The sequence below is a fragment of the Cupriavidus pauculus genome, from assembly GCF_022179805.1.
GTDB classification, from domain to species: domain Bacteria; phylum Pseudomonadota; class Gammaproteobacteria; order Burkholderiales; family Burkholderiaceae; genus Cupriavidus; species Cupriavidus pauculus_E.
On sequence record NZ_BPUO01000015.1, the window covers coordinates 57,038 to 114,708 of the forward strand.

Genomic DNA, 57,671 nt, shown 5'->3' on the forward strand with positions numbered 1-57,671 from the left:
ACGTGCCGTACAAGGGAGGCGCGCCCGCCCTGCAAGACCTGATGGCCGGGCAAGTGCAAATCATGATGGCGCTGGCGCCGGAAGCCATGCCTCTGGTGAAGGGTGGCAAGCTCAAAGCACTGGCTATCACAACCACGACGCGCGCTACCGCCTATCCTGAACTCCCGACAGTTTCGGAAAATGGCCTACCAGGCTTCGAGATGATTTTCTGGCAAGCGCTGGTCGCTCCCGCTGGGACGCCGAAAGAAATTGCCGCGAAGCTCAACAAGGCGGTCAACGAGATTCTGTCGGAACCCGATATCAAGCGTCGACTTGTGGAAATGGACCTTGAGCCAGCGGGCGGAACCCAGGACGCCCTCGGAAACTTGATGCGAACGCAGGCGACCAAATGGAAAAAGGTTGTTGTGGACGCTGGCATCAAGCTTGACTAACAGGCATCGCGCGGGGCTTCGTGACCTCCTGCCGCCACTTGCACTCCGGGGTGACGGCACTGCAATCGGCAACATACGTGCGTAACCCTAGCCTCATCCGATGGGAATATGCATGCGATACGCAATTCGGAATTTACACAACTAGGCTAGCTCGGGAAACTCATCCACGGGTTCGTCCGGGCGCCCACAAGGAACCGGGCGGCCCTTTGGGATGGCGAGAGCGATACGGCTTCTGAAACACAGAAGCCCTAAGGCCAGCATCGTGTGGGATGCCTGCCGCTCGCTCCGCCAGCCTTTCCCACGAGAGGCGGGAGCTCAGTGAGTATGAACATGAATGTGAATCAGAGAATGGACTTGTGCGGCCTGCTTGAGAACAATCGGCAATGGGCTTCCGACGTGGAAGACCGCCGTCCGGGGTTCTTTCAGTCGCTCATGCAACAACAAGCGCCACAGTGGCTATGGATTGGCTGCGCGGATAGTCGAGTTCCTGCGAATGAGCTCGTTGGCCTGCAGCCCGGTGAGTTGTTCGTCCATCGGAACATCGCGAATGTCGTCGCACACTCGGATTTGAATTGCCTCTCGGTGCTTCAGTATGCCGTCGACATGCTGAAGGTTCAGCATGTCGCTGTGGTAGGCCATTCGGGTTGCGGCGGAGTTCGCGCTGCTCTCGAGAAAACGCGCATCGGTATTGCGGACAACTGGGTACGACACATTCGCGATGTGGTCGAGAAGCATTCGTCGTGGCTGGAAACGCTTTCGCCTGACCAACAACTCGATGCCACATGCCGACTGAATGTACTCGAACAGACACGGAATCTCTGCCTCACCACAGTGATGCAGGACGCTTGGTCGCGTGGTCAAACTGTCGCCGTTCATGGCCTCATCTACAGCCTTCAAGATGGACTATTGAAGAGCCTGTCACTCACCGTAAGGTCGTTGGATGATGTGGAGCGAAACTATGCCTTAGCTCTTGCGGAACTGATGCTGCCAAAGGCGGCTGTGCCAACTCCTACGCACTGCGATTGCTCGGAGCATGTCTTGACCGCGGCATGATGAGCCACCACATGCTCCTTGGTGGCCACGCTTCATCAACCTCCCCGAAGACACACCTTGCGAAGTCTTTCTGTACCTGTGCGGCGCGCCCTCGCAGCGTAGGCGCTGAGTTTGAGAATGTGCCTTCGATAGAGCACTCTTTTTTGTTTCTTTCGTTGGCATGAAAGTATGAGTTACCAGCTGTATTCACGTATTGAACTGGCGGTCACTCATAATTAATTTTTGAGATATTATTTTTTCGAAATTTTTCGCCTCATAATGACGATTATCTATCCATTATGACCGTCTCTCGCGTTATACTGTCTTCGTCATCCGTCGGCCGACCACAAAGGCGACCCGACGTGTAGCCAGCCCTCCAAGAGAAGGGGCTGTTGGGATGACCGCTCCATTGGTCGGCTGAAGACGGCAGCAATGGAGGGAGACCCGGTCACGGTGGGGAAGAGTTGAGACAACCGGCACGCAGGTGACGATAGTGCGTGACTCGAATGACTGTCTGAATCATCCAAGTTTGGTATGACGGAAGGGGCAGTGCGCTCTGCGTGCTAAGGGGCCTGCGGCTATCCCTTTCATATCTAAAGGAAGGATATCCTCACAAAAGCATATCTATATCTTTGCATGAGGATATGCTTAGGTTATTCCTTGCGGCTCCTTTCTCGCCCGCACATTTCTCCCGGAATAACCCTCGCGTACCTAGCCGCTACGTCTACATCCAAAAATCTATCGCTCCCCCTCGAACTGCTTCGCAGTGGGCAGCCAGGGCGGATAGCACTGCGTGGATAGACTCAGACCTCGTCGGAGATGCGGAAGCGCGCAGATTGCGTGTACCGACTGCGCGGGTAGTAGCTTAACGTGACCTGAACGAGGGATTGGTTCGCATCGTAGTAGAACCGGGTCATCTGCAACGCCGGCTCTCCTATTGGTGCCTTCAAGATGTCCGCCAACTCCTCATCCAGCACCGTAGCGGTCACGTCCTGCCGAATCTCACATACGCGTACGTTGAACAGCTTTTCGATGGTCTGATAGACCGGGGTGTTCGATATGGTCGGCCGCTCTTGGGCCGCCGCATAACGCGCAGGCACGTAGATTTTCAGATAGCTCATCGGAAGCTCGGCGCCAGGAGTATTCCGCACAAACGTGGCTTCTGAGAGGAGCAGGCCGGGATTGCACTCGACCATCTCGCCCAAGGCCTCATCGACAATCACTTCTCGCCTCGACAGCGCGTGCATCTCCGTATCACCGACGAATTGGAGAAGGTCCTCGGCGGAATTCAACGCCTTGAACTTGCCCTGCGACTGGATGGGCTCCCGAACGATGGTACCAATCCCTGGATGGGAGGAAATCAGCCCCCGGTCGCGCAGCATCCTCAGGGCAAAGCGGACGGTTTGCCGACTGACGCCGTAGCGCTCGGTCAATTCCTTCTCTGAAGGGAGTGTGGTCGCCGGCGGATACTTGCCGTCCTGAATTTCACGGGCAAGCATGTCCGCAAGCGTCGAATAGAGTGGCTGCTGTCCGGCGGCTCGCACCAGACGCTCAGGCACCACCCCTTCCGTTGTCATCGCCATGACGTCCTGTCAATAAAAGCGCCGAATCAGTCTTGCAAGTCGAGTCGGCTGCATACAAAAAGAAGCGCATATTGTCGCCTACTTGCGCCCTAAACAGCCACGAAGGCCGCCCGAGCCGCCGTGTGACCTCCATTCTAGGGCCGCAACTGCGCACATGAGACGCTGTCACCGCGGATAGCTCTCTCCCTCCCGAGCATCATTAGGCACTTTTATTCAGTGTATACGCCGCGAAAGAGGTAAACCCTGATACCAATCGCGACTTTCCGACTCATAATGTACGTACAGGCGGACAGCCGTACATACGCATAACTACTGAACACAGACGAGTGCGGGCCACGCCGGCGACGTAGAGCGGAACAACATCGACCATCAGAAAACACCGGAGACATGCATGACGAACACCCTACGCATCGCGCTTGGCGCCCTGGCCTACACCGTAGTCGCCGCTGCACCGGCCCATGCCGCTGACCCGGCTGCGGCGTACCCGACCAGGCCCATCAAGATGATTGTTCCGTTTCCGGCCGGCGGCACGACGGACACGCTGATGCGCCTGATTTCGCCCACGCTCACCAAGGAGTTAGGCCAACCGGTGGTTATTGAGAACAAGTCCGGAGCCTCGGCGACGCTGGGTGCCGATGCAGCAGCGAAGTCCGCCCCGGACGGCTACACCCTCTTGGCCGGCAGTGCCCACCACACCATCGCGCAGTCAGTGTTGAAGCTGTCCTACAAGTTCGATACGGACCTGGTGCCAATCGCCATGACCGCCATCGTGCCGAACGTGGTCGTCGTCAACAGCAACGTCAAGGCCAAGACCATTCAGGAACTCGTTGCAGACGCCAAGGCAAATCCGGAGAAATACAACTACGGCTCCGCCGGCCCTGGCAGCGCGCACCACTTGATTGGCGAGATGTTCAAGCTGAAGACCGGCGCCCCTATTACGCACATTCCCTATCGTGGCAGCGCACCAGCCGTATCGGACCTACTTGGTGGCCAGGTGCTCATCATGTTTGACACCGTGACATCGGCGCTCCCCCATATCAAGTCGGGTAAGACGCGCGCCCTCGCCGTTACGACCGCGACCCGTTCGAGCGCCCTCCCAGACGTTCCCACGCTGGCCGAGACTGGCGTGAAGGGCATCGACGTGGGTACATGGTTCGGCGTTCTGGCACCGACTGGCACACCGCAACCCATCATCGACAAGCTCAACGCAGCCATCGTCAAGGCTGTCAAAGACCCAGCTATCAGCAAGCAACTGCTGACACAAGGCATCGAACCGCACCCGAGCAGCCAGGCCGAATTTAGGGCGCTCATTGCCAAAGAAATCACCGATTTCAAGAACCTGGTTGCGCAAACCAAGTTGACCGTCAACTGAGAGCTGCACATCGGCACCGCTCCAAACGACACCACCACCCTAGTACGCCAAACAGCATGACTACACAGCAAGTTCTCTGCGCCATTGAAGGTGGCATTGCCACCATCACCCTGGACAACCCACCGGTCAACGTTGTGACCCTGACCCTTTCCCGCCAACTGGGCGAGACCTTGGACGCCCTAGCGGCAAACGACGGCGTGCGCGCACTCATTCTGCGAGGCGCAGGTACGAAGGCATTCTGTGCCGGGTCCGACATCGGTGAGTTCATCGAGCTCGACCTCATGTCGCCCGGTCAGGTGGTTCCGAAGAAGCTCAAGAGACAGAACGAAATCTTCTTCCAGTTGGAGAGCTTTCCGAAGCCGACCGTCGCGGCTATTGAAGGCCTCGCATTTGGTGGCGGCCTGGAAATCGCTTTGTGCTGCGACCTGATTGTGGCTTCGGAAACAAGCCGGGTTGCGCTGCCGGAAATCAAGCTCGGCGTCTTCCCGAGTAGCGGCGGCACCGTCCGCGCCACGCGCCGAATCGGTTCCGCCCGCGCCAAGGAGATGATTTTTCTGGGCGAGCCGCTGGACGCCGCGACTGCGCTGTCCTGGGGGCTTATCAACCGGGTCGCTCCCACGGGACAAGCCTATGCAACGGCCCAGGAGCTCTGCAGCGCCCTCGCCCGCCGCCCTCGCCAGGCCCTGGCGCTATGCAAATCCATCATCAACATGTCCTTCGATGCCCCTGTGCGCGAGGTCATGGAAGCCTCGTTCGCAGCTAGCGACAAGGCGTTCAGTTCGCCCGAATGCTCGGAAGGCGTACGGGCGTTCTTTGCGAAAGAAACGCCGAACTACGAAGGCATTTGAAGCGAACGCCTGCTGTGTCACCTTGTTTTAGTTGAAGGAAGTAGAAATGAAACCGCTGGAAGGTCTCCGCATTCTCTCGCTCGAGCAGTTCGCTGCCGGTCCCTATGGTTCGATGTTCCTCGCCGACATGGGCGCTGAGGTCATCAAGATTGAGAACAAGGCGATTGGCGGGGACCCCTCGCGACACATTGGCCCATACCATCTTGGCGAAGCGGACAGCCTGTTCTTCCAGGGCTGGAACACGAACAAGCGCAGCGTCGTGTTGGACATGAAGGCCGAAGATGACCGAAAAGTCTTCGAGAAGCTCGTAGCGGGTGCCGATGCGGTGGTCAACAATCTGCGCGGCGACCAGCCTGAGAAGCTGTCCATCGACTACAAAAGCCTCAAGCACCTGAACGCCAAGCTGGTCTGCCTGCATATCTCGGCATATGGCCGTAACAACTCGCGGGAGGCCTGGCCGGGCTACGACTTCCTGATGCAGGCCGAATCCGGCCTGATGGACCTGACCGGCGACCCGTCTGGCGCCCCGACGCGCTTCGGCGCATCGGTCATCGACTACATGACCGGCATCACTGGGATGGTGGGCCTGCTGGGTAAGCTGCGCAGTGCTGACAGGACGGGAATTGGTGGCGATGTGGATGTCAGCCTGTTTGATGTCGCCCTGCACCAGTTGGGCTACGCTGGTACTTGGTACCTCAACGAAGGCTTTGTGTCTGGCCGCGTACCCCGCGGGGCTCACCTCTCGGTCACTCCTGTTCAAACCTTCCAGGCGGCGGATGGTTGGATTTACGTCATGTGCATGACCGACCGGTTCTGGGACTCACTGCTTGAAGTGCTCGGCAGCCCCACCCTGCGTGCAGACGAGCGCTTCCAGTCCCAGGCACTCCGGCTTACGAACCGGGACGCACTGACCGTGGCACTCGATAACGAGTTCAAGAAGCAACCCGTCGAGCATTGGCTCAACGTCCTGCGTGGCGTCCTGCCGATTGCCCCGGTCTTGAACTTGAAGCAGGCACTGGACAATCCGTTCGTCGAGGAAGTTGGCATGATTAGCCAGGTCCCGCATCCGCAGAAGGACGACCTGAAGTTGCTGGCTAACCCGCTGAGGTTCGATGGCGAGCGTTTAAGTCAAAGTCCGTGCAACCCGCTCGGCGCCGACCAGTCCATGGCGCTGACCCCGACCCGACAAGCCGCCTGATTGGCAGGCATCAGGGGCATTATGCACCTGGGCAAATAGGCTCAGGTGCCTCGCATTTCCCGGCCAGCATGCAACGTGTGTGGCCGCGTCAGCACCAGAATTACCGCCGCAGGCATGTTTGCCGAGACGGCACGGAGACTCTCATGCAGCACCCCACCCCCCAAAACACCGCCCGCCTACGATGGCTCATCGTCATGCCGGCTGTGTTCCTGATGTACATGATTTCGTTCTTCGACAGAGTCAACATCGGGATGGCTCTACCCCACATCACGAAAGAACTGGCGCTCAATGAAGTCCAGGCGGGTTGGCTTGGCGGCTCGTTCGCGTGGGGATATCTAGCAACGCAACTGCTGGCTGGCTACCTGGCACTCAAGTTCGGTTCGCGCAAGCTCATTGGCGTATGCCTGATTCTCTTCGGCGGTATCTCGATGCTCACCGGCTTCGCCCGGACCTTTGAAGAGCTCCTGGCGATTCGCTTCGTTCTTGGGCTGGCTGAGGGTCCCATCTATGCCGCGTCGTCGATGCTGCTAACCCAATGGTTCGTCAAATCGGAGCGTGGTCGCGCCTTCGGTATTTGGAACCTGAGTGTCGCGGCGGGGGGGTTTCTTGCGGGTCCAATCTCTGCCGCTGTTCTTGCGCATCACGACTGGCGCATGATGATGGTCATCGAAGGTCTGCCAGCCTGGGTTTTCTGTATTGTGTGGTTCTTTGCTATTCCAAAGAGCTTGGGTGCTGCGAAGTGGCTGGCTGAGTCGGACCGCCGTCCGCTGGAGAACGAGCTCGCCGAAGAACAGGCGGCTCACCAAGACAATACTGGTTCGTCCTGGATAGTCGTATTCAAGGAACCATCTGTTTGGCTGCTAATGATTGGCTTTGCGTGCAGCCAAATCATTCTCTATGGATTGACCCTCTGGCTGCCCACTATCTTCAAGTCGTTTAGCGGCTTGAGTGAGATGATGGTCGGTGTCCTCTCCGGCGCGCCGTTCATCATGTCAATGGTTGGGGTTTACTACATCACCAGCCGTTCCGACAAGCACAATCAGGAACGACGCTGGCATGCGGCCATTCCGATGGTCATCTCGGGTCTGACACTTGTTGTCCTCGCAGAAATGCCGGCGCATGCTCTTCATGCGCAAATCGCGCTAATCATGTGCGTAGGCTTCATGCTGAAGATGCCAACGCCGCTGGTATCTTCTTATCTGACCGAAATCCTTCCACTACAGAAAGCGATTCCCGCCGTTGGCGTCGTCGTGGGCGGTGGCAGCTTCCTCGGGCAATTTCTAGGGCCGCTCATCGTCGGTTACGCAAAGGCGCATTCTTCGGGCTTCTCACTGTCCTTCGTGATTCTCGGGTGCTTGGGTGTTTTGGGCGGCCTTCTCATCATGGCAGCACGCTCCCGACAAGCTAAGGCGGGTGAGCGTACGCATCCTTCCGACCACCTCAGGTTGCGCGGGCACAAGGGATAGCTAGCGAGTGGGGGAGATATACACTGCCGGCGACGATACGCTGACGTTGTCGCCAGCAACACACGGACTAGTGATTGAGGATGACGTCGGCCACGGTAGGAAATGCGACCCGCTTCATCAAATTAATGGAAGCCGTGCGGCTCCGAGACCTTGCGCAGCCACCCTTGCTAGCGTGTACCTCTCAACCGGCGGTATGATGCTCCGGTTGGCTTAGAGAAGCCTGTTCCATTAAGTAACGCCCCGTGGATAACGAAACCTACCTGCATTTCGACGCCCTGCAAGCCATCGCCCGTCGCACGGATGCCGTAACTGCAGATTGCGCGTGCGGTGCCCCTGAACTCGATGAATGGACCTCGTTGCCTGTCTCCTTCCCGGAGCAACAGCTTCGCGTCATTGGAACGCTGGTCCGAGACGCATACGCCGAAGCAACTTATAAGGAATATCACCCTCAGGGCACCACTCTCTGGTCAGCCAAAGCACCCATCGCCGCCCTCTACTTTCCGTACAACCGCTGCACCGTCTCGGAGTGCGAGATTTGCCAACGTGCGTATTTGCGTTACGTGGAGGGCGGCGGGTACTTCGTGGACTCGCGCATACGTCGGCTGCGGACCGGTGTGCTGGTAGATGCGCCGCTTTCTGAGTAGACCAACAACCCTTGTCCTGCCCTGGCGGCACTACTCTGCGTAGACGCCTGCCGCCTTGATGACCGGTGCCCAACCGGCGAGTTCTGCCATGGTACACGCGCCGAGCGTCGGCGCATCTTGCCGTTCTGCGGTCGGAACCGTAACCTCATCTGGCCGAACCGCTGCAACACGGCTGGGTCAGCCAGCGCAAACCGCAAGGCGTGGTTCAATCGCTCAATGACTGCGGTCGGCGTGCCCTTCGGCGCGTAGAAACCATGCCAAATCTCGAGTTCAACGTTTGCCTGGCCTGCCTCCGAAAACGTCGGGACATCCGGCAAGCTCGGCAGCCGCGCAGGGTCTTTGACTTTTACTCGATAAATCGAGCTGAGCAAGCATCACTTGTTGGCCCGCGACTTATTCATTCGGAACGCAAAAATGGAACCTGCCCTACCGCAGGTCCCGAAACGGTCAGAAGACCACCGATGAAACTAATTTAGAACGAGCGCGGCATGCCGAGGATGTGCTCGCCGACGTAGGACAGAATCAGGTTCGTCGAGATAGGCGCCACCTGATAGAGACGCGTCTCGCGGAACTTGCGCTCGACGTCATACTCTGCCGCAAAGCCGAAGCCACCGTGATACTGCAGGCAGGCGTTGGCCGCTTCCCACGAGGCGTCAGCAGCCAGGAGCTTGGCCATATTCGCCTCTGCGCCGCATTGCTGGTGCGCGTCGAACAGCTTCGCCGCCTTGTAGCGCATCAAGCTAGCGGCCTCGACATTCACGAAGGCTCGGGCGATAGGGAACTGCACGCCCTGGTTCTGCCCGATCGGCTTGCCGAACACGATACGTTCGTTGACGTACTTAGTGACCTTGTCGATGAACCAGTAGCCGTCGCCGATGCATTCCGCCGCGATAAGGGTACGCTCGGCGTTGAGGCCGTCCAGGATGTACTTGAAGCCCTTGCCTTCTTCACCAATCAGGTTTTCGACAGGGATTTCCAGGTTGTCGAAGAACAGCTCATTGGTCTCGTGGTTGACCATGTTGATAATCGGCTGCACGGTCAGACCGTTGCCGATTGCTTCGCGCAGGTCCACGACGAAGATGGACATGCCCTCCGACTTCTTCTTGACCTGGTCCAACGGCGTCGTACGGGCCAGCAGAATCATGAGGTCGGAGTGCTGGACGCGGGAAATCCACACCTTCTGACCGTTCACGACGTACTTGTCGCCCTTGCGAACCGCCGTCGTCTTGATTTTCGTCGTGTCCGTACCAGTCGTCGGTTCGGTCACAGCCATCGACTGCAGGCGCAGCTCCCCGCTCGCAATCTTGGGCAAGTAGAGCTTCTTCTGTTCAGCCGAACCGTGGCGCAGTAGCGTGCCCATGTTGTACATCTGGCCGTGACACGCACCCGAGTTGCCGCCGGCGCGGTTGATTTCCTCCATGATGACCGACGCTTGCGTCAGCCCCAGGCCCGAGCCACCATATTCCTCCGGAATGAGCGCGGCGAGCCAGCCGGCTTCGGTCAGCGCATTGACGAACTCCTCGGGGTAGCCTCGGACTTCGTCAATCTTGCGGAAGTACTCCGACGAAAATTGGCCACACAGGTCACGGATTGCTTCACGGATTTCTTGATACTCATCGACTGCGTTCAGCACAGCGGTCTCCAATCTTGTAAGGGTTATTCCAGCTCAGCGGACGCGCTCATCGCGAGTGCTCCGTCTTCATGGCGAATCCAGAGGTTGACGGTCTTGCCGTCCTCCGAGCGTTTGCCGCACACGGAAATCCGCTGCGGCACAAAGGTTGGTCGGACGCCACGGAACGAGAACGACTTCACCTTGGCTTCCGGAAGGTTCAGACGGACCAGTTCCAGCATCAGCATGGCCTGCAAGGGGCCATGAACAATCAAGTCCGGATAGTGCTCGACTTCACTGACATACGGCTTGTCGTAGTGAATCCGGTGACCATTGAAGGTGAGTGCTGAGAAGCGGAAGAGCAGAACGGGGTCAGTCTCCACTTTTTGGACCCATTCTTCATCAGTGGGTGCCGGCACAGGCTCGGCTGCCGGGGCATTCGGAGAAGCGGCCTCGCGGTAGACGATGTCGTGTTCTTCTGTGATGGCGAGCCCTGACGGGCCGTAGTACTTGTGCTCGACCGTCACGAAGGCCAGAGAGCCGCTCCGACCGGTCTTCGCGTTGACGTCGAGGATGGTCGAAACCTTGCCTGCCAGGTTGCCAACTCGCAGAGGCTGATGAAACTGGAGACGTCCGCCCGCCCACATACGGCGAGGCAACGGTACTGGAGGCAAGAAGCCACCGCGGCTTGCATGGCCATCCGCACCGATTTCCGAGCGGCGATGCAGGGGGAGGAAGTACAGCCAGTGCCAGAGAGGAGAGATTGGTTCGCCGCGGCGTACCGTTGGGATTTCGTAGTCAAGGGTCGCTGAAAGGGCTGCAACCGGGAACGCAGTGATTTCGTCTTGGGCTTCCGCCGTCCTTCCTACCCACTGCTTCAAATTCTCAACATCCATGGCTTTCCTCTGGTAGAACTGCTCGGTCTCCACTATGCACGTGACAAGCAGGCACGAAAATTCGAAAGTTCGGAACGCGCCGTTCGGTCAGGCAGAAAGCAGCCGCTGTCTTGAGGGAATCCGAATGCAGCGTTCGGAATTCGCGGATTTACGCGGCACCGATGAACGGCCAGCATGGAGCCATGACAATGCGCACAGCCAGGCCTATGAAAGTCCAAATCCGATGCCACTCCCGAGTTTCACTTCATCGGCTCGTGCCCGCGTTTCCCTTGTCTATTACCGCCATCAGGGGCGAACAGACGTTGGCCCGGCGCGGCTTCACTCGTCCGCTCCGTGAAGGCCAGACAATCGGTATCCCCGCCTTCGAATCCGTCGACCTGCACCTCACAGGTGGCATCTTCTGCCCATCTGAGTGCATCCTTTGCCTCGCCGATGGCCATGGAGTGCCGCCGATAGAGCTTCCCGCGTTGGCCACGGGCGGCACGAGTGCCAAGGTCCAACAGCTGCGCGCGCTGATTTCAGGAACGGTGTTCCAGAACCCTCAGGAAGCATGGAGCGCAAACGTCATGGCGACCACGCTGCAAACGACGCCAAACAAGATTCGTACGGCCTTGTTCACCCAAGGCGCCGCCTTTACCCAACTTTGTCGAACTCAGCGGCTCATGAGGGCACTGTTCGACTCTTTCCTCTTTGACTTGTCGGTGGCGGACCTGCGGCAAAGGGTGGGCTGGGGAGACGGCAAGGACCTAGAAGCTTCCTTCCACGACTGGTTCGGCGTTTCGCTGGATACCGTGGCTCGCCTCCGGGCAGACGTCCTTTGAGCCTCTAGGAGGAAACCATGAAGAACAGTATCGGCAGATTCGTCCCTGATTGGGTTGATGGACAGCGTCTGAAGCCATATGCAGGCCTTACCGCAGGCCCGGAGGTGCATCGTCGGGTAGAAACAAGCCTGCGTTCCTTTCCCAGAGGCACCCCCAAGCTCCTTGGTTCAATCCGGGAGGGCCTAGACGCAGCCTGCGTGCGTGATGGGTCCACCATCTCGTTTCACCATCATTTGCGCAACGGCGACGCGGTCGCCAACGCGGTGCTCAAAGAGGCCGCAGAAATGGGCTTACGCGACCTGACAGTTGCTGCAAGTTCCATCTTTCCCGTCCATGCGCCTTGGGTAGAGCTGATTGAAGCGGGAGTAGTCCGAAAAATCTACACGGCATACGCTGCGGGCCCCGTAGCCGATGCCGTAGTTCGCGGGAAACTGCCCTCGCCAATCACCATGCATAGCCATGGCGGGCGAGCTAGGCTAGTCGAATCGGGCGCGCTGCGCATCGACGCAGCATTCGTCGCAGCCCCAACTGCAGACGGGGCGGGAAACCTGAACGGCGTCCAGGGTCCATCCGCCTGCGGCACTTTAGGCTATGCGGAGACCGATGTCGGCCATGCCGCGACTGTCATCGCCATCACCGACAACCTGGTGCCCTACCCCGCTTGCCCGATATCCATCAGTCAGGACTATGTGGACTACGTCGTCGCCGTCCCCTCGATTGGGAATCGCTCACAAATCGTCTCGGGTACTACCCGCCCTACGGACGAGCCAATCGGTCTGGAAATAGCAGCGACCGCCGCGAAGGTCATTGATGCGGTTGGGCTTCTCGATGAGAACTTCGGCTTCCAAACTGGCGCGGGCGGCATTTCGTTGGCAGTCGCATCATGTCTGCGGGAAACTATGCTTCGACGCGGCGTCACGGGCAGCTTCGCGGCCGGCGGAATCACCGGTTACCTTGTCGATATGCTCGAGCAAGGTCTCTTCCGCAGTCTGCTGGACGTACAGTGCTTCGACCTGCGCGCTGTCGACTCATTCCGCGACAACCCACGGCATCAGGCTATGTCGGCGTCCATGTACGCTAATCCCTGGAACAAGGGCGCGGTGGTCAACCAGTTAAGCGCCATGATTCTCGGCGCGGCCGAGGTAGACCTGGATTTCAACGTCAACGTAACCACCGCGAGCGACGGACGCATCATTGGCGGTTCAGGCGGACACAGCGACACCGCAGCCGGGGCAAAGCTCGCCATCGTGACGACGCGATTGCGCGCAGGGAACGTACCAAAGATTGTCGAGCGGGTCCGGACTATTACGACGCCAGGTGAAACCGTGGATGTTGTGGTCACAGAAGCAGGCGTTGCCGTCAATCCGCTCCGAGGCGACGTCAAGGAGCGCCTCGTCTGCGCAGGGATAAAGGTTGTTCCTATCGAAGCCCTCTATGACGATGCGCACCGCGGCTTGGAAAAGCGGCCCGCATCACCCACTGCAACGGGTGGGGTTGTGGGCATCGTCGAATATCGGGATGGGACCGTACTCGACGTCATTGAAAGGATTTGCGAATAAGAAAGTGGGCGGCCTACCGGCGGCCACCCACGTATCCCTTCATAGCTCAGGGGGCAATCTTGCCATGCCTCAGGCCAAATTCACCCCGGCCTGCCGAAGAAGCTCGTTCGCGCGAGCAATGACCGGTGCATCTACCATCTCACCGTCCAGCTTGAAGGCGCCTGGCGAGGACTTGGCGGTGCTGACAACCTTCTCGGCCCACGCAATCTGTTCGTCGGAAGGACGGAAGGCCTTGTTCACCTCGGTAACTTGAGTTGGGTGAATACAGAGCTTCGCACCGAATCCCAGGCGACGTCCGCGGATGGAGGCTCGCTGGAGCTCTTCAACATCGGTGATGGAGACTGTCACACCATCGATGGGTGCCGCGATAGCTGCAGCCTTAGACGCCAAGACAATCATCGAACGGTAGTAAAGCAGTTCCTGGTCGTCGCCTTCGATGCCGAGTTCAGTGCGGAAGTCGACCGTACCAAAAATCAGACGTTCGACGCCGGCAGTCGAAGCAATATCATCGAGGCACTTCATGCCACGAGCCGTCTCAATCAACGGGAGCACTTTTACGGAGGGCGGCAGGTGCTTGACGATTCGCCCAATGACTTCCGAGCTCTCCGCCTTCGGCAATATGACCCCCTGAAGGCCCGGCTTCCGGCATGCCAGGACGTCATCCAACCAACGTGCTTTCGTGGCATTAATCCGGACAATGCCCGTACCGCCGGCCCCGAGATATTCCGACACCTGCTGACGGGCAGCATCCTTGTCACCCTCAGCCACCGCATCCTCAAGGTCGAGAATGACTCGGTCTGCTCCGGACTGGTGAGCTTTGGCAAACCGCTCCGGGCGATTGCCAGGGACGAAAAGGTACGAGCGGGCGGACGTCGAGGTGGTCATAGTGGAATGTGAAGTCGAGAATAGTGCGCGTCTCCACCGACCCAGTGCGGTCGAAGGAGACGATGTGCTTCGGAATCCAGCGGGTGATGACTTGCTAGATGGCGCCTTCGGCGCGAAGGCGGTCGATGTCCTGGCCGACGTAGCCAAGTTTGTGAAGGATGCTCTCGCTGTGCTCACCCAGCGCGGGGATAGCATCCATCCGTGGATTGTAAGCATTCGAGTGGCCCGGCGGTAGCAAGGCGGGAATCACGCCCACCGGAGAATTGACCGAAGTCCAACGCTCACGTGCCCTCAGTTGCGGATGGTCCCATACATCTCGCATCTCGTTCAGACGTGCATTGGCAATCTGCGCCCGCTCCAGTCGCTCGACAACCAGCTCGACGGTAAGCGGCGCGAACGACTCGACAATGAGCTGAGTCAGCTCAACGCGGTTCTTGCTGCGCAACGAGTTCGAGATGAACCGCTCGTCCTTGGTCAGCTCCGGCTGCTCAAGCACGACGCGGCAGAAGGCGTCCCACTCACGTTCATTCTGCAGGCCGAGGATGACGGTGTTGCCGTCCCCTGCTGGGAACGGGCCATAGGGGAAAATCGTCGCGTGCGAAGCGCCGGCACGCGGAGGCGGCGTGGCGCCGTCGAAGGCGTAGTAAAGGGGATACCCCATCCATTCAGCCATGCTCTCCAACATCGACACATCAATGTGCGAGCCCTTGCCAGTCTTGCCGCGTTGCAAGAGGGCAGCCAGGATGTTGGTGTAGGCATACATCCCTGCCGCGATATCGGCAATCGAGCAGCCAGCCTTGGACGGGCCGTCAGGTGTACCGGTAATCGATACGAACCCCGATTCAGCCTGAATCAGCAGGTCATAGGCCTTCTTGTCGCGATAGGGACCGTCGTTGCCATAGCCCGAGATATCGCAAACGATGATGCCGGGATAGCGTTGGGAGAGCGCCTCGTACGACAGGCCGAGGCGGTCAGCGGCACCCGGAGCCAGGTTTTGCACCAGGACATCCGCTTCCTCCAGAATCTTCTGGAGAATCGCAGGCGCTTCGTGGTGCTTCAGGTCGAGCGCGAGACTCTCCTTCGAACGGTTCGTCCAGGCGAAGTGCGACGACATACCGTCAACACGTTCATCGTAGCCGCGGGCGAAGTCGCCGACCTTCGGTCGCTCAATCTTGATGACACGAGCGCCCAGGTCCGCCAATTGACGGGTGCAGAACGGCGCTGCGATTGCATGTTCCAGAGATACTACGGTGATGCCATCAAGGGGACGCATAGCAGCCTTTCGAAGGTTGGTAACGTTCGCGCTGCCGGCGCAGCAACAAACAGCTGGATATGAGGCAGGATGGCAGCCGAGACCGGATACGTAAATCTCGCTTTTTCGAAGCGGTCATTCGCCTGTAGCGAATGCGGGGGTAGGGGCACTCCGTAGATGACCCCCCTTTGCGCTGTAAGTTTCGGCTTGGTACAGTGTGGGCGGAGGAGATTCGATGCATTTTGACTTTGCCGACCTTAGGCTTTTCGCTCGCATTGCCGAGGAAGAAAACCTGTCCCGCGGTGCCAAGAAAGCCTTTCTGTCGCCGGCGGCGGCCAGCGCACGGCTGAAAGCCCTGGAAGACCAACTTGGCACGCGCCTGTTCTATCGGGAAAGCAAAGGTCTGTCCCTCACGCCGGCGGGCGAGCGCCTATTGCGCCATGCCAGAGTCATCGAACGCCAGTTCGAACACGTGAGAAGCGAATTTGAAGAGTTCTCGAAGGACTCTGTTGGGCATATTCGAATCTTCGCCAACACCACCGCAGCGACGGAGTTCATGCCGGAGGTTCTCGCCCGCTTTATGGCAGAGCGTCACGCCGTAACCGTCGACCTGCAAGAACGTCTAACGCGGGACATCATTCGTGGCGTGCTAGACGGCAGTGCCGACTTGGGCATCATCTCTGGACCGATGACCGCCGAAGGGCTAGAAGTTATTCACTTCAGCACGGACAAGCTTGTCCTGGTCACACCAGTGGAACACCCGCTGACCAAGACGAAGGACGTCTGCTTCGAGGATACCCTCGAGTATGACCACGTCAGCCTTCACGAGGGCAGCACACTTCACGCCTTCCTGACCGACCTGGTACGGGACCAGCGAAGCAAGTTGCAGATTCGAATACAAGTTCGTAGCTTCGAGGCGGCATGCCGAATGATTGAGGCGGGTGTGGGCGTCGGCGTATTGCCCTTGTCTGCCGCACTGCGGCACCGACGGACAATGAAGCTCGCAATAGTGGAATTGCCAGAACCGTGGGCACTTCGAGAACGTGCCGTAATCGTGCGAGAGCTCGAAGGCCTTCCAAGCTGCGCGAAGGCGCTGATTGAAACACTAATTGAAGCTGCAGAGTCTGCTGGCGGCGCGCAGTTGACAAAGTAGCGCCGGCGCCGTCAAGGGACACTACCCCAGTTCGGGGACGTGGTCCACATAGCTTCCAACCAAGCGCTCCAAGACAGCGAGCTTCCCAGTGAAGAAATGATTGGCAGACGGAATCACTACAACGGGCAAGTCCTGCGCCCTCGCCCAGTCAAACACGGCACTCAGAGGAACACGTTCATCCTTGTCGCCGTGAATCACGAGGCTGGTAGCCGGGACATGAGGCGTGTTGTAGCGCCGCTGTCCTTCCACGCTACCCCACGGAGTACCCGCGAGCACGACAAATGGGTACTCGTTCCCCTCGCTGCGGAGTAACTCAATTGCTCGCGCCATCACAAAGGCGCCGAACGAGAAGCCAGCAAGAACAATAGGCAGTTCAGGATGAGCTTGGTGATATAGCGATACGACGCGCACCAAGTCGGTGGATTCTCCCACTCCGGCATCGTGAACGCCGTCCGTCGCACCAACCCCTCGGAAGTTAGGCCTGACAGATTGAAATCCTCGAGCCGTGACCGCCTTTGCGAAGATGTGAGGCACCTTATGCTCGGCGGAGCCGCCCTGCAGCGGGTGAGGATGGGCAATCACCGCGACGCCTCGAAGCGAGGTTTGCGGCGTGTCGACGATAAGCTCGATGTTTCCGACTTCGCCCTCAACGAAGACTCTGCCGGTGACGATGGGAAAACTCATAGAACCTGGTTGCTCTGCAGTATCTTGCTTGCACGCACTATTGCGGCTTGCCTAAATGATAAAGACAGTCGCCGATTTCGCACATGGCTTGCGCCCTCTCGCAGACAACAATTCCATCTGCCGCGAAATGAACCGCCTCGGGTAGACGCAACGGCGTCTCGGGAAAGTAAATTTTTCCGGCGCAATCGCCCTGCTTCACTTCCGCCCCTAGAGTGACTGAACCCTCGAACACGCCTGCTGCCGTCGCATAGACGAAGCACTCCCGGTCCACGGAGAGAAACGTTACCGGCTGAGCCAGCGGCAATTCGCTCGCCTGAATCACACCCAACCGCCCAAGAACTCGTCGGACGCCGACTTCACACAGTTCGCTGTAGACGGGATGGACCCATCCTCGTCCGCCCAACTCAGTGCCCAGCCGCGGGATTCCCCGACGTGCCGCCGCCTCCGATGAGCTGCCTGCACCCGGGGCAGATGTAAAAATCAAGCCATACGGCGCACCGAGCGCTTCCATGGCAGCTTTGCGTTCATGCGCCAATGCAGAGCCCGCTGACATGACAGACGTGGTCGCCGGCAAGTAGTTCAATGACGCGCCACCGCTATGGAGGTCGAAGACGAAGTCCGCACGAGCCATGAGCTCGGTCTCGATGAAGTGGGCAATCATTTCCGACGACGAGCCATTCGGGTCGCCGGGATAGAGCCGATTCAGGTTGCCTTGGTCGATGGGCGAGACGCGGTGGCCGGCCTTTGCGGCGGGATAGTTTGCCATCGGGACGATGATGAGCTGGCCACTGACATCCTTGGCATCCAGCTCTTGGGCCAACTTGGTCAGCGTCACCTGACCTTCGAACTCGTCTCCGTGCGTCCCCGCCAATAGCAAGACAGTCTTACCAGGCCCTCCGCGGATGCTAACCACCGGAATTGGCAGCGAGCCGTATGCAGACCTGTTCACCGAGTACGGTAGCTTCGCGTACCCCGAGAATTTCCCCAGCGTATCGAGGTTGATATTCAGCGCAATCTTGCTCTTAGTCATGCTATGTAGGCGCGTGATGGCAGAATGACGAACCCACGCAGAGCAACAGCTCGTTGCTTTCGCTTGCGAGCTGTTGCGTGTTGGTCATACGACCGGCGGCGGCTTAACGGATGGTGAACGGATTTCCCGTTGGGGCACCCGTGTTCACCCAGACGCTCTTGGTCTGGAGATACGATTCGATTGCCGCCATGCCGTTCTCTCGGCCAAGGCCAGAGTCCTTGTAGCCGCCGAACGGTGACATGAAGCTCACGGCGCGATACGTATTGACCCACACCGTGCCCGCCTGGATACGCTCCGACATCCGGAACGCACGGCCGATGTCGCCGGTCCAGACACCTGCACCAAGCCCGTAGCAACTGTCATTGGCAATCGCCACCGCATCATCTTCGTCCTTGAACTTGAGGATGGACAGCACGGGACCGAACACTTCTTCCTGGGCAATTCGCATCTTCGGCTGAACGCTCGCGAAGATGGTCGGCTCCACGAACCACCCACCGCAACTTGCAGGCTTCCCACCAAGCAGAAGCTTCGCGCCTTCAGTTTGCGCAATCTCGATATAGGACAGCACCTTCTCGTACTGCGCTGGCGTGGTGATGGGACCGACTTGGGTCGTAGCGTCCATCGGATTGCCGAGTTTGGCAGTGCCCGCTAGGGCAAGCAGCTTCTCCACGAAGGTATCGTGGATATCTTCCTGCAACAGCAAACGCGACCCCGCGATACACGTTTGTCCGCTGGCTGCGAAAATGCCCGAGACAGCGCCATTGACGGCATCGTCCAGATTGGCATCGTTGAAGACGATATTCGGAGACTTGCCGCCCAGCTCAAGGTTCACATGCTTGAATTGAGCCGCGCATTGCTGGTTGATGATTCGGCCAGTTGCGTCGGACCCGGTGAACGTGACCTTCTTCACAAGCGGATGCGTGACCAGCTGCGAACCGACCTCGCCGCCGAATCCCGTCACGACATTAAACACACCAGGCGGGAACCCAGCATCGTCGAATAGCGCAGCCAGTTCCAGCGCGGAGACCGACGTGAACTCGGATGGTTTCACGACGACCGTGCATCCTGCAGCCAGGGCCGGAGCAATCTTCCAGGCCAGCAGCATCAGCGGAGAGTTCCACGGCGTGATGGCCGCGACGACGCCCAGTGGTTCCTTGCGCGTGTAGTTGAAGTAGCCCTTCTTGTCCAACGGAATGACCGAACCTTCAACCTTGTCAGCCAACCCGCCGAAGTAGTAGAACCACTGCGGAAGGTACTTGAGCTGTGCACCCATCTCCGCCAGCAGCTTGCCGTTGTCCCGTACCTCGAACTCGGCGAGGCGGCTGGCATTTTCCTCGATGAGGTCGCCAAGTTTTCGCAGCAAAGCGCCACGCTGCGTAGCCGTCATGTCACCCCAGGGGCCCGAGCGGAACGCGCGGTCCGCGGCGTTGACTGCGCGGTCGACATCGACCTCGCTGCCTCGAGCGACTTGAGCCCATGGCTTGCCTGTGTACGGGTTGTGGGTGTCAAACCAACGGCCGTCGGCTGCTTCTGCGAAGGCCCCGTCGATGAACATTGGATACTGTTCCATGGCGCTTTGCTTCCCCTTGATATGGATGCTTAGAAGGGTGCGAATCCGAGATGCTCGCGGAAACGGTTCTTCACGTAGACACCATCCCGCGGCGGCAGCGCACGTTGCGGCTCCTCAGTCGAAATGTAGACCTGAGCGACAGTCATGCCATCACGCTTATTGATGTGGCTGACCAGCGAGCCCAGTTCGTCGATGTCCGAAATCTCGAGTGCTGTGGGCACACCCACTGCCTTGGCCACCTGAGCGAGGTTGGTGCCCAAGCTGGTATGGCTCTGTTGCATGCCCGTTTCGCCGAAGTGACCGTTGTCCAGAATCACGATGGAGAGATTGTGGGGATGCTGGGCGGCCGCGGTGGCCAGGCTACCAATACCCATCAATTGCTCACCGTCACCGGTGATGACAATCACGGTCTTTTCCGGCTGAGCGATAGCCAAGCCGAGCGCCAGCGACGTGGAGCCACCCATTGCGCCCCACAGGTAGAAATTGCTCGGCCGGTCACCGGCAGCAAAGACGTCGTATGCGGGCGAGCCAAGGCCCGTCACGACGAGCGCGTCAGGGAATTGCTTCAGGAGTTCTGCAACGAACTTGCGACGGTCAATACCGTTCTTGGGAGTCGAGGTAGTCATAGCTCAGCGCATCCACTTTTTGCGGCCAATCAGGCTCTGGGACAGAAGGACTGCAACACGGTTGCCGGCATCGAAGGCCGAGGCCAGGCCCGCGTCGACGAGCTCTGCCGCATCCTCGGGCGAGCTCACGCGGTAGACCGTGATGCCCATCAGCTCCAGAGTCTTCTCGGTGGCCAGGCCCATTGGGTTCTGCCACGGATTGAACTCCGCGTATTCCCCGCGCATCGTCACGAGCGTGAAGAACGGAAAGCGGCAGCTATCGAGCAGCGAGAACATATTCACGCAGTTGCCCACACCACTGCTTTGCATCAGCAGAACTGCTCGCTGACCGCCGAGCCAGGCGCCGCTGACGACGGCGACACCCTCTTCTTCAGTGGTGAGCACGACGTCCCGGATGTCCGGGTCGGCGATGGCGCTCTTGATAACGTGTGAGTGGCCGGCATCCGGCACGTACGCTACCTGTTGAATATTGTTTTCCTTGAAGGCCTGGAAGATGGCCTCTTGCCACGCGAGCGGCTCCGAGCTGGGACTGGTCATAGTAGGCAGTGGGGTACACGAAAGGGGGACAACGCTGCTATCATAGTTTTGTTGGTATCTCACTATGAAATACAATTATTTGATGCCAGCATCACGATTCTGAATAGGACCCAAGCGCACGCAAACCATATGGACATCAAGCAACTTCGCGCCCTTCTGGCAATTGCGGAAACCGGTAGCGCTACCAAGGCTGCTGACCTCTTGCGTATCGTCCAGCCTGCTGTCTCGAGGCATGTGCGCCTCCTGGAGGAAGAGCTGGGCGTGGAGTTGTTTGAACGGGAGCGGCATGGCATGGTGCTCACCGAAGCCGGGCGCACGATGGTTGAGTACGGTCGACGTGCCATCCAGGAGCTCGACCGGGCCAAAGCGCAAATCAAGCCAGCAAGCCGTGAGCTTTCCGGCACGGCGGCGATTGGGCTGCTGCCCAGTACCTGTGAACTGCTGGCAACCGAACTGGTATCGGCGGTCAAGGCAAAGCATCCGCAACTGGTGGTCCGCATCAATGCTGGGTATGCCGGCAACGTACTGGAATGGCTCGAAGCCGGAGACGTTGAAGTCGCGCTTCTCTACGACACCAAGGTGTCGTCCAACCTGGCCGTCGAAGCCCTGCTGGATGAGCAGCTCTATCTCCTCGGTGCACCGGGTTCGTTGAAAGGTACCGCAGAGACTGTTGAGAGCCTGAAGGACATCCCTCTAGTACTGCCGAATGCTCATCATGGTTTGCGCGGCGTCGTCGAGCATGCATGCGCGGTGGCAGGCATCACCCCCATGGTGGCCATGGAAACGAATGCGCTCAGCGTTCAGAAGGCACTGGTGGCGCAGGGATTCGGATTTACCGTATTGCCAAGCTCCGCTGTGTCCGAAGAACTCGAGGCGGGCACCCTCGCCGGAGCGCCGATTGTCTCGCCGAACCTCTCCCGTCGAATCGTCATCGCGCAGGCGAGCAGTCGCCGTCCCTCGCCGGCGAGCAGCTTCGTAGCTGGCGAGCTTGTTGCGTTGATGCGGCGTCTTGTTCTTGATGGGGCCTGGCCAGGCGCAACCTGGATTGGCGCGTAACACCGGGCCTGCGTATATATGGCGGCCCGGCGCCTGGCTCATTCCTGCTGGATGTTGCCGGCTTTGATGACCTCCGCCCAACGACGGGTCTCGGCCTGAACGAACGCAGCAGCCTTGTCAGGCGTGGAGTCAAGAACCGGTTCGACGCCAATCTTCTGCATCCGCTGCTTGATGTCGGGGTCCTTCACGGTCGCCTGCAGGGCCGCGCTCAGCTTCTCGATAACTGGCGCGGGCGTCCCCTTCGGCACCATCACCATGTTCCAGATGGACGTCTCATAGGAAGGAAAGCCTGCTTCCTTCATCGTCGGGACATTGGGGAGCACGGAAGAGCGCGTGGATGTGGTGACAGCGAGGGCTTTCAGCTTACCGGCCTGAACCATCGGGGCCGCAGTCGACACGGCGTCCGTGATGAAGGGAATATCACCTGAAATCACAGACTGAATCGCCTGGCTCGCGCCGCGGAACGGAACGTGCGTGACCTGCAGCTTCTCTTGGTACGCGAGGAGTTCCACAGCCATATGTACCGCACTGCCCTTGCCTGCCGACCCGTAGGTGTATTTCGTCGGATTCTTCTTGATGTCATCGATGAATTCCTTCGCCGTATTCGCCTTCACTGAGGGATTCACTGCCAGCACCATCGGTACCGATGCGACAACAGACACAGGGACAACATCACTGGAGTCGTAGGGCAACCGCTTGTAGAGGGAAGCGTTGATAGCGTGCGAGCTGGTGCCGAAGAGAAGCGTATAGCCGTCGGGCTTGGCCTTGGCCACTGCGTCGGTGGCGATGGTCCCTCCAGCGCCCGCGCGGTTCTCCACGACAACAGTTTGGCCCAGCAGCGTGCTCATCTTGTTGGCGACAATGCGGGCAACCAGGTCCGTGCTACCCCCTGCTGCGAACCCGACGATGAGACGCACTGGATGGTCGGGATAGGTCGGTTGGGCGTAGGCGCTGCAGGAAATGAGCGCACCTACCCCCACTTTCACGATGAAGTGTTTCATGTCTCTTCCGGGTGATTTTTGTGTGGGCGAGCGACGCGCTGCATCCCTATGAGCCCATGGTATCCAAGGGAATGAGCAATAGAGAAATAGAATATTCGGCTGCTGCTATCACAGAATTGCATATCTCAAGGTGTGCTCTGTACCAGCCTGAGGGACAGCACCATCTGCCCGTCGAAAGAAAAAAGGCCCGCACGAGGCGGGCCGGAAAAGGGTACAAGGACCCTTGCTTTGGATTCTTTGGTTGCACCGGGGCGCCGGTGCGGGCAGGACTTAGTTCGTCGCTTCGACCTTCATGGTCTTCAGCAGCGGCTGCCACTTGTCGCTCTCCGACTTCAGCCAGGTCTGCAGGCCGGCCGGCGTCTGCTTGTCGACAGGAACAATCTCCGCGCCCAGCTCATCGAGCCGCTTGGCAACCACAGGGTCTTTCAGAGCTTCCTGCAGAGCTTTCGTCAGGCGAGCCGTGACGGCAGGAGGCGTGCCTTTCGGCGCATAGACGCCGTGCCACACCTTCATTGAGAAGCCCTTGACGCCACCCTCGTCCATCGTCGGAGTGTTGGGAAGCGCTTTGATGCGATTGAGCGTGGTGACGCCATACAGCTTCACGCGGTTGGCATTGATTTGCTGGAGCGTCGAAGTCGTCTGGTCGCAGAGCAGGTCGACCTGGCCGCCCAGAAGTGCGGTCATAGCCGGGCCGGTGCCTTGGTATGGAATGGACGTCATCTTGACGCCGACGGCTTCCTCAAACAGTAGACCGCACAGCTGCGACACGGCACCCAGTCCAGCATTGGCCAGGGAAACCTTGTCCTTGTTCTGTTTGACGTACTTGACCAGGTCGGCTGTCGTTGTTGGCGGCAGGTCCTTGCGACCGAGCATCGTCATCGGCACATCGGCAACCTGGCCGATGTATTCGAAGTCGTTCAGCGGATTGTACGAGAGCTTCTTGTAGAGGGCCGGCGCAGTCGCCATCCCGTTGTGATGAATGAGGATGGTGTAGCCGTCCGGCTGCGCCCGTGCGACGTAGGCTGCGGCAACAGTGCCACCGGCACCCAGGCGGTTTTCCACGACCACGCTCTGCCCGAGGTTCTTGGACATTGCCTGACCCAAGGCTCGGGAAACGACGTCCGTCGGGCCACCGGCCGAGAACGGTACCACCAGCGTGATGGGCTTGTGCGGAAAGGCATCGGCTGCGATAACCGACGAAGCAAGGGCAAAGCCTACTGCGCCGAGCGCCAAACGAATCCAGGAACCAGTACCGACGGACTGCTTGCAAACCATTTGTGTCTCCGAAATTGCCACGGCGAGTCTTTCGTCGCCGAGTCTGTCTAGCTTTCGGAGTGAAGGGTGGCGGATGAGGGCTTGCGTAGCAATCTGGAAATACTGAACGGCCCTTACCGGAAAGCCGAACGCAGCGCATCATTGACTAGACAACAGTCCAAAGCCCCCATAACAAAGGGACGCAAGTATCCTCCGGCCTCCCGCTAGCTAATCACTAAAGACTTGGCGGCAACCCTTACGGCGAGTCAGTCGCCGCCGCGTCGCCGGAGTTCTCGTCCGATACGAGGGGGATCGCCTTTGTGCGACCAGTATTGGATTTGGAGGCCAACGATGAAATCAAGACGGGCGACCACATGCACGAGCGCGACCGCGCAAGAGGTGAAAGGCGCTGTCAAAATCGTTGCTGGCGATATCAACCCACGCGTCACAGCGCTAGGAACTTGCCATGTGTAAGCCTCTAAGCACGGCAATCTCCACGAGATGCGCTAGACCCGAGCGTCAGGCCGCCAGTTCGAGTCCGTTTCCACTGGACCATCTGCCTAGCAGCTTGTTTGACTTCTTACCCATGGAGTTGCCAGGGGTCCGTGCGGAAATGATTCCCCACGAGGAGCGAATTGCCGAGCTATTCAAGACGTACGCCGAAGACCTGGGCGAGGCAGCCTGGTCCGCTCTAGCATCCTTCGCGAAGGTATCCGCCAGAGCAGCCTGCTATATGATTGAAGGGGTTGATGCTGACAACACCGCCGCAGCGATGAGCGCAGCACGGTCGCTGTACTGGGTAGAGTCGCCGACCTACGGCGCAAGTTCGGAATCTCTGGAAGCCGTTGTCAGGCGTTTGCTCGCAATCGGCGTTGCGCATGCAGATACCCGGGCAGCGATAGCCCAACCGGTTTCGAGTTTAGTTCTTCGGGACTCTCTCCGCTCCCATGTTGTGGCTTGTTTGGTCGAGCTCAGTACCGTTCCATCGGAGATGGTTCGGCTAAAGCCCGTCGCCGCAGGGTCTTTCGGTCACCTAACTCACAAGTAACACCCGACAGAAAAGACCTCGCCGTCTAGAATAGTGCCGCGTGGCATGTTCGCGACGGCGGCCGCCACTTCCGGAAACTACCGTGTGGCATCAATCCCGCCGCGGCTCCTGAGCTGGGCCGTGGACCCGGTACTGGCCAAGACGCGGTAGCCGTCGTACTTGATCTCGTAGAGCCAGTCGCCCTCGCGCGGTATGGCCTTGCGCCCGACCAGCAGCATGGGAGAAAGCTGGTCCAGCGTTGGCGTGACGGGACCGCGCGGCATGGCGCCTAGCCTTTGACGTCGCGGGGATCATGGCCGAAGGAATTCCGCTCGCGGATCTGACCGTCGCGGCCGTGGATCAGCAACTCGACCTTGTCGCGCCGCGCACGCTCGGTGCCGGCTTCAATCGCCTCTTCCTGGGTGCCGAAAACCTTCCGGCCGCCGCCGCCGGCCACTTCAACCGCCCAGCCGTCGCCGGCGGGCACCACGTGGATATTTGCATTCATGATGGTCTCCTTAGCGGTTCTGGAGACAGTTTGATCGTTGCTGCATGCGGGGCGCTATAGGGAAGCGTCCGACAAAAAAAAATGCCGCGGCGCAGGGACGCCGCGGCGAACGATTTAGGATTAAAGGTGCTGTTTCCAGCAGCGCAATGCTGCTTGATTTCTCTTAGCCCTGGGAGCACCCTTTTGGGGTAGGCGTCTGTCCTACACCCCGAACCCAAGCATTCGTTGTGTCTTCCTCAACTCCGTCACGTAATGATGGAATTGCGACTCTCCATACGCTGTTCATCTTCCGTATCGCGTCGATCGATTTGTCGCGCTCGGTTCGCAATGCTGCCAGCGCTTGCCGCATGCTTTTTCGATCAATGCGCGCGCGGGAAGCGTCCCCTCCGCTTGATTCCAGCTTCGCAATGTAGCGCGCCAGCCGTTCCACTTCCCGCGAAACGTCCACGATGCATCTCTCCGTCGCGAGCAAGTGCTGAAAAATGTCCGGGGCCAACTTCTGTCTCCATCCTATTTTGTTCAGCGTAGCAACTTGGATAAGTGATCGGTGTAGGAAGAGATCTGATTTTACCGACCGTCGGTTGCCCTGCGCATGCCAGCCTCCTCCCTGCAAGGGCTGCGCAGATCGAATCAGTAATAACCCTAGTTCGCCCAGCTGCCGCCTCGATACTATTTTGAAAAAATCCATGCTCTTTGGAGGAATTGTATGGACGCGAAAATTCCTTTTCGGTCACTTGTGATCGCTGATCGGTACATTCGTGAGGTCTCGGCCAAGATCGATCTTCAGCGCCAACTCGTCGCCCAATTGGAAAAGGAAGGCGGGGACGCGGCGCTGGCGCGACGCAGCTTGGAGTCTATGATTGGCGCGTTGGAGGCGCTGAAAGCTCGCCGATACAATGTGCGTTTGTCCCTTGAGCTTGGAAATCGGAAGGGCGAATCGGTCAATCGCCCTGACTCAGGCTCGCCACGAGCCGCAAATCAGACAGACGCTGACGACTCCGATTCGATACGGCGAGTACGATAAAAGCACACCAGTCTCCATCCATCCCGGTGGAAATTTCTTGGCCCGCCCCGCAGCGGGCCTTTTTGTGGCGTGACCATATTGCGCAAACAGGGGGACTGAGGGGCATTTTCCGTCGGAGCGGCAGGCCCAGGCGCAGATTTGGCTCGTGGCGGTTCGGGAGCAGGCTCAGCAACCGATAGATTCACAACGCGGAAGCGTAGCCCGGACCTTCTCCAGGACTCGCCGGTGCTTGTCCTTCGCCTGCTCCCACGTTTCCGACTCGAAGCACTTGCTCAGGCTTCCGCTGACCGTGGTCCGGAACATGGGCGGCTTGGCGTGCTTGAGGCTGGCCCATCCAGAGAAGTAGGTCCAGACGTCGACGGCGTAGGCCGGCAAGCTGTCTTTGATCTGCCAGGCCTTGCCTTCGCAAGACTGCCACATGGCATGCTCGGTGTAGTCGTAGCACCGATGGATGGATTCCTGATCATGCTGCGATCCGGGAACAACAAGCTGGCCACGGAGATCCTGCACAGAAAATTCGAAACGCATTTCGCCAAACCGCTCTCCTTGCTGCTTCCGGGCAAAGACGCTGGGCAACGGGCCGCGATGTCTTGTCCGTCATTGCCGGCTTCCAGGTTATGGGACAAATTGTCGAACTGGCCGCGTTGACGCAGGTCGACGCGAATCAGCTGGCAGCAAGACTGGAAGCGGTATTTGAATTGCTCATCATGGATGGCCCGCGCAGCGCCTATCTCCCGCCTCAGAACCTGGCGCGCAATCCAGCCATCAACTGCACGCTGTAGCTATCGCCGAAATTGCGCAGTGGCGTGTTGACCGATGCTTCGGCATAGACCATGGTTCGGTCGTTGTTCCAGGTATAGCTGCCGCCCACGCCTGCCCCCGTCCAAAGGCGGTTGTCACGCCGCAGGAAGTCAACGTCGGCCACATTGACGCGGAAGGGATCCAGGAATTCGTAGTTAAGGTTGAAGATGCCGTACATGTTCCGACTGCGCGATTGCGTGGACGTTTCCTGCCAGCGGTCCGTGTGATCGATGGAAATACCGGCGCGACCCAGCAGGCTCTTGCCGTTCTGCGAGGATACCCGGGCGCCGAAGCGGTCGGTAAAGTCATCGAAGCTGGTCTGCGACCACATCAGTTGCGCCTGCGGCGTCAACGTCAGTGCGTTGCCGATTTCGGTGCGCTTGCCCAGTTCGAGGCTGAACGCCTTGCCGTCGCCGTGGTTGCCACTGGCCATGCGGCCAGCCAGATCGGAATTCAGGTCACTGCGATACCACGTGAACTGTGCCTGCGCATCGGCATACACGCCATTCGCGCCGTACCAGGTCATCGTGCCGCCCAAGCCGTATCCGTCCGTATTGACGCGGCCATCGCCGCTGGGGGAGCGTGCCCGTGCGTTGCCCCGGACGTAGGTGGCGGCCAGGCCGGCCACCAGCGCACCCCCATCGCGCGCCTGCCACAGCGCGTGGTCAGCCCCTGCCTGCACCCGCCAGACGTCGGTGTCCACCGCCGTGCCGCTGGTGGAGTGCTTCGACGATGAGCCACGCAACTCGCCTTCGGTACGAGCCCATGCACCCGTGCCGCCTGCGAGGCCGCCTTCGCTCCATTGACGGCTGCCCACGCGCTGCTGAAGCGTGGGCAAGCGCGTGATGGCCTGCAAGCTCTGCGCGTAGGCTTCGTAGGCGGGCACACCGGGTTGGTAAAGTGGCTGGACGGCTGCCCGCGTGGTATCCGATGACGGCGGGGACGAGGCGCTGTCGCTGGGAGCCACCTCCGCCACGGTCGAGCGCAGATACCAGTCGCCATCCGTCGGCGCACTGTTGCCATTCTTCTGCAAGGTATAGGCGTAGGCGCCTGCCACAACAGCCTGCCTGCCCCGGAACGTGTAGTCGCCGCCGACCAACGTAAAGCTACCGGCCGACGTGCCGCCGACATCAATGACCTTGATGCCCTCGACGGTTTGCGCCCCGCCGCCGCCCACGTTGATCACCCGCACGTTAGTGCTGCCGCTGGTGTTCCCCGTGACAACCAGCTTGTCCGTTGCGCTGTTGTCACCGCCCAGTACCGACTCGATCTCGAGCGTACCGCCGTTGCCCGCGTAGTTGCCGGCCACCGTCAGCGTACCGAGTGAGTTGCCAGGGGCAATGGTCCCCGCATTGGTGGTGTTGCCGATGATGCCGCTGCCCTGGAGCCGCGCGGCGCTCAGCACATCCAGCGCGCCGCCCAGACGCCCGTTGACGGCCAGCGTGCCGGACTGGACGGTTGTGTTCCCGGTGAAGGACGAACTGTCGCCCGTCATCACGGTCTTGCCCGTGCCTCGCTGGACAATAGCCCCGTTGCCGCTGACCGTGCTATCGAATGTGAAGTCGTCAGCGCGCTGGAAGGCAAGCGTGCCATTGGCGGTCACGTCGCCCGCGATGCTGCCCCCACTGCCGCTGTTGCCGAGTTGCAGCGTGGCACCCGATGCAATCGTTGTGCCGCCAGCATATGTGTTGGCGCCCGAGAGCACCTGTGTGCCGCCGACGATGCCAAGGCCGCCCGTGGTCTCTATGTTGCCGCCAAACACGGTGGCCGAACCATTGGTGATGTCGAGCCGCTTGTTGCCCATGACCACACGGCCATCGCCGGACAAACTCTGGATGGTCGCACTGCCTGGCGTCACGCCCGATGCATCGAACACGGCGCCCGACTTGACGTTGACCTCGCTCGCGTTGGCGAAGGAGCCGCCGCCGGTCAGCACGACGCTGCCGGCATCGACGAACAGCCGGCCGGTGTACTCATGCGCCGCCGTCGTGGCGAATACGCCAGCCCCTATCTTGACGACGTCGCCCTGCCCTCTGATCGCAGCACCCAGATCCGTACGATTGATGGCGTTCACCATATCGAAGGTCAACGTATGGCCATTGAGATCGATGCCCTTCCACTGCCCGGCCACGGTGAGGCCATTCGGCATCGTGTAACCACCGCCGTTGACGTTGGTCGCGCGAATGGAAATGTCGTTCTCGAGGACGGTGCGGCGAAAGAACGTCTGCATCGTGACGGCGCTGTCGTTCTGCACGCCCACGCCATCGGTGCCGTACAAATGCACCTCCGGCATCGCCTCATTGTCGAAACGTGACACCACACTGCCATCGCGAATCAATACGGAGCCGATTTCTATGGTCGGACCATTCAGGAAGTTGATCCGGGTGGCGGAGGTGCCGCCAAGGATCGCACGATCATTGCGCCCGGGCGCTATACCGCCTGTCCACGATCCGGTGGCCGACCATGCAGCCAGCGTGCTGCCCCGGAATACGATGTCCGCACCCAGCGCCGCGCTCGATCCCGACAGCGCGGCAGCCGCCATCAGCAACGAGACGCCCTTTGCAACGGGAGAACGCCGAGGAAGATCAGAAGGCGAAGGAAACGCGGGAGAAACGGGAGATGAGGGGGCTTTCTTGTTATGAATCGACATCGCTTGTGTACAGGCGGGAGAGAGCCCGCATAGTAAGCGCTAATGTCGCAAACATATCTAAATCGCCACATTTACTGTGGTTTTTGCCACACCTCGCCGCTGCTGCTGTCGCTACAGCCCGCCCGACTTTCCCCCCGGCCGCATCGTCGCATTCTCCAGCAACTGCTCGTGGATAAGCGCGCCAGTCAAGACGAGTACGGCTTTCATCGGTATCCCCTAAAAATTGCCTCCAGGTGCACGGATAGTTTTAGTTCGGTGGCAACACGCCTCCACATGCGGTCGTGACTTGGTCGTGTCGATTTTCTTCCCAAAAACATGCAGTTCAGCGAGGAGCACCGGCGAGGGGTGCAGTTTGTGGAAACCGTGACGGTCACCGGCGATGCCGCCAAGGACATCGGCTGCGCGGAAGAGCCCCGGCGCCTGCCTGTGTCCAGCGTGCGCATGCGCGACGCCGCCAGCGCCACGCCCATCGCCTGGACCGATATCCATATCGACCCCGTCTACACCGACATCGTCGAAGCCGTGCACCAGTTTCCCGGCGAACTGGTCAGTTCGCTGCTGGAAACCCGGCACGGCAGACAGATTGCGGAGATCGAGCAGGAGGTGCACGCGTCCACGCTGACCGACACGCGCATCAGCGGCGTCTAGTGTTGCATCGACCTATTGAATCCACGATCCTGCGCTGACATTCCGCCCAAAGCGCATAGCACGGACAAGTGGCGCGTGCTATAGGAGAGATGCTGGAATACCAGGCACGCGCCCAGTACTCCAGCATGAAAAGGAGGCCCTGACCTCTCGGTCAGGGCGAGGCGCGCCAATCCAACCGGCGTCAAGAGCCAGATCCGGACTTGCGTTCGCTCAAACGCTTGCGCGCATAAGCCAACGTGCCGTCCTTCACGTGCAAGGCACGAGACACCCCGCGCGTCGGATGCTGAATGCGATACGACATCGCATTGCCCTGGCGCACTTCGACGATCTTAGAGAAGCCCTCTTCGATACACATGTCGACGTACTTGCAGCCATTGACCAAGCGACCGTCGGGAAGTCGGCGCTCGGTATCTTCCGCACGCTGGCAAGCCATCTCAAGCGACAGTTCGCGTTTCATTCGCTCCCTGTTTGCTGCAGCCTGCGCTTCCCAGCGCTCTTGGTCCTCAACAGACATGCCACAAAACTCGAAGATCCTTCGACGGCGAATAGCCGCCGTGCAGTTCACGAGATCCACACCCAAAACGCTGTGAAGCGCTCGCTTCGAGCCTAGGTTCCAGTTCCGCGGTGCATCAAAGATGAACAGCAGTTCCTGAAGGTCACACTCCTGAACGGCGCGTGCCACCTTGTTAGGCCAGCGGAACCCGTAGCTGCTTCGATCCGCTGCGGCGGCACAGGCACGGTAGTCGAATTCCCTTTGGCTGATCTCAAAGGATTTCCGTGCCGCTGTTGCCTCTTTCACTCGCGTCCGGAAGCGGCTACCTGTGATTTCCGCATGAATCTTTGCGGCCAGGTCGCTACTCGGTGTTGCGTCGGCGTCTTCGGGCTTTCGTACATTGGGCACCTCCTTTGGTGAAAGGAAGCCCGCCCGGAACAAGGCATCGTCGACGTGAACCACCGTCGCATCTGCCTGCAACCGCTCAACGACTGCGACCAGTTCCATGACATTGTCATCAGTGACCTTGAGCTTCTCGGCTCGAATCACCCGACACAACGCCTGGAGTTGGCCACCCGGCAACGTACCGCGCAAGGCGGGTATGGCCATCAGGGTATGCATCCATTCGACATCGTAAGGGACGAGACGCGGACTCTTACGATACTCATCGAGGACGACCTCCGGCACCTTGTCGTCTCGCAACAAAGCGTAAGCGACATGCACTTCGTGCCGTACGGACGGTGGCATCCCAGGCGTGTGGACGGGCCCCGTGGGGCCGTATCCGAACCGCTTGATGAACTCCTGCTCAGCAATCGCTCCGAAATCCACCACCTCAATGCTGGGGTCAAGAAGCATGACTTCCCAGATCATCATATCGAGACTACCGTGCGGGTCGAGCGCTTCCTCCGGATAATCTGCAAGTCGTCCTGCGGCCATGACAGCACCCCAGACGCTCCGGCGCATTTCGTAGGGCTCATCGATACGACGGCCCGTCCCCCCAATCAGACGTTCGAGTTCGTCGTGGATCGTTGTCAGGATACGTTGCGTCGAACCCTCCAAACGAAGCGCGAAGCTGCCCGACGCCAAACGCGCGATAGGGATGAAGCCCCCGCTTGCATGGTGCACTGAGACAGCCTCTGGTCCGGAAGCGGCCGCAATGCGCGCAGGGTCGTTTAGATGATAAAGAACGCCTGCCAGGGTGGAAATATGCGTGACCTGACGGCCAACGTGAACAAGGTACATGGATGCTCCAGATAGACGGAGCATGCCCCTCTCGGGGACATGCCCCAAGAGGGTGGAAACAGTACATCCGCGTGACGCGAATGTGTTCAAATTAGAGTGGCTTGCTCTATGAATAGCAGCCGCACTTTCTCATGCGTGAATGACGAAGCCCGTGCCTGACACACGAGCACGCATGCCAGCATATTGGTCGGCGGTATGAATCAATCGTCCCTGGCACCACCGCGACGGATCCATAGACCGTACGCCGCAAGCGCACCGCCCACAACCAGCACAAGTACGGTGAAACTCATTCGGATTCTCCTTTGTGATAGATGGCACCCACGACATATAGTAGGACCGCGACCCCGAATAGACCCGTGACCTTCGTCAAGTCCTTAAGCATCCAGTCACTACTAGATCCGACGAAGCCGAATGCTCCGACCAGCGCTGCTGCTGAGATGGTGTGCAAATACCTACCATTCTGCAGCTCCTGCGCCTGGGTTGGGTTCGAGACCGCCCGCCACGCTTCACCAATTAGATTGCAGCGACGCCCGCTGCGAATCCTGAGACGAAAGGTGTTTGCCGTGACCTTTTCCAGTCGATAGCGACGCCCGCTTTCGCACGCGAACGCTTCGAACTGCTGCAGGTCCCCGAATACCAGTTTCGCAAGTTCCAGAAAGTTCTCGGAAAGCAGGATCAGACCCGTGGCTCGATCATATTCACCGCGACTCGTGACCTCATCCCCATGGGCGGATACGAACGTGACTTTGATGACTTTCATCATGCTCGATCACTTCCATCTCACGCCGTGGTGGCTGGCCGCCACTGAGTTCGTTTCATGCAAGCTCCTACAGGATTGGAGCGAGACATCCCCCTTGCGGGCGCGATGTCCCGCAAGGGTAAGACCGGCACAAGCCGGTGAGAATGGCACTCAATAGTGCGTTGCGTTGGGGCTCGCCGTTGCTTGTAACACTGCAACGAGCTCGCGCCAAGATAAACAAACTACTGTGGTCTTAATGGCATAGCGATGCTCCGGTTGACGGAGCCCGCCCTCCAGGAGCAAAGCCCCGTTAGAGGTGATGAAGACTTAGTCGTTGACGCCGCTTCTTCTCTCAGAAAAAAAGCGGCTCGATAAAGGTCGATGGCGAATGGTCTATCGCCCGACATCAAGCTCATCTTCGCACGCCGGTCCGCCAGTACCACGCCCGCTCATGGCAACTGGGCTTTGGCCAAAGAAACAACCTTGCATACCCCAAGGATAAGATGCCCTCTGGATTGCGAGAATCTAACTGCGGCACAGCCTCTGCACGTAACATCATGGTTCTCCATAGAGTGCGCAGAAGCAGCTTCCCCATACGCGGAAGACGTTCCGCGCAGGAAGATTAAGTATGGTTTGCGCCGAAGGCGCCAGGTCATCGGGTCAGACGAAGGCCGCCTGCTCCCGAAATCAAATACAAAGTTTCGCCAGGAACAAAGCGTTGGTCTGCACCCTGCGTGACAACCACCTGACGACCATCTTCCGTACGGACGATGACTTCCAGGCCATCGCGTCGACTTAGGTGCTTTGCCACTGTCTGGCCAATGAAGGCAGACACCGTTCCGGACAGTGCACCAGCCAAATATCGGCCGTTGCCCTGGCCGATCACATTTGCGCCAAGCAGGCCGCCAGCAACCGCACTCAGCATCGTAGGGACACCGGAGCTTGCTGACAAAAGCGATTCGTTATCGATGACAACAGGCCGCACGTGAACTACCGTTACTTTCTGCACGTTGCCAATCTGCCCAATCTCCGAGCCGCGATAGTGGTCGCTGGCGCCCAGCTCTGTTGCACAACCGGTGCACAAGGCAAAGCAGATGGAAACGAGCGTAAAACGACCAAGCATGTCGACCTCCTTATGAATAGGCCAACACGCCCACAGGCGCGCGGCCCGTGGATGGGAATAGAAACACCGGTGACGGAGACCGTCGCGATCAGGAATAGAGATGGGTCAGGCGAATTGCGTCCGCGGTGACGGCAATACGTAGCCGCTCGCACGCTAGGTCCGCCAGCGCATTCTGGAGATAACTCAGAGGAAGTCGCTCCACGAAGTCTCCGCCGCCGAATGCCACGCGGGCGTTACGGTCATAGTCGGCATCGACTTCCGGGTTGCAGCCGCAGAAGTAATACATGCACTGCTGCGCAAGCGTATTGCCGAAGCGATAGCCCACGTATGCACCGCGATCTTTTGCGACAAGGAATTGGTCCGCTTTTGCATTCGTGCAGAAAGCAACCAAGCGCTCCAACTCCTGTCGGTTGAGGAAGAGTTCAGGCATGCACGGCTCCTGAAATGCGAGCACGCGCCTGGTGGGGAGCTGTGCCCCACATCGAACTAGAACGGTCTTCGGACATCGAAGCGTAAGGCGAGCGATCCGACGGCCTAGCAAAAGCAAGCCCTACGGATCACTGATGGACCGTGCATCGGCTGCGTGAACAGTTCGACGATCTGTCCTGAAAGCGAAACTCTTTGCTGGAACTTCGCTTTACAAAGTCCCATCCGCGGAGGTGCTAGCCCCAACAACTCAGTATGAATGCTGCGACTGTTGTCGCAATGGTCGCGTAGAACGCGATAAGTGCATGCATACTATGCGAAGGCAGCACGCGTGGCTTTGACGCATCGCAAGTTCATACGTCGGGTTGGTCCACAAATCTGGCAGCGATAGTTCCTTTACTCCAACACGCGACGTTGCGTCGGCTCGGGAACTTCCTCCGGCATTGTGGCAGCGCTGACAGCCAACCTTTGCTTTTTGCCGGCAATGCATGCCGTACTCCATTCATCACAGAAGTCAGTTCCGCGGATCTTCGGGCGGTGCAACACCGCTTCGATGCCCGCCGCGCGCAAACGGCGCTGCAACGTCAAAGCGTCCACAATACCGGGCGATTGGAGTGTCCTCGAGTCGATCTCATCGAAGTCCGCGAAGATATGGACCCGTCGAACGTCCAACCCTGATGGCACTGCAAACTTGCTCAGTTGCACTCGGTTAAGGCATGCCCATGTCGGGACACCGAACAGCATGTACGCGGCATAAGCCGTCTCGATCCCTTCCGCCACACCAAGCTCACCATGGTACGGCTGCATCAACCGCACTGCGCCGCCGTCCAGAGGGAAAGCAGACACTTCGTTTCGCTTGGCCGGAAGAATCTCCCCGCTTGCGAAGCGAACGATCGCTTTGCGCGGCTCCCGGGGATCAAGCGTCGTCCGGTGGACCGTCGCGAGCCTCCCATCTGGCAGTGAGTAGGCTGCAACGATGGTTGGGAATTTGCCCATCGGTTTCCCATCGTGCCAATAGGTTTGATGCGCAAGTCGCAGGACATCAGGGATGGGCGCTGTCAACCCCGGGACCCTCGCTTCCAGATAGCGCATTGCATGGTCACCCGCAATGAGGGGACTCGCTTGCGCAAACTGTCGTAGCACGCGGCGCAGTCGCGCCTCGGGACTCAGCGATCGTCGCCGAGCACGCGGAGACAGGACGTCGACAGCCTTGCTAGTGATCACTGAGGGTAGCGTGGCAGCACCACTCAGCTGACGCACGATCTCCCCATACGTCAACCCTGTGTAGCGATGCACCAACGCCAGGCCGTCGCCAGCCATCGGACCGCCCGCCGCGCATTGGCGGCAGAACCAGTCACCACGCCCACCTCGATTGTCATAGCAGAAGCGATCTCGGCCTCCGCAGACGGGGCACGGCACTGGTTTGCCCTGCCAGAAGGCATCTGTCAGGACAGCTGCAGGGAGATATTCCCTGACCAGCGCATTCCAATGTTCAGGCGTCCATCCGGAAACAAGCTCGCGAATCTTCTTCATATAACGCTCCGTTGAATGCTGTGACCGGAAACCCACGGCCGAGCGTCGTCCCGAAACAGGGCGGCTGCGCAGGGCTCGTGTGATCCAGCGCAGCGGGTGGTGTGAAAGGGGTGATGAGGACAGGCGCAGACGCCGGAGTCATTGCGTGGATACGCACCGGATGCGCAGATGCCTCCCCAAGTCAAGAGGTGAACATGACATTCGATATGTTCGCGAGTGAAAACCTGCGCTGTTTGACGAAGACGAAATTCTGGCCAAACGGTTCGGCCAAAAACTTAAGCAAAGTCAGAGACAGATTTTTCGTACCAGTTCAGCATTCCGCGCTGCCGTTATGGGACGACGCGTCCTTGCAAATTCTGTACGGCTGCGCCGATACGGCCGCGCGACGCTGACGACTCAGCCTGCGTGTTGGCCGGTCATGAGAGGAAATGCGATGACAAGAATGACTGCCTTCAGCTCGGAAGGCTATAGGCACGTGTATGCGCCACCCACAAGTGGCCTGCTCGAAGCGTCAAACGACGCCGACGATGAATTCATAGTACGCCGACATGTGGGCAACGAGCGGGCCGAATGTCCGTCGATTTTAGTGAGCTTTCCGCAGTAGACCCATGCGCGTGCTCGCCATCGCTGCAAACCGTTCATTGGGTGGCTACGCGCGGCAATGCCAGCGCGCGGGAGACCGACAACGTCCCTCCGCTACGGGACGCTGCAAGTGAGATTGCTGGTTCCGTACTGGACTATCAAGTCGCTCGATCCGAAGCGCTACGTAAATACCGCTGCTTTTCGCCTCTGACGCGATGCAAGCAATACGTAAGCTATGCCTTGTAGCGACGCGCGGGCGCTGCCGTCTCGCGCTTTTTTAACTTCGAAGACTATTGAAAATCATGGACGATCATTCATCACTGCAACGATCTCTCAAATCCCCTGTCGATGACGACGACGTGAGCGAACACATCGAGCTTGACCAGGCCCGTGTGGAGCGGGGCAGCGAAACTGCACTACGGGCGGCATTCTCCGGCTTGTCGGTCGAAGAGAGCCAGTTCGAGCGGATTCTTGGGTGCGTGCGCAATATTCGGCATACCCACAATAAGATCTATCTTCTGATCGCCGAGGCTGCCGGGGAGGTACAGTTCCTACATCAGGAAATCCATCAAATTGTTACGGCAGAGTTCGGCGAGACGCGAGAGGCAAAGAATCGCGTGCGCGAGAGGTTCCATGACGTCGCAGAGAACGTCCTGCACATCCCCCCAAGGCGTGCGGAACTCTATCTCAATATCCACCGCCGCTTCCATCATCATGATCGGGCGCTCAAGGCACTGAAGACGGGGGAGTTGATGATTCTCCGCCGCAAGGACTACACGGATCGGGAAATCGATGCAGTCATCGACTTGAAGCAATCAGATCCGAGCTTCAAGCGCGCACACATTCGACACTACATTGATCAAATCCGTGCGCAGGAACTGCAGTTGGATATCGTGGCAACCGAGCTAGCCTCCTCACAATCCACGCAGGTGAAGCTGGAAGCCGAGGTGACTCGTCTTAACTCCAAGCTCCATCAAACAGCAACTGACCATCAGGCCAATCGCCTGGCTTTGGAGAAAGCTCGCGAAGAATTGACCCGACAGAACGCTGGACATAGTCGGTTGCAAATGCAAATCCAGGATCTAGTGAAAGAGAAGGCCGAGTTGGCCCAACGCTTTGAGCTTTTGTCCCGATCTGATCGCCAAGACGTCGATCAGGCCACTTCGTCGGGCTTCTCCTCGGTCGAGATGGCATTGAGCGCCAAGAACGAGGAGATCGCTGCTGCCAACGCGGAACTCGCTGCCATCTTGTCCAAACGCGATGAACTCAACCGGGAAATTCGTGCGAAGGAGGAACTAGCGGGGCTTGTCGATGACTGCGAGCGGGTCATGGCACGACTGCCAAGGGTCCAGCGCCGCATCCATATGGATGCTGACAAAGATGGTCAAGCGGTACGCGAAGTCCTTCAAGCCACCGCCAATGTCGCGATTCGATTCCTGACACAAGTCCGCGGTGCGTTGCAACCAACAGGATGACTGCATGCATCTGGACCCATCTACCGTCGAAGTCGAGAAACTGATACTCGATAGCTACCGTCGAGACAGGATTCGCACAGCCAACTACTATTTCACTGACTATCTAGCCGAGGCGGTGTCAGCCTACCCGATTCTTGAGAGCATTCTGCGAGTCAGCAGAGAAGACATTGCCGCCCTGCGCAGTTCGCAAGACGCGCATCGGGATCTGATGGGTACACCGTTTTCTGTTGTTACCCCGGTACTGACCGAAGTGGCGGATTGGCAATGCCTCATCAGCGGCGGCCCACCAACGCGTACTGTGGAGAACTTGCGCGCCCAAATACCGACATGGCCGGAATCAGACGCACTGCGGCTACTGTATAACAATCGCGACTTTAGCCTGCTCGTGATGGAGTTGCTTCACCGTAGCGCCGTCGCGGCGCCGCTGCTGGGAATTAGTCTCGATCTTGCGAAGTACCTCAGATCGTTGTCTCCGCATGCTTTCGACCTCGCCATCCAGATGGCCGGTTTTCCAGCCTTTCGCTGGCGATTGCAGAGCAAGAAATTCTGGATCGATCTACGAAGCAGGCACCTGTCCCGCGAATGTCTGGGACACCATATTCTCGAATCCACGCCGCTACGCGCGCATCAGCTCCGATCCACGCCACGTCGATGGGCTATCCAGGTGGATCCTGCTATGAAGCCCGTCTATTGCGACCTTATGGTCCGTCAGCGCTTCCGAGCATCGGTTGTTGCCGATGTGCTTGGTTTTCCAATCGAACAGGTTCGCAAACGGCACCGCCTAATCCACAGAAGGCCTTCAGTGTCCGGACAGTTGCCTCAATCGAAGGCATGGTACTTCGAGACAGCGTCGCATCGCTTGCAGGCAACCATGGTAACCACACTGCATCGCGCAGCTCGCGCGGACGGATACAACCCGGTGGAGGCCCTCATTGCTGCCTACGACCTCTTTAGGCGTTTCTTCGGCGAGGAGAGCAGAGTGACCCCAGAACGCTCAATTCATGCCGCTCAGTTATCGGAAAGCGGTGCCCACCTACGGCTCGCACCGTGCAAGATGTGCGAGACGCCGTATTTGGTTGCCAACAGCCCGGACAAGATAGGAATGCCGACCGGCTTTCAATGTCCAGGCTGCTTTGGCAAATTCCATGTACGCCGTCGGACCGCACCGGGCCCGCTGAAAACGTATAGCGTCAACCTGCGCTACTTCATCGACCCATAAGGGGCGATCCTCCCAGCGCCCTTGAACCTTCAACGCTTACCACTTCACACGACTACCTCATGCGTCTCTTCTTTGCAATTTTCCTGCCGTGGCTGCAATTCTTCACAATCGGACGTCCGCTCGCGGGCTTCGTTTGCCTGATCCTGCAGATCACCCTCATTGGCTGGGTACCTGCGGCCATCTGGTCTACTTACGCGCTGAGCCAATATGAGACCGATCGCAAGATTCAGGCGGCCCTCAGCGCTATCCGCTAAATTAGTCGGCGCGGAGCACGTCTTCAGCGGCTCTGCGCCCTCTACTCGGTGGCCTACTCCCGGCTGCTCGGTTCCATAAACTCTGATGTCTGCAGACGAAAGCTGCTGTGTCCAGCATAGCTTTTCGCCAATTGCATGATTTTTCTCTCTCGGCTGTACCAAGCTTTGCCATAGCGCAAGCGCGCTCGGCGCTTCCGATGGTACTTAGAGGTTTGCAATGGGGAATGGTCTATGTGTGGTCGACCCTTTCCTTTTGCTGAACTGGAGGCCGGCGCTTCGATGGGCGAAGCGCGCCTCCAGCTTGGGAACCATGATGCGAAGCAGCGTTAAAAAGAAGGCTCTACTGATGTCGTCTCTGTATGTGGCGGCACTAACAACGATGGGTTGTGGCGGGGGCGATGAGGAGCCTATGGGCGGTGGCACAAATCCGCCTGGACAGACGATCGTAGTGGAAGGGAGTGCCCGACCGATCTCAGCCGACCCATTGTCGGTGGTTTTTGTCGCGCATACCTCAACGCACACCGCACCGGCGTTTCAGACCATCGCAAGCGCAAAGTTTCCCGAGGCGCTTCAAAAGACCACCGCTGAAGGTGCTTATGCCGAGATCGGCGTGAACACGGGCAGCCTCATCACGTTGAACAGCGGCAAGATCGTGGACGTGGTAGGCAACGATGATTACGCCATTGGACGCTGGACCGATGGCAGCACATCCTTCGGAACCGTGGGCCCAAACCAAGGCGACCACTATGCAATCGGCAGGCCGCTGTTTATCCATCGAGTGATGGAGCCTCGATCGATATCGTGCGCTCTGGACGCGGCAACACGACCAACGTCGGTGCGGGGCACTTATCCCCCGGGCGATGTATTGGGCGCATCAGCCACCATCGGTGTGAACGGCCCCGTCATCGACAAGTTCGATCTACGCGTTCGAATCGGCAACGACACCGAGGTTCACGCGACGGCCATCTATGCGCTTCTCAATGGAGTTATGCAGTCTCAAGGTTTCCTACGCCAAACCCAGACGTTTGGGACGGATGAGTCCAAGCCATATCTTGCTGTGGGATATGTCATTCCGACTCCAAACAGCGGTGATGTAGCTGGCCTTGTTGTCCTGAAGTGCGGCTAGAAAATACATCAGCCACCATTCCCTCCGTCGTGAATGGTGGCTTGCATGCTGACCGCAAGCGTTCCGGGAGGACAAGTCCATCCATCGCTTTGAATGTACGCGCCCAGACTATAGTGTGGGTGGTTGCGATCTGGAGTTACCGATCCCTCGCGAAGATCTGTTGAGAGCGCGTAGCTTCCGACGAACAAACCCACCGCCCCGTCTCTGTAGACGCAAATGCCCGGATAGACGTTTCCAAACCCTTGCCCGCCCAAAGCAAAGTAAACTGAATGCACCGCTCCGGATCCGCTGGCCGTTTTCCAAATGCCCTGCTGACAGGAGACCGTTCTACCGCGCGGGTCGCTGCGGATTGCGCCTTCGGGATCAATGCACTGCTGTCCTTCTGAGACCTTCTCTGATGCATAAATGGACGGTATCAGTGCTCCCGCTGCATACAGATGACCGGATGCGTGCACGGAGCCACCGGCCTGAATATCAAGATCTGCATTCAGCTTTTGTGCTGATACATTACCGGCGACATCAAGATTTCCGCTTGAATTGATGTACCTCCCATAAAGTGCTTCGCCTTCAATCGACTCACCGGCTACGACATTTCTTGCCGCTGTGATCGTCGCTATCGATTCAATATCACCCACCCGGCTGATCGGTTGATTGTTTGCATCCATCGGCCCCGTCAAGTTCAGCGTCCCATCCCGCCTGTAGAACTGATTCAACGACTGAGCGAGCAGCGAACTCGATCCCACCTGCATTGCCAAGACGCCTGCGGGCTGCCCCACCACTGGGTTTTCTGTCCTCCAGCTGGCGGCCATTCCTGTGATGATTTCCGGCGTCTCTGCAAAAGAGACCCCGGCGTCTTGACCTGCTTTTGTGACTGCAAACCCGAGTAAATCGTTGCGGATGCGTCCGATCGCATCACGATAACCTTCAGTCGAGTAGACAAGTCCCGGTATCGAGCACGCAGCTAAGTCCTCCTCGCAGTTCATGGGAGCGAGATCCACGCGGAAGGACAGCCCAAGCGGGCTGACATCGGCGTATCCCTCTGGCAATAGCCCAAAGTTGATGAGGTCCGGGATGGTGGGATGTAGCGGGTCGTCAACAGTGACAGTCTTCACCCCCACCGTGAGATTGATCGCGCCAGTCGGTCGCTTCGCCAATTCGGAGAACGCCTCGAACGTATAGGTGTTCACGGCGTTCGCAATGTTGGCCATATAGTTGCCGGTTCCCGTAGCAAGGTTTTCCTGCTGCTCGGCATACGCCCAGGCTACGGACCCGGCCAGGGCCACGCTTCCGAGAACGAGGCCCATCGAATAGCTGCTCAGTATCATGTGATGCTCCTGGTTTCGTCCGAGGCTGGCCGCCGGGGCCAGCCTGCCCTGCGGCCTCCGTCAGGAGATGAACAGCTCAACGGTGTTGTCGTCGCCGGCGCATTTGACGAGGCTTGGATCGGCCGCCCCGCCCACTTCTTTGACGGTCGCGCCATTCACCACAATCCTTCCCGCACTGCTTTTGAAAGCGGCCACCAATGCGGGGCAAGCCGCGTCGGGCTGGCCTGGGACGGTGTATTGGATCGCGTCGTTGCTGTTCCGAAGACTGCCAGCTTCGACCAGAAGCGTGCCGCCCCCCGGCTGAATCGTGATCGTGCCGCCGGTATCACTCAGCGTGGTCAGATCACGGAAGACGCCGTTGTCAATCAGCGCCGGTACAGAAACCTTGTCATATTGGCCGCGGTAGGTGGTTTTGACCTTACCCATGACCGTGTTCAGCTCAGTCGTCATCTGCTGCACTTGGGTGTCAACCGAGTTGTGAGAGAACACGACCAGGATGGCCACCAAGGTCAGTGCCGCGAGCAGCAGATAGAACCCATACTCATCCAGGATGCCGCCGAGTTGATGCCGTTTGCGCGGGCTCGCTTGGATACACGCCCATTGTTGGGCGCGACTTCCCCGTACAGGATTCACTGGCGCGGCAAGATGAGCACTGAGCCGGCTCGTGTCCGTTTGGCGTTCGCGAGTGTTATCGAGATTCATGGTCGAGTTCCTTGTGAGATGTTGGAATTGGGGCTGGCCGACTTGTTTGCCGCGCGGATGCTGTTGGTCTGGATGCTTGCCTTGAGCTCTCGCGCCATGAAGGCAGGCATGAAGGCGAGGCTGGTGATTACGACGATCAGCAAGATGGACACCTTGCGGTTGAAGTGCGAAGCACGCTGCTCGAGCTGGCGTGGCGCCGTACGTAGAAGAGTTGCCGACACCGTCGCGAGCATCCGGGACAGATCGTCTTCGTACTCCGCAATGTCCTGAATCCGGAATGCAGTCTCCCGGTCGAACAGTCCGGTGTCGAAGATCTTTCCGCCAGCGTTGGGCGTGTCTTCCAGTGCGACCTGGATACGGTCGATGTGGTGCGCAAGATAGGGATAGGCGTGCTCGCGGATCAGCTCAAGCGCCCCGAACAGGTTTTTGACGTCCCCGCCATAGCGTTGCGTCACGGCTGACATGGCGGACAGGAACTGCGCGCCCTGAAACCGTCGGAAAAAATCGAACAGAATCACCTTCTCGTCCAGCCACCGACGATGCCGGCCCGTGTACTGGCGCAGCGCACGCATGACCCAACAGGCCAGTCCGATCTCCGCCACGATCAACAGCCAGCCCCAATGCCGCAGGAATCGGGCCCCGTAGTGAAATGACTTGGCGATCGGTCCATATGCTTCCACCGGCAGCACATTGGCAAAGCTCTTGTCGAGCATCGGCGCTACAAGAAACGCCATGGCCCCCAGGTAGACGTGCAGGATCACCAGCGTGAGCCCGATACTGGCCAGCATCACAAGGATGTTGGATTTCGCGTCGCTCATGGCGCGAAGGTTTTCCGCGAGCTTGAATAGCCCTTGCTTGAGGTCCCCACCCTGTTCGGCCACGGCAAGAATGGCGAGATCCTCCTCCGGCACGGTCCCTTGCAGGACCTCCGCAAGACGGGAGGCCTGGATTTCCCCTTCGGCCCCCTCGCTACGGGCAAGCCACAGGGCCGACAGGATGCCAAGCGGCTGCCCCGGGCGGCGTGCGGCATCCTTGGCGAAGTGTGTCGAGATAGGTTCGCCCGGCAGCTTCTCGATACGCATGGCCAGGTCGTAGTAGTAGTCTGTCCGCGTGGAGGCGAATTCGGTCCGTGCGCGCCACAGGCGGTCCGGAAACCGGCCGACCGGACGGATACGCGCCGACGGTCCACGAACCGGGCGACGTTGACCGCCGAGACGCCTGAATGGCGCGGTGAGCGTTGCGGCCGTTCTTGACCAGGCGGGCCGCAGGGATGCGCGCAGATCGTTGATCACCCTGCGCTCCTGGTCGTGCTTGGGCTGCTGGCAGCCTGAGTGGTTCTCACCGCCCGGCGCAGCTTGCGCTCATAGGCGTCCAGGGACAGGATGCGCTCGGCCTCGCACGGGTCCACCGTGCCGGCGTACACGTGATACATGGCGACTTCGAACACCGACTTGCCCGTGCAATCGGGGATATCAAACCCGGTTTCCCGTTTGCCACGCTGATGCGCCTGCAATTCAATCGCCCTGGCGTCGCGGATGTACATAAGGTCGATCTCATCGGGCTCGAACATCTCGGCGGCCATCACCCGACCACGGATGCCATTGAGTTCAGGCAGGTTCGCCCGCCGGCATTTGTCACAACCGGCCTGGCGGCGCACACGAATGTGGTCCACGTCAAAGCGGAAGAGCCGCTCGATTTGCCGCAGCTTGGCGGCACCCAGCATGCGTTTGGCTTCCGCCTGCCCGTGACCGCAACTGCAGGTGCGCGGCAGGAGCGTCTGGTAGACATACAAATTCACAAACCCGGGTGTAGCCAGTACGCTGCGCGGGATCCGCAGTTCGCTGTCGGCCAGGCGATCAGTCGCGGCGACTGCCGATGGGGCGTGGACGGTAGTGAGCGCTCGCAAACCCGCGCCAGCCACATCCCGAAAGAGGCCCGCCGACTCATAGTCGCGAACCTCCCCGACCATCACGAAATGTGGGTTCATCCGTTTGAGCTGCCGCTTGGCCACGATAAACGGATCTTCCTCACGGTTCGCGCCATCGAGTTGTCGGGAGACAGAGAAGTGGTGCGTCCCCCGCGCCAGGAGTTCGACCGGGTCCTCGATGGACATCTTGTTCATCCAATCGGGGAGCCGCTGCATGACCGCGTGTGCCGTCGTCGTCTTTCCTGACCCCACCGTGCCGACCAGCACGACGCCGCCACCGAGTTGCATGGTGCACCGGTCGATCACTGCGGCCTGCTGATCGAAGAATCCCAGGTCTGTCACAAAATCCACCTGTTGGGTGGCCACCTTCTCGCGGTTGACCCGCATGACTGTCACGTGCCCATCAGCGCTTTGCATGGAGGCCCACCGGAAGACCAGGGGAACACCGTCCACCTCAGCCCAGACCCGCGTCTGCTGGGGCAGCACCCGGCTGAAGATGCCCTGGGACCCGCCCTTGCCTTGCTGCCAGACGTGACCGAGCATGTCCAGCAAGTCGCCGGTGCGCAGGCGGAACGCCGGTGGCGCGACGAGCACGCCGTCGATCGCAAAGCGGATTTGGGACATGTCACTGTTGTCCTTCACCTCGAAGTGAATGTCCGAAGCCTGCTCACGCAAGGCGAACTGGGCCGCCGCCAGAAAGGTTTGCCACAGGGCATTCGTGTCTCGGCCGCCTGCGGAAGGTGCGGCCACCGCACCGGGGCGCCGCCCCTTCGCTTCCACCCCACGGGACAAGGCGGTCATGACTTGCGGAGCGGCCACGTACATGAGCGGTGTTGCCGGGTCGTAACGCAGCCGCGCCTGGCGGACAATTTCCTCGGTCACGTCCGAATGCTGCATGTCTGCCAGGACCACCAGCGCAAAGCGACCACGGCCGGCGTCCGTACTGTCTTCCACCAGGACAGGGCAGAGCTGATGACGCAGCGACTGCGCCATGCCCAGTTCGTCATAGAGCGCCCGGGTGAACGCCGGCAAGTCGTGGGTGGTCTGGATAAGCGCCGGCACAGATGGTTCGGCGTTGGCCAGGGTCGGTCCGACGTTCGGACTGATCGCGAGCGAGCCGTCCGGCATGACGTTCGGCATGAGGTTCGGGATTGCGCTCGGCGATGTCCGGCGAGCGTCTTGCCTTTCGGTTTTCCCATGCGAGACGACCGTGATGCCCTCGGCGCGAGCCGGCAGCTGCTGCCTTCGCTTGAACCATCGCATCATGCGTATCACTTTTCCGCTCCGGAAAGTGAATGCCCGCTGAGCTGCAAAGCGCGAGCAAGGCGACCCGTTGCTCTCGACTCCCCCTTACGCAAAGTGAGTGCCCGCTCCTGATGCAAGACGCCATCCAATGGCGCCCGATGCGCGGCGGGGGCTGTCGACACCAGCCCGTCGGCGCCGCTACCGGCCCCGTTACCCGCCCCGTTACTGACACCGCTACCCGCCCCATGGCGTCCGTTCTCGTCCACGGCAGCGGCGCCTTCGAGGGTCTCAGCCGGTGCCGCGACAATGACCCGCTTGCCCTTGCGCAACTTCGTACCGGTAGCTTCATGAATCTCCGTGACCCGGTACCCGCGTACCTCGCCGCCTGGTTTGGCGGCATAGACCTCCCCATCCCACGCGACAAGACTGCGCAGCGAAACGGGCAGTCCGGCGGACTGTCCATCCACCCCAAACACGGCAATGGTGCGTGGCGCGGTCGGCTTGGCGTCGACGGCCACCGGAGGGATCGCGGCGGAGTGGACTGCGCTCACCGGCGGGGTGGCAGGCCCTGCCCCGAGTTTCGCCAGTTCATGATCGAGTTTCTGTACCGCGAGCCGGGCATCGCGCTCAAGGAGTTGCTCGGTCAGCGTCTGCCCGTCGGCGGCAAGGGCAGTCGTTGTGGCGAATGCGGAGATCTGGAAGACGACGAATGCGGCGGTGGCTATGCGTTTCATGCGGAATTTGGACGTGTATTCGGACGTGTGGTGGGTTGGTTGCGCGCGAGATCGTCTACGCAGAAATGGGTACGCTTTGCTGGGTACGCTCAAAGGAAGTAGCTGTCCCGCGCCGCGCTAGCGTTGGCCTGCCGGCTTGGCGCCGGGCAATGTGGCGGTGCCTGCAGCATCGGCTGCGCTCGACGGGTTCCCGGAATGACCGGGTATGGGGACTGCTGGCGGGGCCGCTACCTCGGCCGCCTGTCGGTCCCAGGCGTATGCATCGCCCACGACGTGCAAGTCGAACTTGGAGCGCTTGATGGAAGACTCCGCGTCCACGTTGAACGTGAGCGTCAGCGCCGTCACCGACATGTGCGCGGGAAAGCGACCCATTTCCGCGGCGTGCCATAGGGGGCCATGTATTTCCCACTTGGCCACACGGTAGACGTTCGGCACGGTTGCCAGCCCCTCTGGCGGGATGGCGCCCAATACCGCGTCGGGATGCAGGACAGTCTTGGTTGTCGACGGACGCAGTGACTGGAGCTTCGACCCGAGCCCCTCGCGAAGGTAAGCTGAGCTTGGAGCACGCTTGAGCAGCTCTCCCAGCTTCACCATGCCCCCAAAAGTTGGGCGCGCCGTGACCGTGACCTGGTTGTCCTCCTTGCCGAATTTCGGGTTACCAAAGTCCGCAGGCAGATCCGCGAGAAACGTTGCATTCGTGGCGCCACCCTCGGACCAGCGCAGCGCATCGCGCTTGTAGGTCAGTTCGCACTCTGGCGTCGGGGAACCGAGCTTGCGGCATTTGACGGTCGCGAGGAGCCAGCCGCCATGTACCACCGACACGGAAGACGCAAACCATTGGGAGAAGGCCGGGATGACCACCGATGCGCTGGATACCAGGGTGGCCGAGCGCCGCTCGATGTCTTCCGCGTAGCGTTCTGCCGGCGTCTTCTGCGGCGCAGGCGGGTGCTTGTGTAGCTGGTACGCCCGGTATTCCGACCACCCGAGGTGCGCGCCAGCGACCACTACGGCTGCGCACGCGGTGAGCGTCGCCAGCTTACGGCCGAGCGGCGCCGGGTTCGGCCGGCGCAGGACACTGTGCCCGCCTGCGGCCTGCGCGAGATCTTCCAGTGCAATGGGTACGAACTGTACTGACGCTTCGCCGAGCAGATCGCCGTAGCGCTCCACATTCCCCACGAGCCAGAAACGATCGCCCGCCTTCTGCGCAAAGGCCTTCATCAGGCTGGCAACCTCCGCTTCTTCGGTCACGACACGGTCGAAACCCACCCTTGGACGGCGTTTGACGATGCCGCATACGAGGTAGACGGCAGGTTGCAGGCCGCCGCCCTGCCCAGGCTTGGCGCTGTCGCCATCCGCGGCCGCCCGCTCTGGCCGCGGCGTGTCCGTGCCGCCCGCAGTTTCCGATGTCTGCGATGTTTGCGACCTCTGCAATGTTTGCGTGAGCCGATAGACCAACAGCGTGTTCGCATCCACATTGGGCATGCTGGCCAGCGTGGCGGCGGCCGAATAGATCTTGTCGGCCACCTTCACGCGGGCATCTTCCGGGGCGAGATAGCCCATATGGAGTGCCGGATCTTCGTGCCAGATCAGCGACGCCCTGGCTTCACGGGCGATTTTCGGTGCCTGGGTCCGTGGGGGCTCGCCGCCGGTCAACGTGCGCCAGTGCATCCCGAAGGCAAGGTGCTTGCCGTGAATATTGATGATCATCGCGCGCCCTCCCCCTGTTCCTGGACGAGAACCGTGGCGAGCAGCAACGTGAATGTCCGTGTCTTGGCGACGGTCTGGGAGCCTCCCAGCCATAGTGGCAAGGCGTCACCAAGCGTGCGCCGGGTACTTTGTGCGTCGTCCTGATCCAGGGCCGTCATCAGGATGGTCTGGCCATTGCGCACGATGAGGTCCTGCTTCGGAATGCCCTTGCCGACCAGATTGATCGTCTGGACAGCCTGCCGGTTATCCCCCGAACCCGACTCAAAGCGCTCAAGCGGTCCGTCCTGCTTGGACTGATCCATGGCGATCGTCAGGTTCACATCCTGCGAGGAGGTGGCATCGGCATACACCGCCAGCTTGAACCCTACGGTCGCAGTGGACGTCGTGATCCCCGGCACGCCGCCGGTGCCACCCACCGCTGAGGCCGCGGGCGTCGTCCCCGACACAAAGGAAAAGGTCCGCCGGTTGTTGTACTGGTAGCCATGCCGATTGCGCAGCGAGATCGGGATCGCGACGCTCGAGGTGACGGTCCCGTATTGGCGCAGGGCACTGACGATGGCTTCGGAACCGCTCAGGCCCCCGCTTGTCAGTTGCAGGCCTGCGGTGCCGGCGGTAGACGTTACAAGGGTGGTCGGCGACAGTAGCGACGCCGTAAAGCCCGGCACGCTTTGCAGCGTCTTGGTGAGCGCCGCGCTCCAGTCGACGCCCACTTCCCCGGCGTCCGAGACCGTCAGATCGATCATCTGGAACTTGAGCGTGACCATCCGCGAGTAGATGGCCACCTGACGGCGGACGATCTGGTCCGCCGCGTCGACGGCTTCCTTGGTGTCTCGCAGCGTCAGCAGGCCAGACGCAGGATTCAGTTCTGCGCTGCCGACCAGCGTCATCGCCGGCTCGATGCTCTTGCGGATGCCCTCCAGATCGTTCTGATCTTTCACCTCGGCCTTGGCCACTGCGTCGAGTTGTGCAGACTGGCCCGAACCCGCCCCGCCTGAGACAGCACTCTGGGCGCCCTGCCGGAATTCGGTCGAGAACGAATTAGTGCCGCCGGGCATGGGCAATTCCCAACTCCTGGTCACCAGCCGATACAAGCGGATAACGCCCTGGTCTGCCTGATACTCCCAATTGATGCCCAGACGCGTGGCCACCAGATCGAGCATGTTCGCCAACGGCAGCCGCTCGCTATGCTTGAACTCGACGTTGAAGGCGGTTTCGAGCGCGGGCTGCGCCGCTGCACCAGCGGCGCCTGCCGGTGGCGGGCTCGTCAGCACGCCGGGTAGCGCGCCATTGAGGGCCGGCATCGGTCCCAAGCCTTGCGCGAGTGGGTTCACAGGAGCCAGCCCTGGACCGGCTCCTGCGCCCCGAGACAGTTGCGACGCATGCGCCGCCAGACTCCGCGGCAAGAGCATGTTCGGCGGCAGATAGACGTCCGACTCAATCTTGACGGGAATACCGGTGGCCATCTGCAAGCGTTGGGCGACCACTGCGAGTGACATCGTGCGCTCGGGAAACATGACCACAGTGTCAACGTTCTCCCGCAGGGCCAATGGCAACGTCACGTTTCGGGCAACGGGCACGCGCTTGCCCGCGAGGTACGGACGATCGACCTCTTGCTCGGCTTCCACCGCCGCTGTGTTCCGATGCATGCGGGCATAGAGCGCCTGTGTCGTATCGACGGTCGACGTGTGCGCCGCGTCTGTGGCCTGGCGGACGTCGGCCATGAGCGCGGGCGACATACATCCGGCCATCGACAGCGCAAGCGTGAACGAGCCAAGCACCGCCCCTGTGGTGCGAAGGACCGGCATCGCATTCATCTCGTGCGTCTTCATGCCGTGCGTCCTTAGGTCATGTTGCCTTATGTCGTGCCTCGTCATGTCGTGCCTCTATTTAGAAGGGTCACACTTCGTCGTGACCTTTACGACGCGGACCAGGCTGTTGGAATAGAAGCAAGGCTTCAAGCTGTAATCAGTCAACTCCGTGGCGGACAGCACGCGGCGCACGGCTGTCTTGAAGTCCCCGACGATCTCGGTCGACGCTTCAATTGGCACGTCCTGATCCAGCTCCCAGCGGCCAGCCGTCCAGCCCGCCTCGGCAGACCACCTTTGCATCAGGAGCCGGTAGTTCTGGTCCTGGGGCGAGATACGCCATGCTTGTGGCAAAGGGGCGAGCGTTGCCATGGTCTGCCCGGCGACATGACCGCCTGCGGAGGCGGGCGGCATGGATGCGGGCGCAACGGTCGTCGCGGTCGGGCCGGAAAGTGGCGCAGCGGGCTCGACGGCTCCCAGAGGCGCGGCGATAGCCGACGTGGCGACCGCAGGCGCCGTTGTTGGCGATACAGTCAGCGACACGGTCGGCGATACAGTCGGTGGCACGGGCGGCGATACAGTCGGTGGCACGGGCGGCGGAAGGGACGCCGGAAGGGACGCCGGCACAGTCGCCTCGGCCACTACGGCCTTCGGGTCGGCCGACAGCCAGTGCCATCCGTCTCCCTGCAGCGCGACCGTCGGTTCGAAATTGCCGCCCACCGAGGCGTCTGCCCCCTGGGCCGCATGGGCGAGGCCCATGCCCGAGCCTGCCACCAGCACCCCGATGAGGGTAGCTTGCGAACAACGACGGCGCGTGCGTGACAGTTGCCCCGACAGGGCGTGCGATGAGGCCGGCGAAAGGGCCAGCGAAAGGGCCAGCGAAAGGGCCGGCAACGAGGTCGGCGACGGGGCCCATGCGAGTGCGATCGGCCTGGACGAAGATGGAACGGTTGTCATGGATGTCGGACTCCCGCTTTCCTTTGAGAATGGGTTGACTGAAGCATTCGGTACACGCGCTGCGCATAGCGCAGCCGCTTATCTGAGGCGCCCGCGTTATAGCAACCCACGGCGGTCCACGTCTGCCCGTAGCGGCGCATGCAGTCGGCAAGGATCCACGCGCCCACATAGACGTTGATACATGGGTCAAAGAGGCGCACCCGCGAGATGCCGTGGCGGGCAAGTCTTGGCAGGTGCATCGAGTTGATTTGCATGAGCCCGATGTCTTCACTCCCGTTCCTGTTGACGTTGCGGGCGCGCGCCTGCATCCCGGACTCCACGCGTGCGATGGCGCGCACGAGCGTCGCACTGACGCCGTGAAAGGCGGCCGCGTCGTCCAGGCAATCGGCATGGACGGCGAGAGGGCTCAGCAGGCCTGCCACCGCGACGGCTACCCTCTGCCAGGGGTGTCGTCGGCACAGCCGTCGCCCTGACAGCGGCCTCGCCAGGAGGGGCCGCGCGTTCATGGGGTCGCTACCTTGCGGGTTGACACTTCACGCTCGGAAAAGCGCACCTCCGGAATCCGACGCACGCGAAAAACCTTGCCGTCGGCCGCCACCGTCAACGACGAAGCGATCCCGTCGAACTTGAAGTAGCGGTCCCTGTGCTCGCCGCCACGTTGTCCGTTCTCATCGATTGCCGAAATGCTTGCCCTTGAGCGCGAGAAGACCAGGTAAGTCGCGCCGTTCTCCTCGAACACGCGCTCCACCCCGACGCTTCTGGCGCCAACGGCCCCTTTCTTGTCGAAGAAGACGTAGCGCACACCCGGCACGCGCGCCACTTCAATGTGTCGATCCCCGCGCGAGACGACAAAGCGATCCACGGTCGGGAAGGACAGCAACTCCTCTTGGGCATTCCACTTCGTGGACAATTCGCGACCGACAGTGTCGCGCCATGTCATCTCGTCCACCGACTCACCGAATCGCGCAGATCCAGGCGCCATCCGCAACTCAATGCTTCCCGCTTTGTTGTCACGGATCGCGCGCACGCCCACGACCGTTGCCAGCAAGCTGCTTTGGCTGGGCACTGCGATGTGAGCGGTGATGTCTGTCTGCGGCATAAGAGAATTGGTAGTGGAAGCGAATGCGGCGTGCCCCATGGGAGCCGCCACCCGTGCGGTCTCCCGCGGTGTGGATGTGCCCGCCGCGGTGTCAGGAGCGGTATCAGTCGTGGTACCGGTTGCGGTATCAGCTGCGGTGCTTGTTGCCTTTGTTGCCATGCTGGCTACCATGCCCATGACGGTGTCTTGGGTGGCGGCCTCTTCGATTGGCGCAGGGCGCTGAAGGAAAAGCCCTTCGGAGGGCGTCGTGCGCAGGGTGATATGACGACGCGCAAAATCAACGTCCGCATAAAGATTGCGCACCGTCATCAAGCGGCCCAGCGCCTGTAGCCAGTTTTCGCCGTCGCGGATCCGCAGCGTCACGTTTTCGGTTAGCGAGACGTCACGATCTGCTGCGCCGCGCCAGCTGCGGGGAACGATGGCACGTACCATCTCGCTAAGCGGCAACGTCGCCGTCGCTGCCCGCAAGGCGCCAAGCGCCTGATAGTCGCCACGGATCACTAGCCGTTGCGCCACCACCGATGGAAGATCCGCCAACTCGCCATGCCCGAAATGGTCTGGCGACGTGTCAGCAAGAAAGCCGTTGCTGGCCTTGCGCTTTAGCAGCACGGGCTGGCCATCGACTTCATAGCGGAGCGTGTCAGGCACGCCTTCGATCAGCCAGTACGGACCGCTGCGCACTGCACCGTCGGCCCGGATCACCTGACCGGGACGATGTTGCAGGTAGGTCCACTGCCCGTCGTTAAAGACAATTGCCGGACGATTGGCAGCGCTGGCGATCACCCGGTACTCGAAGTCCAGAGGATCGGTGTCGGCGGCATGCGCGGGCCCCCAGGCTGCCCCAATCGCCGCCAGCGCCATAGCGGAAAGTACCGCGACACGGCTTCGAAAGCCTGTGGTGCGAGGACGTCCGTCCCTTCGCATTGTCTTGCGCGGTTCCGATGCGCAATCAGATAAGAATGCGTCGTGCCCCACCGGCCCAGCCACGATCAGGTCAGCCACAATGTGCTCAGTCACATTCTGCTCAGTCACGATAGGCCTCCAGCACCATGTCGTGCTTGACCTGCACCAGCAGTTGCTGGCCAGGCGTCGTGGTAATCGTTGGGCGGATGCCCTGATTGCGGTTGAGCAGCGTCGAAGCGGTTTGGGTCGCAATCTGGCCCGCAGCATTGCCATAGGTGATGAGCCCAGTCGGCCCCATCGCGGTCCCCGTGCTCGTGTCGTCAAAACGTTGCTCCAGCAATCCGACCAACAGGGCTCCGCCAAAGATCTTCCAGAAATGGTTGTCAACCTCGCCACTGACGCCCGACTGCCCATTGGGATCGGCAGCCTGCATGCCCATGAGTGGCACAGTCTTGCCATTGGGGAGTTGCATGCGCACAAATGCGGCCAGAATGCGTTCCTGGCCCACCGCGATATCCGCGCTGTACATGCCAACCAGCGTGCTGCCTGCCGGGATGACCTTGCAGGTTCCGTGGACGGTGTCATAGACATCGCGCGCGACCGTTGCACGGAACTCGCCGGGCTTGTCAGAATTCAGTGCGCCGGCAAAAACAGCGGGAATGACGAATCCGCGGCTCACCGTGCACGGTGGCAGCATGCCGTCAAAGCCCGTGCGCAACGTGCCCCCGCCCGCCGCATCAGCGAGAAACCGCCGATCGGCGCTGTCGCGGCCCTCACCCATTGCGCTCTGCGCATCGCCTGCAGGCATCGCGTTGGCGGCAGCGCGCATGGCGACGGCCTGCTGGAGTTCATGCATCTGTTGGGGGTTGGGAATGCCTGCCACGCCAGCCGTCGCCGCGTCGCGGCTCAATTGGGATGGGCGTGCGCCGGGCTTGAACACGGGCGCCGTGGACACTTCGGCCAACACTGATCGCGTGGAGTCATGGGACGCGACAGCGTTCGTCGAGATCCACGGCATGACCTGAGCGGCCGGCGACGCGGCGCGCGCCGACGGCGGCAGCGTCTCCTGACCGGGCACGATAGGCGACGTCGACTGGCCGCGCGGTGTTGAGATTGCCTGTGTGGCGGCCTGGCTCGCAGATTCGGCGCGCGCTTTCTCCGCCTGGTCGCGAATGGTCTGCTCGAGCGTACGCGCGCTCTGGGCGGCGGGCGAACCGGCGGCGCCCTGCCGAAGCCGCTCGGCGCGCTGGTGTTCAGCCTTCGCATCGAGCTGCGCCTCAGCCACGGACTGAAAGTAGTAGCCGAGCGCCCCCACCGCCATGGCGGCGATTGCGCCGAATGTCAGCACCACGTTCCGAGGCAGCTTGCCCTTTAGGGCATGCAGCCGGGCATCCGTTGCGTTAGCTGCCTCACCCGGCTTTGCCTTGCCGCTAGCAGGATGATGGTGCATCAGTAGAGCCCAAACCAGCCCGAGCGGCGGGGCTCGATGCGCACCTCGTCATCGCCGGCGCGAAGCACGGTCACAGGCGCGAGATGCTGCACGACCAGATATTTGCCGCGACGCAAAAAGTTGGCGACAACGAAGTCGCTGCCGTCCTTGACGAGCGCTACCGGCCAAGGCGCACCGTCGGGGATACGCAGCCACAGTGCCTTGCCATCGTCAAAAGCGATGTCAGGACGAAAGCGGGCCTCTCCTGACATCTTGTAGGCGAAGTTCAACGTCTCGAGTGGGACCGCGCTTTGCCCGGTGTCCCGATCGTCCGATGCGAGTGCGACAGCATCAAACGGGTCGTCCCGCAGAATGCCATCGACCTCACCCTTGCCCGTGCCTTTTCCCGCCTCCGATCGTGCCGGCGTGGCGGCCTCCCTATGGAGGCCGCCACGCTTGTCCGCCATGGACGACGGCAGACGCATGCGCACCTTCTGGTAGAAAATGCCTCCTATTGGCGAGGACACAAGAGTGAACTCGTAGCTACGCTTGTTGGTGTTCACCGACAACGTGTTCACCAGACCCGCAGCCTGAGGCTTGAGGTAGAGGTGGTTTCGACCATCGGTCTCGTAGTCCCAGCGCACACTTTCGCCCCAGGCTGGCTCACCGACGATGGCCTCGTCAGGAGGAAACTCGATGGTCGTCATCTTCAGGGGTGCGGTCAGCACGCGGAAGATCTGGTCCCGGTTGTACGTGAAGACCACGAGCCGTGCATCCCCTGGCATGGCGATGGGGTCCACACCGCCGTTGAAAGGGTTGGCAGGGTTCATGGCCTCACGTACGTCGTCCAGCGCCAGGTCACTGCGCAGCCCAGCGGGCAATGGCGCATCCAAGTCCGACCGTGCAGGTGCAGCTTGTGCTGCAGAGGGTGTCGGTGCTGCGTTCGTGGGCGAGGCGCCCAGCACAAGCGGTACCGCGACGGCTGCGGTGGCTGCGGCTGCGGTGAAGTAGCGAATGCAAAAGGGGCGAAGATTCCGGCCAACAGGTGCACAGGCCAGTTTGACCGATGCGCGATCGGTAGGCTGCGCATTTGCTTCAGTCGTTGCCTGAGCGAAGCGCTTCTGGGTCAGCATCATGAAGAGAGAGGAGGACGACATCGTGGTGGGCTAAGCAAGAAAAGGGGTTGCCTGACGGTCGGTGCGTGTCGGTGCGTAATGGCCTCAGCCGGAAGATTTCTGGATACTGAAGAAAAGCGGATGAACACCGAAGGGGTTCGTCCCCAACGCCGCATCGCTTGTGGGCGCATTGACCTGGTAACGGAACGTGATGGCGTAGCGCTCTTTGCGGGGCTTGTAGCCATCCTCTGTAGTCGTGGTCACCAGCTCGACGGCCACCGTGCTATCGGGGAGGATCGCGACGTTAGTGACCGTGACCTCGCGCACGAGCGTCGGCGACGCACTGATCCGCCGAAACGGCTCGTCGTCCTTCATCCAGCTGTCGAATTGCTGGCGCGCGGCGCCCGCCATCTGGTTCTGCACGGAACGTAGTGTCCGCGCCATGCGCGATGCCTCGATCTGCGTCGTGAGAAGCGGCTCGATGGTGAACCATCGCGAGACGAGATCCTTGAACGCCCACTGCAACTGAAGCTCGCCTGGCGTATAGGCGGCTAGCTCTCGCACGAGGGGCTTGCCGCTCGCGTCCGCCGACACCCCTACCACCTTGGTGACCGATGGCGCGGGCTGGCGCGTCACGATGGCCGCCAGCGCAATGCAACCCATCCCGAGGGTTGCAACCCGCCAATGGTTCCGATCGACCGTGATACGTGTGGACACATCAAAGATCAATTGTTCCGGTCGCCCACGCCCGTACATCCCTGGCGCTACGGCCGGGATGTGGGATTTCTTGAAGAACTTGGGCAAGAGGCGCATCAGGTAGCAACTGTCCGTTCAGATCAGATGCCATTGGAGCAACGAATCGCCCAGCCGTAGCGACCAAATGCGCCACTCATTTGGTGAGGATTCGGCATCGACTGCGGCACGTCGGCGAGGCCGGCTTTCGTCGTGTATCGCCATGCACGCGCGCTAGGCGAAAACGTGCCACTGGCAGGCGCACTTTCCGGTCGGACCCACTGAGCATGCTTGGAATTCTTTGGAGCGCGGCGCCCTCACCTCGCCCACACCCTGGCCCGCAGCGCTGTACCTGCACGCTGCACGCTGCACGCTCTCCTGTCTCGCACGGTGGCCTCACACGCTTGTCTCGGATAAAGGCCCACTCATTGGCTACGCACGTCGCTGCCCAAGAGCAACACTGACAGCCCCTGCAGCGCGGACCCCGCGCTCAGGCAAAGAGCTATCGAATTTCGCCGCGCATTCGGGCGATTCGGTCGTCTGGTTTGCCCGAACAATGGCGTCATGCATTCCAACGACTCGACTCCCCCGACGCCCATCAGCTGGTGCGGACT

At 60.2% G+C, this 57,671-nt stretch carries 52 protein-coding genes (1 of these 52 cut by a window edge); 17 read left to right on the plus strand and 35 right to left on the minus strand.

Features of this window, described 5'->3' with window-relative positions; all coding sequences use genetic code 11:
- Positions 1-431: the 3' portion of a Bug family tripartite tricarboxylate transporter substrate binding protein gene (locus MFF62_RS24755; RefSeq protein ID WP_238265772.1), read on the plus strand. It extends 541 nt beyond the left edge of the window; only the last 431 of its 972 coding nucleotides appear in the window; the start codon falls outside the window, past its left edge; it ends in the stop codon at positions 429-431.
- 324 nt (positions 432-755) lie between these two features.
- Positions 756-1,484, plus strand: coding sequence for a carbonate dehydratase (can, locus tag MFF62_RS24760; RefSeq protein ID WP_404990831.1), 729 nt, complete (start codon positions 756-758; stop codon positions 1,482-1,484).
- Between the two features lie 782 nt (positions 1,485-2,266).
- Here the strand turns inward: can and MFF62_RS24765 are convergent.
- Positions 2,267-3,046: a GntR family transcriptional regulator gene (locus tag MFF62_RS24765; protein ID WP_238265774.1), complete on the minus strand. Its 780-nt coding sequence runs from the start codon at positions 3,044-3,046 to the stop codon at positions 2,267-2,269.
- A 391-nt stretch (positions 3,047-3,437) separates the two neighbouring features.
- On the opposite strand from MFF62_RS24765, the gene MFF62_RS24770 reads away from it, so the two are divergent.
- The 5 genes from MFF62_RS24770 to MFF62_RS24790 all read left to right on the plus strand — a co-directional run bounded on the left by MFF62_RS24770 (position 3,438) and on the right by MFF62_RS24790 (position 8,574).
- Complete coding sequence (locus MFF62_RS24770) at positions 3,438-4,418, plus strand: tripartite tricarboxylate transporter substrate binding protein (protein WP_238265775.1); 981 nt, start codon at positions 3,438-3,440, stop codon at positions 4,416-4,418.
- A gap of 56 nt (positions 4,419-4,474) precedes the next feature.
- Complete coding sequence (locus MFF62_RS24775; protein WP_238265776.1) at positions 4,475-5,266, plus strand: enoyl-CoA hydratase/isomerase family protein; 792 nt, start codon at positions 4,475-4,477, stop codon at positions 5,264-5,266.
- Between the two features lie 46 nt (positions 5,267-5,312).
- Positions 5,313-6,464 carry a CaiB/BaiF CoA transferase family protein gene (locus tag MFF62_RS24780; RefSeq protein WP_238265777.1) on the plus strand — a complete coding sequence of 384 codons (1,152 nt, stop codon included), beginning with the start codon at positions 5,313-5,315 and terminating at the stop codon, positions 6,462-6,464.
- 143 nt (positions 6,465-6,607) lie between these two features.
- Complete coding sequence (locus tag MFF62_RS24785) at positions 6,608-7,930, plus strand: MFS transporter (RefSeq protein WP_238265778.1); 1,323 nt, start codon at positions 6,608-6,610, stop codon at positions 7,928-7,930.
- A gap of 242 nt (positions 7,931-8,172) precedes the next feature.
- The gene (locus tag MFF62_RS24790; RefSeq protein ID WP_238265779.1) at positions 8,173-8,574 is read left to right on the plus strand and encodes a hypothetical protein; all 402 of its coding nucleotides are present in this window, start codon (positions 8,173-8,175) and stop codon (positions 8,572-8,574) included.
- Here MFF62_RS24790 and MFF62_RS30965 read toward each other — a convergent pair.
- The 3 genes from MFF62_RS30965 to MFF62_RS24800 all read right to left on the minus strand — a co-directional run bounded on the left by MFF62_RS30965 (position 8,487) and on the right by MFF62_RS24800 (position 11,079).
- Positions 8,487-8,945, minus strand: coding sequence for a tripartite tricarboxylate transporter substrate-binding protein (locus MFF62_RS30965; protein WP_404990832.1), 459 nt, complete (start codon positions 8,943-8,945; stop codon positions 8,487-8,489). The two genes, MFF62_RS24790 and MFF62_RS30965, sit on opposite strands and share 88 nt — an antisense overlap.
- A gap of 101 nt (positions 8,946-9,046) precedes the next feature.
- Positions 9,047-10,204 (minus strand): acyl-CoA dehydrogenase family protein, encoded by a 1,158-nt coding sequence (locus tag MFF62_RS24795; RefSeq protein ID WP_238265851.1) that lies wholly within the window; start codon positions 10,202-10,204, stop codon positions 9,047-9,049.
- A 26-nt stretch (positions 10,205-10,230) separates the two neighbouring features.
- A complete protein-coding gene (locus MFF62_RS24800) occupies positions 10,231-11,079 on the minus strand; it encodes an HTD2 family dehydratase (protein WP_238265780.1) in 849 nt (282 codons plus the stop codon).
- A gap of 269 nt (positions 11,080-11,348) precedes the next feature.
- Here MFF62_RS24800 and MFF62_RS24805 point away from each other — a divergent pair, with 269 nt between their 5' ends.
- Together MFF62_RS24805 and citF are read left to right on the plus strand one after the other, a co-directional pair.
- Complete coding sequence (locus tag MFF62_RS24805; RefSeq protein WP_238265781.1) at positions 11,349-11,900, plus strand: hypothetical protein; 552 nt, start codon at positions 11,349-11,351, stop codon at positions 11,898-11,900.
- Between the two features lie 17 nt (positions 11,901-11,917).
- Positions 11,918-13,459 (plus strand): citrate lyase subunit alpha, encoded by a 1,542-nt coding sequence (gene citF / locus MFF62_RS24810; protein WP_238265782.1) that lies wholly within the window; start codon positions 11,918-11,920, stop codon positions 13,457-13,459.
- A gap of 69 nt (positions 13,460-13,528) precedes the next feature.
- Here the strand turns inward: citF and MFF62_RS24815 are convergent, their stop codons facing one another.
- Together MFF62_RS24815 and MFF62_RS24820 are read right to left on the minus strand one after the other, a co-directional pair.
- Positions 13,529-14,344 (minus strand): HpcH/HpaI aldolase/citrate lyase family protein, encoded by an 816-nt coding sequence (locus MFF62_RS24815; RefSeq protein ID WP_238265783.1) that lies wholly within the window; start codon positions 14,342-14,344, stop codon positions 13,529-13,531.
- 94 nt (positions 14,345-14,438) lie between these two features.
- The gene (locus MFF62_RS24820; protein WP_238265784.1) at positions 14,439-15,617 is read right to left on the minus strand and encodes a CaiB/BaiF CoA transferase family protein; all 1,179 of its coding nucleotides are present in this window, start codon (positions 15,615-15,617) and stop codon (positions 14,439-14,441) included.
- 214 nt (positions 15,618-15,831) lie between these two features.
- Between MFF62_RS24820 and MFF62_RS24825 the strand changes: the two genes are divergently transcribed.
- Positions 15,832-16,749: a LysR family transcriptional regulator gene (locus MFF62_RS24825; RefSeq protein WP_238265785.1), complete on the plus strand. Its 918-nt coding sequence runs from the start codon at positions 15,832-15,834 to the stop codon at positions 16,747-16,749.
- Positions 16,750-16,770: 21 nt separating this feature from the next.
- Here MFF62_RS24825 and MFF62_RS24830 read toward each other — a convergent pair whose 3' ends face one another.
- From MFF62_RS24830 to MFF62_RS24850, 5 genes are all read right to left on the minus strand, one after another.
- Positions 16,771-17,433 carry an alpha/beta hydrolase gene (locus tag MFF62_RS24830; RefSeq protein ID WP_238265786.1) on the minus strand — a complete coding sequence of 221 codons (663 nt, stop codon included), beginning with the start codon at positions 17,431-17,433 and terminating at the stop codon, positions 16,771-16,773.
- A gap of 37 nt (positions 17,434-17,470) precedes the next feature.
- A complete protein-coding gene (locus MFF62_RS24835) occupies positions 17,471-18,463 on the minus strand; it encodes a succinylglutamate desuccinylase/aspartoacylase family protein (RefSeq protein WP_238265787.1) in 993 nt (330 codons plus the stop codon).
- 103 nt (positions 18,464-18,566) lie between these two features.
- Positions 18,567-20,033 carry an aldehyde dehydrogenase gene (locus MFF62_RS24840; RefSeq protein ID WP_238265788.1) on the minus strand — a complete coding sequence of 489 codons (1,467 nt, stop codon included), beginning with the start codon at positions 20,031-20,033 and terminating at the stop codon, positions 18,567-18,569.
- A 29-nt stretch (positions 20,034-20,062) separates the two neighbouring features.
- The gene (locus MFF62_RS24845; RefSeq protein WP_238265789.1) at positions 20,063-20,659 is read right to left on the minus strand and encodes a thiamine pyrophosphate-dependent enzyme; all 597 of its coding nucleotides are present in this window, start codon (positions 20,657-20,659) and stop codon (positions 20,063-20,065) included.
- A gap of 3 nt (positions 20,660-20,662) precedes the next feature.
- Positions 20,663-21,196, minus strand: coding sequence for a thiamine pyrophosphate-binding protein (locus tag MFF62_RS24850; RefSeq protein WP_238265790.1), 534 nt, complete (start codon positions 21,194-21,196; stop codon positions 20,663-20,665).
- A 129-nt stretch (positions 21,197-21,325) separates the two neighbouring features.
- On the opposite strand from MFF62_RS24850, the gene MFF62_RS24855 reads away from it, so the two are divergent.
- Positions 21,326-22,252: a LysR family transcriptional regulator gene (locus MFF62_RS24855; RefSeq protein ID WP_238265791.1), complete on the plus strand. Its 927-nt coding sequence runs from the start codon at positions 21,326-21,328 to the stop codon at positions 22,250-22,252.
- A 38-nt stretch (positions 22,253-22,290) separates the two neighbouring features.
- On the opposite strand, the gene MFF62_RS24860 is transcribed toward MFF62_RS24855, so the two are convergent.
- From MFF62_RS24860 to MFF62_RS24880, 5 genes are all read right to left on the minus strand, one after another.
- On the minus strand, positions 22,291-23,253 hold the full coding sequence (locus MFF62_RS24860) for a Bug family tripartite tricarboxylate transporter substrate binding protein (protein WP_238265792.1): 963 nt from the start codon (positions 23,251-23,253) through the stop codon (positions 22,291-22,293).
- A 270-nt stretch (positions 23,254-23,523) separates the two neighbouring features.
- On the minus strand, positions 23,524-24,528 hold the full coding sequence (locus MFF62_RS24865; RefSeq protein WP_238265793.1) for a tripartite tricarboxylate transporter substrate-binding protein: 1,005 nt from the start codon (positions 24,526-24,528) through the stop codon (positions 23,524-23,526).
- A gap of 1,104 nt (positions 24,529-25,632) precedes the next feature.
- A complete protein-coding gene (locus MFF62_RS24870; protein WP_238265794.1) occupies positions 25,633-25,818 on the minus strand; it encodes a DNA ligase-like domain-containing protein in 186 nt (61 codons plus the stop codon).
- Between the two features lie 5 nt (positions 25,819-25,823).
- The gene (locus MFF62_RS24875) at positions 25,824-26,042 is read right to left on the minus strand and encodes a DUF2188 domain-containing protein (protein WP_404990833.1); all 219 of its coding nucleotides are present in this window, start codon (positions 26,040-26,042) and stop codon (positions 25,824-25,826) included.
- 1,189 nt (positions 26,043-27,231) lie between these two features.
- The gene (locus tag MFF62_RS24880; protein ID WP_238265795.1) at positions 27,232-27,594 is read right to left on the minus strand and encodes a hypothetical protein; all 363 of its coding nucleotides are present in this window, start codon (positions 27,592-27,594) and stop codon (positions 27,232-27,234) included.
- A gap of 62 nt (positions 27,595-27,656) precedes the next feature.
- Between MFF62_RS24880 and MFF62_RS24885 the strand changes: the two genes are divergently transcribed.
- Positions 27,657-27,848 carry a hypothetical protein gene (locus MFF62_RS24885; protein ID WP_238265796.1) on the plus strand — a complete coding sequence of 64 codons (192 nt, stop codon included), beginning with the start codon at positions 27,657-27,659 and terminating at the stop codon, positions 27,846-27,848.
- Here MFF62_RS24885 and MFF62_RS24890 read toward each other — a convergent pair.
- Positions 27,806-30,409, minus strand: a complete 2,604-nt coding sequence (locus tag MFF62_RS24890; RefSeq protein ID WP_238265853.1) for an autotransporter family protein — start codon at positions 30,407-30,409, stop codon at positions 27,806-27,808. The genes MFF62_RS24885 and MFF62_RS24890 overlap by 43 nt on opposite strands.
- 423 nt (positions 30,410-30,832) lie before the next feature.
- Here MFF62_RS24890 and MFF62_RS24895 point away from each other — a divergent pair, with 423 nt between their 5' ends.
- Positions 30,833-31,165, plus strand: coding sequence for a hypothetical protein (locus MFF62_RS24895; protein WP_238265797.1), 333 nt, complete (start codon positions 30,833-30,835; stop codon positions 31,163-31,165).
- Between the two features lie 181 nt (positions 31,166-31,346).
- On the opposite strand, the gene MFF62_RS24900 is transcribed toward MFF62_RS24895, so the two are convergent.
- The 5 genes from MFF62_RS24900 to MFF62_RS24920 form a co-directional block, all read right to left on the minus strand.
- Positions 31,347-32,900 carry a hypothetical protein gene (locus tag MFF62_RS24900; protein WP_238265798.1) on the minus strand — a complete coding sequence of 518 codons (1,554 nt, stop codon included), beginning with the start codon at positions 32,898-32,900 and terminating at the stop codon, positions 31,347-31,349.
- Positions 32,901-33,186: 286 nt separating this feature from the next.
- Positions 33,187-33,663 carry a hypothetical protein gene (locus MFF62_RS24905; RefSeq protein WP_238265799.1) on the minus strand — a complete coding sequence of 159 codons (477 nt, stop codon included), beginning with the start codon at positions 33,661-33,663 and terminating at the stop codon, positions 33,187-33,189.
- A 628-nt stretch (positions 33,664-34,291) separates the two neighbouring features.
- Positions 34,292-34,762, minus strand: a complete 471-nt coding sequence (locus MFF62_RS24910; RefSeq protein ID WP_238265800.1) for an outer membrane lipoprotein — start codon at positions 34,760-34,762, stop codon at positions 34,292-34,294.
- 88 nt (positions 34,763-34,850) lie between these two features.
- Positions 34,851-35,192, minus strand: a complete 342-nt coding sequence (locus MFF62_RS24915) for a DUF3085 domain-containing protein (protein WP_238265801.1) — start codon at positions 35,190-35,192, stop codon at positions 34,851-34,853.
- Between the two features lie 392 nt (positions 35,193-35,584).
- Positions 35,585-36,721: a DUF7146 domain-containing protein gene (locus tag MFF62_RS24920; RefSeq protein WP_238265802.1), complete on the minus strand. Its 1,137-nt coding sequence runs from the start codon at positions 36,719-36,721 to the stop codon at positions 35,585-35,587.
- An 884-nt stretch (positions 36,722-37,605) separates the two neighbouring features.
- On the opposite strand from MFF62_RS24920, the gene MFF62_RS24925 reads away from it, so the two are divergent.
- The 4 genes from MFF62_RS24925 (at position 37,606) to MFF62_RS24940 (ending at position 41,377) form a co-directional block, all read left to right on the plus strand.
- Complete coding sequence (locus MFF62_RS24925) at positions 37,606-38,778, plus strand: hypothetical protein (RefSeq protein ID WP_238265803.1); 1,173 nt, start codon at positions 37,606-37,608, stop codon at positions 38,776-38,778.
- A gap of 4 nt (positions 38,779-38,782) precedes the next feature.
- A complete protein-coding gene (locus MFF62_RS24930) occupies positions 38,783-39,997 on the plus strand; it encodes a FlhC family transcriptional regulator (protein ID WP_238265804.1) in 1,215 nt (404 codons plus the stop codon).
- A 59-nt stretch (positions 39,998-40,056) separates the two neighbouring features.
- Positions 40,057-40,251: a YqaE/Pmp3 family membrane protein gene (locus MFF62_RS24935; protein ID WP_238265805.1), complete on the plus strand. Its 195-nt coding sequence runs from the start codon at positions 40,057-40,059 to the stop codon at positions 40,249-40,251.
- A gap of 310 nt (positions 40,252-40,561) precedes the next feature.
- Positions 40,562-41,377 carry a hypothetical protein gene (locus MFF62_RS24940; RefSeq protein ID WP_238265806.1) on the plus strand — a complete coding sequence of 272 codons (816 nt, stop codon included), beginning with the start codon at positions 40,562-40,564 and terminating at the stop codon, positions 41,375-41,377.
- Positions 41,378-41,385: 8 nt separating this feature from the next.
- Here the strand turns inward: MFF62_RS24940 and MFF62_RS24945 are convergent, their stop codons facing one another.
- The 13 genes from MFF62_RS24945 to MFF62_RS25005 form a co-directional block, all read right to left on the minus strand.
- A complete protein-coding gene (locus MFF62_RS24945; protein ID WP_238265807.1) occupies positions 41,386-42,702 on the minus strand; it encodes an adhesin in 1,317 nt (438 codons plus the stop codon).
- Positions 42,703-42,762: 60 nt separating this feature from the next.
- Entirely contained in the window at positions 42,763-43,404 is a 642-nt protein-coding gene (locus MFF62_RS24950) for a pilus assembly protein PilS (RefSeq protein ID WP_238265808.1), read from the minus strand.
- Positions 43,401-44,696: a pilus assembly protein TadE gene (locus MFF62_RS24955; protein ID WP_238265809.1), complete on the minus strand. Its 1,296-nt coding sequence runs from the start codon at positions 44,694-44,696 to the stop codon at positions 43,401-43,403. Before MFF62_RS24955 ends, MFF62_RS24950 begins: the two co-directional genes overlap by 4 nt.
- Positions 44,693-46,597, minus strand: a complete 1,905-nt coding sequence (locus MFF62_RS24960) for an ATPase, T2SS/T4P/T4SS family (protein WP_238265810.1) — start codon at positions 46,595-46,597, stop codon at positions 44,693-44,695. The genes MFF62_RS24955 and MFF62_RS24960 overlap by 4 nt, the downstream gene beginning before the upstream one ends.
- Before the next feature lie 5 nt (positions 46,598-46,602).
- On the minus strand, positions 46,603-47,310 hold the full coding sequence (locus tag MFF62_RS24965; protein WP_238265811.1) for a hypothetical protein: 708 nt from the start codon (positions 47,308-47,310) through the stop codon (positions 46,603-46,605).
- A gap of 117 nt (positions 47,311-47,427) precedes the next feature.
- Positions 47,428-49,017, minus strand: coding sequence for an ATPase (locus MFF62_RS24970; RefSeq protein ID WP_238265812.1), 1,590 nt, complete (start codon positions 49,015-49,017; stop codon positions 47,428-47,430).
- Positions 49,014-50,846: a protein PilN gene (locus MFF62_RS24975; protein WP_238265813.1), complete on the minus strand. Its 1,833-nt coding sequence runs from the start codon at positions 50,844-50,846 to the stop codon at positions 49,014-49,016. Before MFF62_RS24975 ends, MFF62_RS24970 begins: the two co-directional genes overlap by 4 nt.
- 54 nt (positions 50,847-50,900) lie before the next feature.
- On the minus strand, positions 50,901-51,779 hold the full coding sequence (locus MFF62_RS24980; protein WP_238265814.1) for a toxin co-regulated pilus biosynthesis Q family protein: 879 nt from the start codon (positions 51,777-51,779) through the stop codon (positions 50,901-50,903).
- Positions 51,776-52,201, minus strand: a complete 426-nt coding sequence (locus MFF62_RS24985) for a lytic transglycosylase domain-containing protein (protein WP_238265815.1) — start codon at positions 52,199-52,201, stop codon at positions 51,776-51,778. Before MFF62_RS24985 ends, MFF62_RS24980 begins: the two co-directional genes overlap by 4 nt.
- An 80-nt stretch (positions 52,202-52,281) precedes the next feature.
- A complete protein-coding gene (locus MFF62_RS24990; RefSeq protein ID WP_238265816.1) occupies positions 52,282-53,910 on the minus strand; it encodes a TrbG/VirB9 family P-type conjugative transfer protein in 1,629 nt (542 codons plus the stop codon).
- The gene (locus MFF62_RS24995; RefSeq protein WP_238265817.1) at positions 53,903-55,231 is read right to left on the minus strand and encodes a TraB/TrbI/VirB10 family type IV secretion system protein; all 1,329 of its coding nucleotides are present in this window, start codon (positions 55,229-55,231) and stop codon (positions 53,903-53,905) included. Before MFF62_RS24995 ends, MFF62_RS24990 begins: the two co-directional genes overlap by 8 nt.
- Entirely contained in the window at positions 55,231-56,040 is an 810-nt protein-coding gene (locus MFF62_RS25000; protein WP_404990834.1) for a TrbG/VirB9 family P-type conjugative transfer protein, read from the minus strand. The genes MFF62_RS24995 and MFF62_RS25000 overlap by 1 nt, the downstream gene beginning before the upstream one ends.
- Before the next feature lie 390 nt (positions 56,041-56,430).
- Complete coding sequence (locus MFF62_RS25005) at positions 56,431-57,138, minus strand: VirB8 family type IV secretion system protein (RefSeq protein WP_238265819.1); 708 nt, start codon at positions 57,136-57,138, stop codon at positions 56,431-56,433.
- Positions 57,139-57,671: the final 533 nt, after the last annotated feature.

Excerpts from the sequence above, each read along its gene's own strand:
- MFF62_RS24965 (WP_238265811.1), bottom strand. The coding sequence starts at position 47,310 with ATGAAACGCATAGCCACCGCCGCATTCGTCGTCTTCCAGATCTCCGCA.
- MFF62_RS24775 (WP_238265776.1), top strand. The coding sequence starts at position 4,475 with ATGACTACACAGCAAGTTCTCTGCGCCATTGAAGGTGGCATTGCCACC.
- MFF62_RS24860 (WP_238265792.1), bottom strand. The coding sequence starts at position 23,253 with ATGAAACACTTCATCGTGAAAGTGGGGGTAGGTGCGCTCATTTCCTGC.
- MFF62_RS24765 (WP_238265774.1), bottom strand. The coding sequence starts at position 3,046 with ATGGCGATGACAACGGAAGGGGTGGTGCCTGAGCGTCTGGTGCGAGCC.
- can (WP_404990831.1), top strand. The coding sequence starts at position 756 with ATGAACATGAATGTGAATCAGAGAATGGACTTGTGCGGCCTGCTTGAG.
- MFF62_RS24900 (WP_238265798.1), bottom strand. The coding sequence starts at position 32,900 with ATGTACCTTGTTCACGTTGGCCGTCAGGTCACGCATATTTCCACCCTG.
- MFF62_RS24880 (WP_238265795.1), bottom strand. The coding sequence starts at position 27,594 with ATGCGTTTCGAATTTTCTGTGCAGGATCTCCGTGGCCAGCTTGTTGTT.
- MFF62_RS24890 (WP_238265853.1), bottom strand. The coding sequence starts at position 30,409 with ATGGCGGCTGCCGCGCTGTCGGGATCGAGCGCGGCGCTGGGTGCGGAC.
- MFF62_RS24895 (WP_238265797.1), top strand. The coding sequence starts at position 30,833 with ATGCAGTTCAGCGAGGAGCACCGGCGAGGGGTGCAGTTTGTGGAAACC.
- MFF62_RS24785 (WP_238265778.1), top strand. The coding sequence starts at position 6,608 with ATGCAGCACCCCACCCCCCAAAACACCGCCCGCCTACGATGGCTCATC.
- MFF62_RS24910 (WP_238265800.1), bottom strand. The coding sequence starts at position 34,762 with ATGCTTGGTCGTTTTACGCTCGTTTCCATCTGCTTTGCCTTGTGCACC.
- MFF62_RS24945 (WP_238265807.1), bottom strand. The coding sequence starts at position 42,702 with ATGATACTGAGCAGCTATTCGATGGGCCTCGTTCTCGGAAGCGTGGCC.
- MFF62_RS24800 (WP_238265780.1), bottom strand. The coding sequence starts at position 11,079 with ATGGATGTTGAGAATTTGAAGCAGTGGGTAGGAAGGACGGCGGAAGCC.
- MFF62_RS24840 (WP_238265788.1), bottom strand. The coding sequence starts at position 20,033 with ATGGAACAGTATCCAATGTTCATCGACGGGGCCTTCGCAGAAGCAGCC.
- MFF62_RS24975 (WP_238265813.1), bottom strand. The coding sequence starts at position 50,846 with ATGAAGACGCACGAGATGAATGCGATGCCGGTCCTTCGCACCACAGGG.
- MFF62_RS24855 (WP_238265791.1), top strand. The coding sequence starts at position 21,326 with ATGGACATCAAGCAACTTCGCGCCCTTCTGGCAATTGCGGAAACCGGT.
- MFF62_RS24820 (WP_238265784.1), bottom strand. The coding sequence starts at position 15,617 with ATGCGTCCCCTTGATGGCATCACCGTAGTATCTCTGGAACATGCAATC.
- citF (WP_238265782.1), top strand. The coding sequence starts at position 11,918 with ATGAAGAACAGTATCGGCAGATTCGTCCCTGATTGGGTTGATGGACAG.
- MFF62_RS24960 (WP_238265810.1), bottom strand. The coding sequence starts at position 46,597 with ATGATGCGATGGTTCAAGCGAAGGCAGCAGCTGCCGGCTCGCGCCGAG.
- MFF62_RS25000 (WP_404990834.1), bottom strand. The coding sequence starts at position 56,040 with ATGAACCCTGCCAACCCTTTCAACGGCGGTGTGGACCCCATCGCCATG.
- MFF62_RS24835 (WP_238265787.1), bottom strand. The coding sequence starts at position 18,463 with ATGACTAAGAGCAAGATTGCGCTGAATATCAACCTCGATACGCTGGGG.
- MFF62_RS24780 (WP_238265777.1), top strand. The coding sequence starts at position 5,313 with ATGAAACCGCTGGAAGGTCTCCGCATTCTCTCGCTCGAGCAGTTCGCT.
- MFF62_RS24980 (WP_238265814.1), bottom strand. The coding sequence starts at position 51,779 with ATGACAACCGTTCCATCTTCGTCCAGGCCGATCGCACTCGCATGGGCC.
- MFF62_RS24970 (WP_238265812.1), bottom strand. The coding sequence starts at position 49,017 with ATGATCATCAATATTCACGGCAAGCACCTTGCCTTCGGGATGCACTGG.
- MFF62_RS24830 (WP_238265786.1), bottom strand. The coding sequence starts at position 17,433 with ATGAGTTTTCCCATCGTCACCGGCAGAGTCTTCGTTGAGGGCGAAGTC.
- MFF62_RS24905 (WP_238265799.1), bottom strand. The coding sequence starts at position 33,663 with ATGATGAAAGTCATCAAAGTCACGTTCGTATCCGCCCATGGGGATGAG.
- MFF62_RS24850 (WP_238265790.1), bottom strand. The coding sequence starts at position 21,196 with ATGACCAGTCCCAGCTCGGAGCCGCTCGCGTGGCAAGAGGCCATCTTC.
- MFF62_RS24865 (WP_238265793.1), bottom strand. The coding sequence starts at position 24,528 with ATGGTTTGCAAGCAGTCCGTCGGTACTGGTTCCTGGATTCGTTTGGCG.
- MFF62_RS24940 (WP_238265806.1), top strand. The coding sequence starts at position 40,562 with ATGATGCGAAGCAGCGTTAAAAAGAAGGCTCTACTGATGTCGTCTCTG.
- MFF62_RS24925 (WP_238265803.1), top strand. The coding sequence starts at position 37,606 with ATGGACGATCATTCATCACTGCAACGATCTCTCAAATCCCCTGTCGAT.
- MFF62_RS24915 (WP_238265801.1), bottom strand. The coding sequence starts at position 35,192 with ATGCCTGAACTCTTCCTCAACCGACAGGAGTTGGAGCGCTTGGTTGCT.
- MFF62_RS24920 (WP_238265802.1), bottom strand. The coding sequence starts at position 36,721 with ATGAAGAAGATTCGCGAGCTTGTTTCCGGATGGACGCCTGAACATTGG.
- MFF62_RS25005 (WP_238265819.1), bottom strand. The coding sequence starts at position 57,138 with ATGCGCCTCTTGCCCAAGTTCTTCAAGAAATCCCACATCCCGGCCGTA.
- MFF62_RS24995 (WP_238265817.1), bottom strand. The coding sequence starts at position 55,231 with ATGCACCATCATCCTGCTAGCGGCAAGGCAAAGCCGGGTGAGGCAGCT.
- MFF62_RS24770 (WP_238265775.1), top strand. The coding sequence starts at position 3,438 with ATGACGAACACCCTACGCATCGCGCTTGGCGCCCTGGCCTACACCGTA.
- MFF62_RS24825 (WP_238265785.1), top strand. The coding sequence starts at position 15,832 with ATGCATTTTGACTTTGCCGACCTTAGGCTTTTCGCTCGCATTGCCGAG.
- MFF62_RS24815 (WP_238265783.1), bottom strand. The coding sequence starts at position 14,344 with ATGACCACCTCGACGTCCGCCCGCTCGTACCTTTTCGTCCCTGGCAAT.
- MFF62_RS24870 (WP_238265794.1), bottom strand. The coding sequence starts at position 25,818 with ATGCCGCGCGGTCCCGTCACGCCAACGCTGGACCAGCTTTCTCCCATG.
- MFF62_RS24875 (WP_404990833.1), bottom strand. The coding sequence starts at position 26,042 with ATGAATGCAAATATCCACGTGGTGCCCGCCGGCGACGGCTGGGCGGTT.
- MFF62_RS24930 (WP_238265804.1), top strand. The coding sequence starts at position 38,783 with ATGCATCTGGACCCATCTACCGTCGAAGTCGAGAAACTGATACTCGAT.
- MFF62_RS24950 (WP_238265808.1), bottom strand. The coding sequence starts at position 43,404 with ATGAATCTCGATAACACTCGCGAACGCCAAACGGACACGAGCCGGCTC.
- MFF62_RS24935 (WP_238265805.1), top strand. The coding sequence starts at position 40,057 with ATGCGTCTCTTCTTTGCAATTTTCCTGCCGTGGCTGCAATTCTTCACA.
- MFF62_RS24845 (WP_238265789.1), bottom strand. The coding sequence starts at position 20,659 with ATGACTACCTCGACTCCCAAGAACGGTATTGACCGTCGCAAGTTCGTT.